The organism is Pseudooceanicola nanhaiensis, assembly GCF_020171315.1.
GTDB lineage: Bacteria > Pseudomonadota > Alphaproteobacteria > Rhodobacterales > Rhodobacteraceae > Pseudooceanicola > Pseudooceanicola nanhaiensis_A.
Map to the genome: position 1 here is coordinate 167,591 of NZ_JAIUZP010000008.1, position 57,671 is coordinate 225,261.

Annotated in this window: 28 protein-coding genes (2 of these 28 running past the window's edge); 12 read left to right on the top strand and 16 right to left on the bottom strand. The window is 68.4% G+C overall.

All coding sequences use genetic code 11. From position 1 onward, the window contains the following. The 5 genes in view from LCM32_RS14960 to LCM32_RS14980 are tightly spaced (at most 12 nt apart) and all read left to right on the top strand, a layout consistent with a single transcriptional unit that may run on beyond the window. Nucleotides 1-609, top strand: partial view of a chemotaxis protein CheA gene (locus LCM32_RS14960; RefSeq protein ID WP_224821883.1) — the final stretch only. Its footprint begins 1,584 nt before the window's first position; only the last 609 of its 2,193 coding nucleotides appear in the window; its start codon lies beyond the left edge, outside the window; it ends in the stop codon at nucleotides 607-609. Between the two features lie 3 nt (nucleotides 610-612). After that, entirely contained in the window at nucleotides 613-1,068 is a 456-nt protein-coding gene (locus LCM32_RS14965; RefSeq protein WP_224821884.1) for a chemotaxis protein CheW, read from the top strand. After that, nucleotides 1,065-1,940, top strand: a complete 876-nt coding sequence (locus tag LCM32_RS14970) for a CheR family methyltransferase (RefSeq protein WP_224821885.1) — start codon at nucleotides 1,065-1,067, stop codon at nucleotides 1,938-1,940. The genes LCM32_RS14965 and LCM32_RS14970 overlap by 4 nt, the downstream gene beginning before the upstream one ends. A gap of 12 nt (nucleotides 1,941-1,952) precedes the next feature. After that, the gene (locus LCM32_RS14975) at nucleotides 1,953-2,339 is read left to right on the top strand and encodes a response regulator (RefSeq protein ID WP_224821886.1); all 387 of its coding nucleotides are present in this window, start codon (nucleotides 1,953-1,955) and stop codon (nucleotides 2,337-2,339) included. Beyond that, entirely contained in the window at nucleotides 2,339-2,746 is a 408-nt protein-coding gene (locus tag LCM32_RS14980; RefSeq protein WP_224821887.1) for a hypothetical protein, read from the top strand. Before LCM32_RS14975 ends, LCM32_RS14980 begins: the two co-directional genes overlap by 1 nt. A 188-nt stretch (nucleotides 2,747-2,934) precedes the next feature. Here the strand turns inward: LCM32_RS14980 and LCM32_RS14985 are convergent, their stop codons facing one another. The 4 genes from LCM32_RS14985 to LCM32_RS15000 all read right to left on the bottom strand — a co-directional run bounded on the left by LCM32_RS14985 (nucleotide 2,935) and on the right by LCM32_RS15000 (nucleotide 8,189). Then, complete coding sequence (locus tag LCM32_RS14985; protein WP_224821888.1) at nucleotides 2,935-3,465, bottom strand: chemotaxis protein CheD; 531 nt, start codon at nucleotides 3,463-3,465, stop codon at nucleotides 2,935-2,937. Next, entirely contained in the window at nucleotides 3,462-4,490 is a 1,029-nt protein-coding gene (locus tag LCM32_RS14990) for a chemotaxis response regulator protein-glutamate methylesterase (RefSeq protein ID WP_318246198.1), read from the bottom strand. Before LCM32_RS14990 ends, LCM32_RS14985 begins: the two co-directional genes overlap by 4 nt. Nucleotides 4,491-4,529: 39 nt before the next feature. After that, nucleotides 4,530-7,349: a methyl-accepting chemotaxis protein gene (locus LCM32_RS14995; protein WP_224821890.1), complete on the bottom strand. Its 2,820-nt coding sequence runs from the start codon at nucleotides 7,347-7,349 to the stop codon at nucleotides 4,530-4,532. Nucleotides 7,350-7,604: 255 nt separating this feature from the next. Then, nucleotides 7,605-8,189 (bottom strand): response regulator transcription factor, encoded by a 585-nt coding sequence (locus LCM32_RS15000; protein ID WP_224821891.1) that lies wholly within the window; start codon nucleotides 8,187-8,189, stop codon nucleotides 7,605-7,607. A gap of 194 nt (nucleotides 8,190-8,383) precedes the next feature. Here LCM32_RS15000 and LCM32_RS15005 point away from each other — a divergent pair, with 194 nt between their 5' ends. Both LCM32_RS15005 and LCM32_RS15010 read left to right on the top strand, forming a co-directional pair. Beyond that, complete coding sequence (locus LCM32_RS15005; protein WP_224821892.1) at nucleotides 8,384-8,953, top strand: oxidoreductase; 570 nt, start codon at nucleotides 8,384-8,386, stop codon at nucleotides 8,951-8,953. 777 nt (nucleotides 8,954-9,730) lie between these two features. Next, nucleotides 9,731-12,154: an ATP-binding protein gene (locus tag LCM32_RS15010; RefSeq protein ID WP_224821893.1), complete on the top strand. Its 2,424-nt coding sequence runs from the start codon at nucleotides 9,731-9,733 to the stop codon at nucleotides 12,152-12,154. A 90-nt stretch (nucleotides 12,155-12,244) separates the two neighbouring features. On the opposite strand, the gene choV is transcribed toward LCM32_RS15010, so the two are convergent. The 3 genes from choV to choX all read right to left on the bottom strand — a co-directional run bounded on the left by choV (nucleotide 12,245) and on the right by choX (nucleotide 15,140). Then, complete coding sequence (gene choV / locus LCM32_RS15015) at nucleotides 12,245-13,279, bottom strand: choline ABC transporter ATP-binding protein (RefSeq protein ID WP_224821894.1); 1,035 nt, start codon at nucleotides 13,277-13,279, stop codon at nucleotides 12,245-12,247. Next, the gene (choW, locus tag LCM32_RS15020) at nucleotides 13,276-14,115 is read right to left on the bottom strand and encodes a choline ABC transporter permease subunit (protein WP_224821895.1); all 840 of its coding nucleotides are present in this window, start codon (nucleotides 14,113-14,115) and stop codon (nucleotides 13,276-13,278) included. The genes choV and choW overlap by 4 nt, the downstream gene beginning before the upstream one ends. A gap of 101 nt (nucleotides 14,116-14,216) precedes the next feature. Beyond that, complete coding sequence (gene choX, locus LCM32_RS15025; protein WP_224821896.1) at nucleotides 14,217-15,140, bottom strand: choline ABC transporter substrate-binding protein; 924 nt, start codon at nucleotides 15,138-15,140, stop codon at nucleotides 14,217-14,219. Between the two features lie 157 nt (nucleotides 15,141-15,297). Between choX and betI the strand changes: the two genes are divergently transcribed. From betI to betA, 4 genes are read left to right on the top strand one after another with little or no spacing between them, the layout of a single operon-like run. Further along, on the top strand, nucleotides 15,298-15,888 hold the full coding sequence (gene betI, locus LCM32_RS15030; protein WP_224821897.1) for a transcriptional regulator BetI: 591 nt from the start codon (nucleotides 15,298-15,300) through the stop codon (nucleotides 15,886-15,888). Next, nucleotides 15,881-17,398, top strand: a complete 1,518-nt coding sequence (gene betC / locus LCM32_RS15035; RefSeq protein WP_224821898.1) for a choline-sulfatase — start codon at nucleotides 15,881-15,883, stop codon at nucleotides 17,396-17,398. The genes betI and betC overlap by 8 nt, the downstream gene beginning before the upstream one ends. Before the next feature lies 1 nt (nucleotide 17,399). Then, the gene (betB, locus tag LCM32_RS15040) at nucleotides 17,400-18,854 is read left to right on the top strand and encodes a betaine-aldehyde dehydrogenase (protein ID WP_224821899.1); all 1,455 of its coding nucleotides are present in this window, start codon (nucleotides 17,400-17,402) and stop codon (nucleotides 18,852-18,854) included. 11 nt (nucleotides 18,855-18,865) lie between these two features. Beyond that, entirely contained in the window at nucleotides 18,866-20,524 is a 1,659-nt protein-coding gene (betA, locus tag LCM32_RS15045; protein WP_224821998.1) for a choline dehydrogenase, read from the top strand. Between the two features lie 114 nt (nucleotides 20,525-20,638). Here betA and LCM32_RS15050 read toward each other — a convergent pair whose 3' ends face one another. The 5 genes from LCM32_RS15050 to LCM32_RS15070 all read right to left on the bottom strand — a co-directional run bounded on the left by LCM32_RS15050 (nucleotide 20,639) and on the right by LCM32_RS15070 (nucleotide 28,431). Beyond that, nucleotides 20,639-21,397, bottom strand: coding sequence for a SapC family protein (locus LCM32_RS15050; protein WP_224821900.1), 759 nt, complete (start codon nucleotides 21,395-21,397; stop codon nucleotides 20,639-20,641). Between the two features lie 149 nt (nucleotides 21,398-21,546). Further along, nucleotides 21,547-22,410, bottom strand: a complete 864-nt coding sequence (locus tag LCM32_RS15055) for an efflux RND transporter periplasmic adaptor subunit (protein ID WP_224821901.1) — start codon at nucleotides 22,408-22,410, stop codon at nucleotides 21,547-21,549. Continuing rightward, nucleotides 22,397-24,412, bottom strand: a complete 2,016-nt coding sequence (locus LCM32_RS15060) for a translocase (protein WP_224821902.1) — start codon at nucleotides 24,410-24,412, stop codon at nucleotides 22,397-22,399. Before LCM32_RS15060 ends, LCM32_RS15055 begins: the two co-directional genes overlap by 14 nt. After that, nucleotides 24,405-26,552 (bottom strand): peptidase M50, encoded by a 2,148-nt coding sequence (locus LCM32_RS15065; RefSeq protein ID WP_224821903.1) that lies wholly within the window; start codon nucleotides 26,550-26,552, stop codon nucleotides 24,405-24,407. Before LCM32_RS15065 ends, LCM32_RS15060 begins: the two co-directional genes overlap by 8 nt. Before the next feature lies 1 nt (nucleotide 26,553). Further along, the gene (locus tag LCM32_RS15070) at nucleotides 26,554-28,431 is read right to left on the bottom strand and encodes an HlyD family efflux transporter periplasmic adaptor subunit (protein ID WP_224821904.1); all 1,878 of its coding nucleotides are present in this window, start codon (nucleotides 28,429-28,431) and stop codon (nucleotides 26,554-26,556) included. A gap of 127 nt (nucleotides 28,432-28,558) precedes the next feature. On the opposite strand from LCM32_RS15070, the gene LCM32_RS15075 reads away from it, so the two are divergent. After that, a complete protein-coding gene (locus LCM32_RS15075; protein WP_224821905.1) occupies nucleotides 28,559-29,233 on the top strand; it encodes a TIGR02466 family protein in 675 nt (224 codons plus the stop codon). Nucleotides 29,234-29,375: 142 nt separating this feature from the next. Here LCM32_RS15075 and LCM32_RS15080 read toward each other — a convergent pair whose 3' ends face one another. The 4 genes from LCM32_RS15080 to LCM32_RS15095 all read right to left on the bottom strand — a co-directional run. Further along, complete coding sequence (locus tag LCM32_RS15080) at nucleotides 29,376-54,512, bottom strand: LamG-like jellyroll fold domain-containing protein (protein ID WP_224822001.1); 25,137 nt, start codon at nucleotides 54,510-54,512, stop codon at nucleotides 29,376-29,378. Nucleotides 54,513-54,933: 421 nt separating this feature from the next. Then, nucleotides 54,934-56,433, bottom strand: coding sequence for a sulfatase-like hydrolase/transferase (locus tag LCM32_RS15085; RefSeq protein WP_224821906.1), 1,500 nt, complete (start codon nucleotides 56,431-56,433; stop codon nucleotides 54,934-54,936). A 48-nt stretch (nucleotides 56,434-56,481) separates the two neighbouring features. Continuing rightward, nucleotides 56,482-57,504, bottom strand: coding sequence for an ABC transporter ATP-binding protein (locus LCM32_RS15090; protein ID WP_224821907.1), 1,023 nt, complete (start codon nucleotides 57,502-57,504; stop codon nucleotides 56,482-56,484). Beyond that, on the bottom strand, nucleotides 57,501-57,671 hold the 3' portion of the coding sequence (locus tag LCM32_RS15095) for an ABC transporter ATP-binding protein (protein ID WP_224821908.1). 840 nt of this gene lie beyond the right edge of the window; only the last 171 of its 1,011 coding nucleotides appear in the window; its start codon lies off the right edge, out of view — the gene reads right to left on this strand; the stop codon is at nucleotides 57,501-57,503. The genes LCM32_RS15090 and LCM32_RS15095 overlap by 4 nt, the downstream gene beginning before the upstream one ends.

Here is a 57,671-nt window from a genome sequence, read left to right on the forward strand (position 1 = left end):
GGCTTCTCCACTGCCAGCCAGGTGTCGAGCCTGTCCGGACGGGGCGTGGGCATGGACGTGGTGAAAACCTCGATCCAGTCCCTCGGCGGGCGCATCTCGATCCATTCCGAACGGGGCCGCGGCACGACCTTTTCCATCAGCCTGCCCCTGACCCTCGCCGTCCTCGACGGCATGGTGGTGAACGTGGCGGGCGAAACGCTTGTCCTTCCGCTCAATGTCGTGGTGGAAACCCTCTCTCTCGGCCCCGAGGATGTGCAGATGCTGCGCCCCGGCGCCTTCGTGGTGCGCGTCCGCGGCGGCTTCGTCCCGCTCTATGACCTGGGCGTCATGCTGGGCTACCGGCCCGCGAGGGACCGCCATGAAGGGGCCATCGTCCTGCTTATCTCTCTCGACGATGGCAGCCGCGCGGCCCTCGTGATCGACGCGATCCACGACCAGCGGCAGGTGGTCATCAAGGGGCTGGACGATTCCTTCTACCGCGCCCCGGGCATCGCCGCCGCAACCATTCTCGGGGATGGCCAGATCGCCCTGATCCTCGACCCAGCCGACATCATCGCCGCCGAAGGCCCGCTCCGCGGTGCCGAACTGGCCCTGACCCAAGGAGTTTGACCCATGAGCGATGCCTCCCCCCGCGGGCTCGAACTGCTCACCTTCCGCGTCGCGGAACAGGAATATTCACTCGACATCATGTCTGTCCGTGAAATCCGCGGCTGGACCCGCACAACACCCATGCCCCACGCGCCGGATTACATGCGCGGGGTGATCAACCTGCGCGGCACCGTCCTGCCGGTGATGGATCTCGCGCGGCGCCTCAACCTTCCCTCTCAGGAAACCAATGACCGCAACGTCATCATCGTGGTCAAGATGAACGGAACGCTCACCGGGCTGCTGGTGGATGCCGTGTCCGACATCGTCGCCATGTCCGAAGAGGATCTGCAGCCGCCCCCGGACATTGCCTCCGATCCGCAAATGTCGGTGGTCCGCGCCTTGACCGTGATCGACGATCGCATGATCCGGGTGCTCGATCTCGGCTCCGTCGTCCCCCGCACCTCCGACGAGATGGCATGACGACCGCATCCTCCAACGCACACGTGGGCGCCACGATGAGCGACAGGGCCTTCTCGGCCATCGCGGCGATCGCCAAGGCAGAGGCCGGTCTGGTTCTGCCCGCTGGCAAGATGACGATGGTCCAGTCGCGCCTGCGCAAGCGCCTGATCGCCATCGGGTTTACCAATTTCGATGACTACGTAGAGCTCGTCTCCTCGCGCGATGGCGACGGCGAGCGCAAGAGCATGATCTCGGCGCTCACCACGAATGTCTCCCACTTCTTCCGGGAAGGACATCATTTCACCATCCTGCGCGAGCAGGTCCTTCCGCCGCTTCTTCTCCGCGCCCGGCGCGGGGAACGGATCCGGATCTGGTCTGCGGGTTGTTCCAGCGGTCAGGAGCCCTATTCCATCGCGATGTGCCTGCTGACCGCGGCGCCCGACATCGCCCGCTATGATCTGAGAATCCTCGCGACCGATATCGATGAAGCGATACTCGCCAAGGCGCAGGAAGCGATCTACAGCCGTCAGCAAAGCACCGGGATACCCGAGGACTTGCAACGGGCCTACCTCCAGCCCGGCCCATCCTCTGACACAGTGCGGATCGCGAAACCAGTTCGCGACCTTGTCACACTGCGCCAGCTCAACCTGCTCGGACCATGGCCGATGCGCCACCCCTTTGATGCGATCTTCTGTCGGAATGTCGTCATATACTTCGACGCCCAGACCCAGGCCGCCCTATGGCCGCGCTTCCACGCCGCACTCAGCCCGCAAGGCTGGCTCTTCCTCGGACATTCCGAACGGGTCTCCGAAACCGCCCACGGATTGTTCTCGTCCATGGGGATGACCGCCTATCGGTCCGGTCCCTCCATCGCCACGACCGCCACAGGATAAAGGACCCAGCACATGGCACTGCGTGACCAATTGAGGATCATGGTCGTGGACGACATGTCGACCAGCCGCGGCGTGATCACACAGGCACTGGACGGCTTCGGGATCCGCAACGTCGCGAGCACGAGCGATGGGCCCTCTGCGCTCAAGGCCCTGGCATCCGCCCCCGTCCACCTTGTGATTTCCGACTTCAATATGCCGGCCATGGATGGGCTGCAACTGCTCCAACACCTGCGCGCAGGGCCGAAAACCAAAGGCGTTGGATTCATCCTGATCACCGGCAAGGCCGACAAGGAAAGCATCGAACAGGGGCGCAAGCTCGGGATGAACAACTTCCTCAAAAAGCCATTTGATCCCAACGACCTGCGCAACTGTATCGAGGCGGTGGTTGGCAGATTGTAATGCTGAATCCGACCAGACACGGAAAGGACGAGCAGGCCGCGACCGAAGAGAGCGCGGGCCTCTCGGCCCAAGCCTTCGCTGCTGTACTCTGCGAACAGATCTCGGTCCTGCATGATGTCTCCATCATGCTGGAAGCGACCTTGGCCGCCGAAGTTCTGGAAGCCGAGCCGTTGCCCCCTGAAAGCCTGCGCAGCCTGCAGAGGTTGGACTTCCTCCGGCAATCCCTGAAGGACCTTGAGGTGATCCTGAAGACCGTCTCTCCCGGTCTCGATTGGAAAACGGATTATGCTCCGGATGAAGGGGAGCTTCGCCACGCCGTCAGCATGCACGCCAGCGTGGATCAGATCTTCCCGCAACAGCCCAGTCGATCCGCAGACAAACAGGACGATCCAGAAGTTTGGCTCTGATAAGAGCTGGCACCACCGTGTGAGTTGCACTTCATGCGCGCTTCGTCCCCGCAAAGGCTTTCAACGCTCACCGCTGGTTTACCCAATTTCATCGCACTGAAATTGAAAAGGCGGCCCCGGTCGCCAACTGCTGACTATTGAAACGCGGGGATTTTAGAGGTGGAGAACCGCGCCATGCCACGCCGTGGTCAGAAGAGCTCCACATCGTTGCCGGCGGGCTTGCTCTGGCGCGTCGCGACCATCGGTTCCGGCGCGCTCGAGACGATCTTCAACAAGACCCGACCTTCCGCCGGGTAGAACCGAACCTGGCGGGCCGAGGTTCCGCCCAGGCTTTGCCCAAGGCAGGGGATCCGTTCCCGCTCAAGGTAGTCGAGGGCGAAACGCCCGTTTCCCTGCCCGATATCGGAAAGGCCCGAGATCATCTTGGCCCCACCAAAGACCTTGGCCCGCAGGTTCTGGCGTTCTGCGCCCAACCGGATCAGCCCATTGATCACCAACTCCATCGCGTTGATGCCGGCGAGATCGCTCCGATTGGCACCGCTGCCGACATGGGCGACGAGGATGTGGTTCATCCCCCCGACGCCCTTCACAGGATCCCAGAGACAGGTCGCAACGCAGGAGCCGAGGATCGTGGAAATCGTCACGCCAGCCCGGTCGGATACGGCGTATTCATCCTGCGTGATCGTGATGGCGGAGCCGGTATCGGGGGAGCGTCTCATGGCTGGCGCCCCTGTCGTGGCGAACGGCGGCGGCAGATTGCGACTGCGATGTCCGACAGCGGCAACTGGACCGATAGTGCCCCAACCTCCGCCGCGGCCCGCGGCATTCCATAGACGACCGAGCTCGCCTCGTCCTGGCCGATGCAATAGGCCCCCCGCTCGTAAAGACGCTTCATCGCCCCGGCCCCATCCTGTCCAAGCCCGGTCAACAGCACGGCCGTGATCCGGTCCGCCATATCTATCGCTGTCTCGAAAAGGACATCCACGGATGGGCAATGCCCGTTTCGTGGCGGTGCGCTGACCTCCGTGCATACCATCGTCCCGCCGACCTCGCCGATGCCCGTATGACGTGCGCCGCCCGGTGCGAGGAAGACATGCCCGGGACGGAGTTCAGCGCCGTCACTCGCGAGGGCAACCACCTGCGGAAAGCGGTCATCCAGACGCTTCGCAAAGCTGATCAGAAAGCCTTGCGGCATATGCTGCGCCAGAATGATCGGCGGGCAATCGGGGGGCATCCCGCTCAAAACGGTTTCGATAGCAGCGACACCGCCCGTCGAGGCTCCGATCAGCACAGCGCGCGCGGTCCGTTGGCCATGGGGGATCGCGGCCCAGGGGGATATCGACAGGTCACGGGCCCGCGGCCGTCCTCGTGCGGCAACCGCGATGCGATCCGCAATCTCGGCAACGTCGGCCTCGGTCAGCCCCGCGGACGGTTTCGGGATGCAGTCGATGGCACCGAGGGACAGCGCCTGGATCGCGGCGTCGCTGCCGCGCTGCGTGGCGCTCGAGACCATGACAACGGGCATCGGCCGCAACCGCATCAGGCGCTCCAGGAACTCCAGCCCGTTCATGCCGGGCATTTCGACGTCGAGTGTCAGCACGTCGGGGTCATGCCTCTTGATCAACTCGCGGGCCTCGTAGGCGTCGCGCGCGGTGGCGACCACCTCGAGGCGCGGATCGCGCGAGAGGACGTGGCGCATCAAGGATTGGATCGAGACGGAATCATCCACGACCAGCACCCGCACGGGAGCCCCTTGCGTCGGTAAGCGGGTTGGCGAGCGCACTCAGGAGGCCTCCCGCCGATCCGGAACCAGTGCAGGGCCGCCCTCCACGGGCAGATCGAGGCGGAAGTGCCCCGCCGTCCGCGCGAGGCCACCCGCGCGATCAGCAAGGGCATGGGCGGCGGAATTTGTCTCCTCGAACATGGCCGCAGTCTCCTGCGTTACCTGATCGATCTGGTTGACCGAGCCATTCACCTCCGCCAGCCCGCGGGACTGCTCTTCGCCCGCGCGGGCCACCGCCCCGATGTAATCGGCGATCTCGGAGATTGAGCCCACGATCGTCTTCAGTGCATCGCCTGTCTGGCCGACCAGTTCGACCCCACGCTCGACATGACGACCGGAGGAGGAGATCAGCGTCCCGATCTCGCCTGCTGCATTGGAACAGCGCTGCGCGAGGGCACGGACCTCGGTTGCGACGACGGCGAACCCGCGGCCGGCCTCCCCGGCGCGGGCCGCCTCGACGCCGGCATTGAGTGCGAGAAGACTGGTCTGGAAGGCAATATCGTCAATGACTTCCACCACCTTCACCACTTCTCGGGAGGAGGAGGCGATGGCCGCCATGGCGCCCTCGGCCTCATCCACGACCGAGCCGCTACGCTCTGCGCTGTTGCGGGCCTCGGCCACGATGCGATCTGCCCGGCTTGCGCCCTCTGCCGCAGAGGCGACGTGCTTCGTTACCTCGTCGAGACGCGCTGCGGTGGACTGGAGCGTCAGAGCCTGTTTCTCGGTCCGGCGGGACATCTCGTCGGCCGCGCGGGAAATCTCGCCCGTTTCCTGCTGCATCGACACCGTCTCTATCGCGATATCGCGCATGGCATCGCCGAGCCGCTGCAACGCTTCGTTGAAATCCCGGCGCAGCCCCTCGTATTCGCTCGAGAAGCTCTCGTTCAATCGGATGCTGAGGTCACCGTCGGACATGTTGCGCAGGCCGATGCGCAGGGCTTCGACCACCGCGTGCTGGTCTGCCTCCATACGCTGCCGTGCCTCTTCACCGGCAACCATCCGTCGCTGCGCCTCCGTCACGTCGCTGCCGATGAGGACGTAGCCAGCCGGCGCCCCTGCACGGTTGCGGATCGGAGAGAACCCGCCCTCCACGATCCGCTCGCCGCTCCCGGGCGTCGGGCGGAGGGAGAAGCGGCCATGCACGGGTGCCCCCGTTGCCAGACGTTGCTGGAGGTCCCGGCCCGCCTCGCTTCCCAGCAGCGCGATCCAGTCATCCAGTTTCTGCTGGCGCAGTAGGCTCTCTTCCACCCCGCAGCACTCCAGGAAATTCCCATTGCTGCCCGTCAACCGCCCCGAGAGGTCGAATTCCGCTTTCAGCTGGCTGCTTTCGATGGCGGCGAGCACGGCCTGGTCGCGCCGGTCTGCGGTCACATCGACCCATTCGATCACCATGCCGACAAGCGTGCCGTCATCGGACCGCACCGGGCTGACGTCGATCTGGAGCCGCGCATTGCCGATGGGAATGTCCGTGCGGAACGGCAGCTTGGAGGGATCGTCGAGCAGGCCGCGAATGCGCGCCGGGTCGCCATGGAAGCGATCCATGTTCTGCCCGATCAGGGCGTCGGGGCTGAAGTCCTTGACCACGCGCGAGAAATCACCGCTCAGCCGCTCCATCATCTCGCGGATGGCATGGTTCAGATAGGTGACGTGGAAATCGGAGTCCGTCATCATGAGCGCCGCGGTGGTGGTTTCGAGCGCCGCCCCCTTGAAGCGGTTCTCCGCCGCTATGCCGGAGGCCGTCTCTAGGGCTTCGCGTACTTCTTCGAGGCCCCGGGCGATCTCCCCGATCTCGTCCCCTCGGGCCCGATCCGGCACCTCGGTCGCGTCGTCTCCGGCGGCAATCGCGCGGAGCGCCGCCCTCTGCCGCTGCAGTGGCCGCAGCAGGTAGCGCGAGAGGCCAAAACCGAAGAGCGCGAAGAGCACGACAGCCCCCGCCGCATAGGCCAGCATCAACTGGCCGACCCCCGTCACAGTCGCCAGTACCGCCTCGACCGGGCGCTGCGTGACGACCGTCCAGGCCGGCAAGGCGGCAACCGGGGCCCAACCGTAGGCCGCCCCGGCCTCTCCCAAACGGCTCCCCTGCGGCTGGTCGGGCACAGGCAGAGCGTCACCGCCCCCCGCCAGCACCCGGCCTGCAGGACCGATCACCTGAGCCGTGCCCGCGCGGCCCTGGGGAACCTGTGCGGCCACTGTATCGGCGGAGATGCGGAAAACCAGACTGCCCAGAGGCGGACCGTAGGGGTTTGGGATCTCAGCGAGAAGCACAAGGTCCCGTGACCCCTTCGCGCCCTCCAGAACGGCGGTGTGCGGCGCGCGCCCCTGCCCGGCCGAAGGTCCTTTGGCGGCGCCCTTCATGTCAGAGAGCGCACGTATCTCCGGGCCACCAACCTTGGGACGGCCGGGCGCAGAAGTGGAATAGATCGCCTGCCCGGTCTCGTTCAGGAGCAGGATCTCCTCGATCCGATGTGCCTTGCGAAGGGTCTGGAAGTAGGGATCATGCGCCCGGTGGACCCTGTCGTACCCGGCCCCCGCGCTTGCCGTACCCTGCACCTGAAGCGCCCCCAGCAGCGCCCGCGTCGCATCGAAGACGACCGGCCCTGCGGCGAAGAAGGCGATTTCCTCCACGATGCCCTCCAGCCAGAGGGACAGCCGCGCCGCCCGTGCTTCGGCGTCATGTTCGAGATCGGCCAGTTCCTTCTCGATCAGCGCGTCCCGCGCCGCGTGGAAGCCAAGCACGCCCATGGTTCCGAGGAGACCCAGGCTGACCGCAACCAGCGCGGTGGGCAACAGGAGCGCGAGGCGCCAATGGTGGAGTCGCATGCAAAGCCCTCTTGCAGCGGGTGCCCCAAGCACCCCGTCCGTCGAGAGGGATAAAACCCCGCAGGAATGAAGATTGATTTAAGCCCGGCGAGGATGTTTTCCGCCCTTCAGGCGCGCGGTCGGCACGCACCGGACCGGGCGTGCGGTCGCCGGACGCAGACACCGGAATGCACATCTTTCCGCCTCAAAAACAATATCTTGAAGGCAGAAAGCGATGCAAAGAGCAAAGGCCGACAGACGGCTATGGGGACGCTGTCAGATTAGCCGAAGGTCCCGCGCCAACATGGCCGCATGGGTGCGGTTCCGGGCGTTGAGCTTGCGGCTCAGCGTCTTCACGTGGAGTTTCACGGTCACTTCCTGAACCCCCAGATTGCGGGCGATCTCCTTGTTGGAATCACCGGCGGCGATGCCCCGGACGACCTCAAGCTCGCGCGGCGTGAGGGGCCCGGTCTCCGCCTCCTCCCGCTCGAGATAGGGGACGCCCGTCAGCATCTGGCGCACCGCCGAAATCGTCTGGTCCGGCGAGAGCGTCTTGGGCAGGAAGCCGATCGCACCCATCTCCAGCGCCTCGGTCGAAACCCCGCGGGGCGCGGACCCGGAGATCAGCGCGACCGGCCCGGCACCGGTCGAAATCGTCTGGCGTAGCCCTTCGAGCCCGTCCATCCCCGGCATCCGGAAATCCAGCAGGATCAGGTCGAACGGGCCGCTCGCGGTGATCCGGCTGCAGACTTCCTCCAGCGTCGCCACATCCTGCACCTCGTAGCCGCCCGCCTGGCGCAGATAGGCCGCGAGCGTCTGGCGCACGAGGGTATGGTCATCTGCCAGAAGGATCTTCTGCATGCGTCTGTCCCGTTGTCTCCGTCCCCCGGGGACCACTATAGAGAGAGTGATCCGTGCTGTCCGCACCCAATTCACATCTCGTCACGTCGACTTTTTACCTTATGGCAAGGTTTGGGGGGGTATCCCTTGAGCGGACGCTTGTCGCGTGGTCGGGCACGGGTTAGGCGTGAAGACAAGTTCGGCAGGAGGCAGAGATGCGAAACCGGTGTGCAGCCAACACCTTGCGGGGATGGTCCTCGGCGCTGTGCCGATGGCGGGCGGTGCTCTCAGCCTGTGGGCTGGCGGTGATCTGCGCCCTGCCGGCGGGGGCCAGCCCGGTCGAGACGGCACCGGCCGCGGGCGCCGCCCCGCTCTCCGGTCCCGGCGTTCTGACGGTGACCTTCGCGGACGGACAGGTCGTCGTGCTGGATCGCGCCGGGCTGGAGGCGATGCCCCAGCAAGAGGTGCAGACCACGACGATCTGGACCGAAGGCGTGCAGGACTTCTCGGGCGTGCCGATGACGGAGCTGATCCGCGCCTACGGGGCAGATGGCACCACGGCGATCCTCACGGCGGTCAATGGCTACGAGATCCGCATTCCCCTCGACCAGGAGACGCTGAAAGGCGCGGTGCTGGCGCTCATGCGGAACGGGCGCCCCATGAGCCTGCGGGACAAGGGGCCGCTCTGGCTGGTCTACCCCTACGATTCCGACCCCGCCTACCGGACAGAAGTCGTCTACGCCAACTCGATCTGGCAACTGGACCATATCAGCTTCACCCGCTAGCGTCTGACGGCAACGCAGCAGCGGCAAGTCGGCGCCGGAGGTCTGTTCATGGGGACGGAGACCACCGATCTGGCGCGCATCCGGCGCCAGATCAACTGGAGGATCGTACGTGCGGTCGGCCTTGCCGGCGTGTCCGCGCTGTGCCTCGTCGTGATCTTCTACCTTCTGACCGAAGTGCGCAGCAAACTGTCCGAGCTCTCGTCCTCTCCCTCCGACAACGTCCAGTGGACGTTGAGCCAGTTGGAGGTGGAATACCTCGAATTTTCCGGCGCGCTGGAACGGGTTACGACCAAGTTGGAGATCCAGCGGGCGGGGTGGGCCGCCACGGGCCAGCCGCACCCGCCTCCGCCGCCTGAGCTCGGCCTCCCGGGCGCCTTTCCCGGGCCGCCGGGATACAGGCCGCCAGACGGGGCAGATGCGCCGGGGCTGCCCCCGCAAGGGACGTCCCCCGGACCGATCCCGCCCGGCGGCGCCCCCGACACCGCAGGACTCGTGCCTCCATCATCCGACGCGGCCCCCGGCCCTGCGCCGGCGCCGCAGGATGGGCCACCTGCCGCCGCGGATCGCCCGGCGATGCCAGCGGCTCCGACGGATGAGGCCGTTCCGGCTGACGACGCCGCCCCGGAAACGGCCGGCACCACCACGGACACCGTACCGGCCAGCCCCCCTGACGCGACACAGGATGGCGCGGGCGGCCGCCCGCCTGCCCCCTTGTCCGACTCCGACGCCCCGAGCACTGACGCACCGGACGACCCGTCGCGCCCTGTCGTCCCGCCCGTGGCGACGCCACGGGTGCAATACCCCGAGCCGCCCAGCTTCCCCGCTGCAATCCCCGCCGATTTCGCCCTTGCCTCGGCGCTGAAGGACCTGCGGCGGCGCTATGACATCCTCTACAGCCGCGTCGACACGCTGATGCGCAGCCCGCTCTATATCTCGGCCCTGAACGCGCCGCGGATGGAGGGCACGTTCGTCGCAGCGGCGCAGGAGATCTTCGACTGGGCGCATATCATCGACCTGCCCGACCCGGCCCTGATCGCCTCGGCTGAGGCGCTCCAGCCGCGGGTGGCGGAGACCCGTCCGCAGGTGCGCCGGATCATGACCGTGGGCAACCAGGCGCTCGTCACCCAGTCCGACCTCGCCCGGCGCGAGGTGGCCGATGTGCTCTATCGGCTCGCGCTCGTCAGCCTTGTCCTGCTGATCGCGCTCAGCTCGCTGGTGGCGATCTCGCTCCGGCTGGCGGTGCTCAGCGGGCGGCGCGCCTCGCAGGTCTCGGCCACCACCGCGCGGCTCGCCACCATCGTCGATACCTCGCAGGATGCGATCGTCGTGCTGACGCCCCGCGGCGTGCTGGAAACCCTGAACGAGGCCGGTCAGGAAATGTTCGGCCTGAACGAAGAGGAGGCCACCGGCGCGCGCATCGGCACGCTGCTGCGGCGCGAGACCGCGGAGGGCACGCGCGCCGTGTCGGGCCGCGAGCTGACCGAGGCCTGCGCCGAGGGGCGCAAGCGCGGCTACCGCCTGATCGGGCGCAATGCCGACGGCCGGACCTTCCCGGTGGAGCTGTCCATGGACACGGCGCAGCGTGACGACCGCGCGGTGCTGGTCTGCATGATCCGCGACATCTCGCACCAGGCCGAGACCGAGGCCGAACTGGTCGAAAGCCGGGATCGCGCCCTCGCAGGCGAGCGGGCCAAGGCGCGGTTCCTCGGGGTGATCAGCCACGAGATGCGGACGCCTCTAAACGGGATTCTCGGGACGATCGAGCTGATGGACGACAGCGACGAGGCCAGCCGCAGCGCCCTCGTCCCGGTGCTGCGCAATTCGGCACAGGTGCTGCTGGGGCTGGTGAACGACGTTCTCGACCTGACCCAGATCGAGGGTGCGGGCGCCCGGCTGACGAGCGCGCCCTTCGACCTCGACACGCTGCTGGAGGAGCTGATCGACAGCGAGGTGCCGCGCGCGCAGGCCCGGGGCAACCAGCTGATGCGGACCCCCGGTGCGCCGCCGCTTGGCTGGGTGTCCGGGGATCGCGGCCGGCTGCGCCAGATCCTGCTGAACCTCGTGTCCAACGCGGTGAAATTCACGCGGGGCGGCCAGATCACCCTCGATGCCGCGCGGGTCGGCGAACGGCAGGTGGAGTTTCAGGTCTGCGACACGGGGATCGGCATGTCCGCCGAGGACGCCGAGAAGATCTTCGAGGATTTCGTCCGTCTCGACAGTGCGCTGCGCGAACAGGTGCAGGGCACCGGGCTCGGCCTCGGGATCGCGCGGCAGCTGGCCCGCGCCATGGGGGGCGAGATCGGGGTCGAGAGCGAGGAAGGACAGGGCAGCCTGTTCTGGGTCCGCCTGCCCCTGCCCGCCGCCGAGCCGCAGGTTCAGCCCGACACCGGGCAGGACGACGGCCCGCAGGCCGGTCCGCCGCTGGAGGTGCTGCTGGTGGAGGACAACGCCACCAACCGCCTCGTGGCGCGCAAGATGCTGGAGCGCGACGGCCACAGCGTGACCGAGGCCCACGACGGTGCCGAGGGGCTACAGGCCGCGCGCAGCCGCGCCTTCGACCTGATCCTGATGGATGTCTCGATGCCGGTGATGGACGGGGCCACGGCCACGCGCCACATCCGCGCCGGGAACGGACCCTGCCGGGATGCGAGGATCGTCGCCCTGACCGCCCACATCGGCGAGGACGTGGCGCAGGACCTGCGCAATCAGGGCGTGGACGAGGTGGTGGCCAAGCCGCTTCGTTGGCGCGACCTGCGCCGCGTGCTGCGCGGCGGCGGGACCAGCGGCATGATCCACCCCCGGGTTCTGGAAGAGCTCTGGGAGGCCACCGGGCCGGCGCAGGCGCAGGTTCTGATCCGCTGCTACATCACCGAGGGAGGCCGCCTGCAGGAGGATTGGCACGCGCTTGCCGCGAGGATCGATGCCCCCGGCGAGGCCCCCGCGCCCGCGGATGCCGACAGGCTCGCCGAGGTGCTGCACCGCTTCGCGGGCAGCTCGGCCACCTTCGGGGCGGTCCAGCTCACCGCCGCGCTGCGCGATGCGGAACTTGCCGCGCGCAGCGGCGACCGTCCGGCCTGTATCGCGGCCCTCGCCCATGTGGACAGGCTCTGGCCCCGCACGCACGAGGCGCTCGACCGCTGGCTGGCGGAGCGCGGCGAGGAACCCACGCGGCCGGGGCCCCTGCGCCGCGCGCTGCCCTGAGCAGGGCCAGAGCGGCCCGCCCGCGGGCTGGCACCAAAAAGGGCGCGGCCCCACCCGGCGCCGCGCCCCTGTCCCTCGCTCCCAGATGCCTCAGCCGGTCAGGCCGCGGATCAGGTCCGATTGCGTGATCCGGCCGATGGGCGCGCCCTGCGCATCCACCACCTGAACCTCGGACGCGCCCGCCTTGAGCGCCTCCATGACCTCGGTCACCAGCTGCTCGCCCTCGATCGCGGGCGCGCCTGCGGGGGCGGCGCCCTCGCTCATGATGTCCATGGCGCGCAGCACGCCGAGCGGGTTCATATGGGCCACGAAATCCGCCACGTAGTCGTTCACCGGGTTGGCGATGATCTGCTGCGGCGTACCGCATTGGACAATCCGCCCGCCTTCCATGATGGCGATCCGGTTGCCCAGCTTGAACGCCTCGTCGAGGTCGTGGCTGACGAAGATGATCGTGCGCTGCAGCTTGGACTGAAGCTCCAGCAGTTCATCTTGCAGACGGGCCCGGATCAGCGGATCGAGCGCCGAGAAGGGCTCGTCCATCAGCAGGATCGGCGCGTCAGTGGCAAAGGCGCGGGCAAGCCCCACGCGCTGCTGCATCCCGCCCGAGAGTTCGCTGACCTTCCGGTCGGCCCAGTCGGTCAGGCCCACCATCTCCAGCTTCTCGTCGGCCAGCTTGTCACGCTCGGCCCGGCTCATCCCGGCAAGCTCGAGGCCAAGGGCCACGTTGTCGCGCACGTCGCGCCAGGGCAGCAGGCCGAACTGCTGGAAGACCATGGCGATCCGGTTCAGCCGCATCTTGCGCAGCGTGGCCTTGTCGCAATGGGTGATGTCGGTCATGCCGCTGCCGTCGTGGACCTCGACCTTGCCGCGCACCACGGGGTTGAGCCCGTTCACCGCCCGCAGCAGCGTCGACTTGCCCGAGCCGGAGAGCCCCATGAGCACGAGGATCTCGCCCTCCTGAACGCTGAGGTCGCAGTCATGCACCCCCAGCACCTGCCCGGTCTTGTGCTGGATCTCGGGGCGGCTGAGCCCCTTGTCCATCAGGGGCAGCGCCTCGTCCGGGTGATCCCCGAACACGATCGAGACCTTGTCGAAATTGACCGCGATTTTCTTGTCCTGGGTCATTTCCGGCCTCCGATCCGCAGGATACGGTCCAGCATGATCGCCACGACCACGATGATGAACCCGCTCTCGAAGCCGAGCGCCGTGTTCACCTGGTTCAGCGCGCGCACGACCGGCACGCCAAGCCCGTCAGCCCCCACGAGCGCCGCGACGACGACCATGGAGAGCGAGAGCATGATGGTCTGGTTCAGACCGGCCATGATCTGCGGCGTGGCATAGGGCAGTTCCACCTTCCACAGTTTCTGGCTGCCGGTGGCGCCGAAGGCCTCGGCCGCTTCCAGCAGCGCGGTCGGCGTGGAGGACACGCCAAGATAGGTCAGCCGGATCGGTGCGGGCACCACGAAGATCACTGTGGCGATCAGGCCCGGCACCATACCGATGCCGAAAAACACAATCGCCGGAATAAGATAGACGAAGGTGGGAAGGGTCTGCATGAGGTCCAGAACCGGCTGCACCCAGGCGTAGAGCTTGAGCCGGTGGGCGCAGAGAATGCCGATCGGCACCCCGATCGCCATGCAGACCATGCAGGAGGAGACCACCAGCGTCAGGCTTTCGGTCATCTCTTCCCAGTAATCCTGGTTGAGGATGAAGAGGAAGCCGAGCGCCACGAAGAGGCAGGTCTTCCAGTTGCGCTGCATCCACCAGGTGAAGGCCACGAAGATGGCAATGATGATCAGCGGGTGCGGGGTCTGCAGCAGCCACAGAAGCCCGTCGATAAGGTGTTCTCCGCCCTCCGCGAGCGCGTCGAAGAAGCCCGAAAAGTTGTCTCTCAGCCAGTCGAAGAAGGCCTTCGCGACCTTGCCTACCGGGATCTTGTGATCCGTCAGCCAGTCAAGCATCCGTTTCGTCCCTGTTCTTGCGGCAGGCGCGGCCATCCTGCCGCGTCCCGCCGAGGTTCATGTATAAAAAAGGCCCGGCTGGGGGGCCGGGCCTTTCAAGATCAGTCCAGCAGCTCGGACTTGACCGCAGCGGTGGCGTCGCCGCCGTCCTTCGTGGTCACGCCGTCCAGCCAGGACAGGACGAGATCGGGGTTCGCCTTCATCCACTCCTCGGTGGCGTCGTCGGCGTCTTCACCGTCGTTCAGGATCATGCCCATGATCTCGTTTTCCATCGGCAGGGTGAACTTGATGTTCTCCAGCAGCTTGCCGACGTTCGGGCATTCCGCTGCATAGCCCTTGCGGGTCACGGTGTTCACCACGCCTTCGCCGCCGAAGAAGTCTTCGCCGCCGGGCAGGTATTTCAGCGGGAAGGCCGCGTTCATGGGATGGGGTTCCCAGCCGAGGAAGACCACGTCCTTGTCAGCTTTCACGGCGCGTTCCACCTGTGCCAGCATGCCCTGCTCCGAGCTTTCGACCACGTCGAAGCCTTCGAGGCCGAACTTGTTCTCTTCGGTCAGCGAGACGAGGTAGGCGTTGCCTTCGTTGCCGGGCTCGATGCCGTAGATCTTGCCGTCCAGCTCTTCGCGGAACTTGGCGATGTCGGCATAGGACTGGAGACCCTTCTCGTAGGTATAGGCGGGCACGGCCAGCGTGTACTTGGTGCCTTCGAGGTTCACCGCGATGCTCTCGATCTCGCCGCTGTCGAGGTAGGGTTTGATCGCGCCGTTCTGGGCCGGCATCCAGTTGCCGAGGAAGACATCCACGTCATCGCTTTCCAGCGAGGCGAAGGTCACGGGCACGGACAGAACCTTGACGTCCACATCGTAGCCGAGCGCTTCCAGCACATGCTTGGTGGCCGAGGTCGTGGTGGTGATGTCGGTCCAACCCACGTCCGAGAAGATGACCTCGTCACACTCCGCAAGGGCGGCACCGGTCATCGCCATCAGGGCCAGGGCACTGGTCAGGCTGCGTTTGGTGAAAGTCATATCGTTCCTCCTTGTAGCTTTCTTTGTCTGGAGCCCCCTTCGTGGGAGACCCTCAGGGTTGCATTTTTGTTGATTGATGAGTTAATCAAAAACCAACAGAAGTCAAAAGTAAACCGGAATCACAGGTTTTCCGGGTGAGTGACCGGGAGTTGAGCACATGCCCAAAGTCGGGATGCAGACTGTAAGGCGAGAGGCGATGATCCGTGCGACCATCGCAGAGATCGGTGCGGCCGGGTCGCTTGACGTGACCGTCAGCCAGATCGCGAAACGCGCAGGCATGTCCTCCGCACTCGCGCATCACTACTTCGGCTCCAAGGACCAGATCTTCCTGGCGGCCATGCGGCATATCCTCAAGAATTTCGGGGCCTCCGTCTCCGAGCGGCTTGCCAAGGCCGAAGGGCCGGAAGCAAGGCTGCGGGCCATTATCGCAGCCAGCTTCGCAGAAAACCAGTTCGATCACGAGATTGTCGCGGCATGGCTGACGTTTTACGTGCAGGCCATGCATTCCGAGGACGTGGCCCGGCTTCTGCGGGTCTACTCGAAACGCCTGCAATCCAACCTGATGCACGATCTCAAGGCGCTGCTCGATCCGGCGCAGGCCCGTGCCGCGGCACAGGGCCTCGCGGCCATGATCGACGGCTTCTACATCCGCCACGCCCTGCAGGACTGCGCCCCCGAGCGGGACGAGACCGAAGCGCTGGTGGAAGACTACCTCACCCTCTGGCTCGAAAGGACATCCCGTGGCTGACCGTCCCAACATCCTGATCCTCATGGTGGATCAGCTGAACGGCACCCTCTTCCCCGACGGCCCTGCCCCCTGGCTGCATGCGCCGAACCTCAAGAAGCTGGCCGCCCGCTCCACCCGGTTCAAGAACGCCTACACCGGCTCGCCGCTCTGCGCGCCGGCGCGGGCCTCCTACATGGCGGGCCAGCTGCCGCGCCGCACCCGGGTCTATGACAACGCGGCCGAGTTCTCCTCGGACATTCCGACCTACGCGCACCACCTGCGCCGCGCCGGGTACCATACGATCCTGTCCGGCAAGATGCATTTCGTGGGCCCCGACCAGCTGCACGGCTTCGAACAGCGCCTGACGACCGATATCTATCCCGCCGATTTCGGCTGGACCCCGGATTACCGCAAGCCCGGCGAACGGATCGACTGGTGGTATCACAACATGGGCTCCGTCACCGGGGCCGGTGTGGCCGAGATCTCCAACCAGATGGAATACGACGACGAGGTCGCCTACAACGCCCGCGCCAAGGTCTATGCCCTCGGCCGTCGCCTTGACGACCGCCCGTGGATGATGACCGTCTCCTTCACCCACCCGCACGACCCCTACGTCGCGCGCAAGAAGTACTGGGACCTCTACGAAAACTGCGAGCATCTGGAGCCCACGGTGCCCGCGATCCCCTACGAGGAGCAGGACAACCACTCCAAGCGGATCTTCGACGCCAACGACTGGCGCAACTTCGACATCACGGACGAGGACATCCGCCGCTCGCGTCGCGCTTACTTCGCGAACATCTCCTACCTCGACGACAAGATCGGCGAGATCTTCGAGGCGCTGGAAGGCACGCGGCAGGTGGAGAATACCATCGTGCTGCTGGTATCCGACCATGGCGACATGCTGGGCGAGCGCGGCCTCTGGTTCAAGATGAACTTCTTCGAAGGCTCCGCCCGCGTGCCGCTGATGGTGGCCGCACCGGGGATGCCCGCAGGGCTGATCGAAACGCCGGTCTCCACAATGGATGTCTCGCCCACGATCGCCGATCTGGTGGGCATCGACCTGACGGAAGTGCTGCCCTGGACCGATGGCGAAAGCCTCGTTCCGCTGGCCAACGGCACCGCGCGCACCACGCCGGTGCGGATGGAATATGCCGCCGAGGCCTCCTATGCGCCGCTCGTGGGGCTGCGTCAGGACCAGTGGAAATACATCCACTGCGAATTGGACCCGCCGCAGCTTTTCGACCTTGAGAACGATCCCCACGAGCTGACCAACCTCGCCGCCGATCCGGCCCATGGAGAGGTTGTGGCAAAGTTCGAAGAACAGCTCGCAACCTATTGGAACATGGGCGATTTCGACGCCGAGGTGCGCCAGTCGCAGGCCCGTCGCCACGTGGTCTACGAGGCGCTGCGCAACGGGTCGTACTTCCCGTGGGATTTCCAGCCGCTGCAACAGGCCTCGGAGCGCTACATGCGCAACCACATGGACCTGAACGTGCTGGAAGAAAACAAACGCTATCCGCGAGGCGAATGAGATGCGCGACGTACAGCCCAAGGCCAGCCACTTCATCGGCGGCCAGTATACCCATGACACCTCCGCCCCCGAGATGGTCACCCTCTATCCCTTCACGGGCGAGGTGACCGCGCGCCTGCACGAGGCCACCGAGGCCGAGATCGACGCCGCCTTCACCACCGCCGCTGCCGCGCAGAAGACATGGGCCGCCCTGCCGCCCGTGGAGCGCGGCCGCGTGCTGCGCCGCGCGGCGGACATCCTGCGCGAACGCAATCAGGAGCTGTCGGAGATCGAGACCATCGACACCGGCAAGCCGATCCAAGAAACGCTGGTGGCCGACGCGGAATCCGGCGCGCAGGCGCTGGAATACTTCGGCGGCCTGATCGCCGCCGTAACCGGCGAGACGGTGCCGCTGGGGGAGGATTTCGTCTACACGATCCGCGAGCCGCTCGGCACCTGCGTCGGCATCGGCGCGTGGAACTACCCGATCCAGATCGCCTGCTGGAAGGCCGCACCCGCGCTTGCCGCCGGCAATGCGATGATCTTCAAACCCTCCGAGGTGACGCCGCTCTCCGCCCTGAAACTGGCCGAGATCCTCGTCGAGGCCGGCGCGCCCGAGGGGCTCTTCAACGTGGTGCAGGGTGCGGGCCGCGTGGGTGCCGCGCTGATAAGCGATCCGCGCTGTGCCAAGGTCTCGCTTACCGGCTCGGTGCCGACGGGGCGCAAGGTCTATGCCGCGGCCGCCGATGGCATCCGCCATGTGACCATGGAACTTGGCGGCAAGTCGCCCCTGATCCTCTTCGAGGACGCGGAGATCGAGAATGCTGTCTCGGCCGCGATCAACGCCAACTTCTATTCCACCGGCCAGATCTGCTCCAACGGGACGCGCGTCTTCGTGCATGAGGACATCCACGACGCCTTCGTGGCGCGCCTTGCCGAGCGGACCGCCAATGCCCGCCTCGGTGATCCGCTGGACCCTGAGGTCACCGTCGGCCCCATGGTCTCGGACACGCAGCGCCAGAAGGTGCTGGCCTGCATCGAGGCCGGCAAGGCCGCGGGCGCCAAGCTGCTCTTCGGCGGCGATGTCCCCGAGGGCCCGGGCTACTTCCTGACACCCGCCGCCTTCGACGGCGTGACCGATGACATGGCCCTTGCCACGGACGAGATCTTTGGCCCCGTCATGTCGATCCTCACCTTCCGGGACGAGGACGAGGTGATCGCGCGCGCCAATGCCACCGATTTCGGACTGGCCGCGGGCCTCTTCACCCGCGACATCAAGCGGGCGCACCGCGTCGTGGCACAGCTGGAGGCCGGTACCTGCTGGATCAATACCTACAATCTGACCCCCGTGGAAAGCCCCTTCGGCGGCAACAAGATGTCCGGTGTTGGCCGTGAAAACGCCCGCGCCGCCCTCGACCACTACTCTCAGGTGAAATCCGTCTATGTCTGCATGGGCGACGTCGAGGCCGCGTTCTGATGGCACCACAGATGGAAGCGGATTTCGTCATCGTCGGCTCCGGCTCTGCCGGGTCGGCTTTGGCGGCGCGGCTCTCGGAAAGCGGGCAGCATTCGGTGATCGTGCTGGAATACGGCGGCACCGATGCGGGGCCGTTCATCCAGATGCCCGGCGCGCTCTCCTACCCGATGAACATGTCGCGCTACGACTGGGGCTTCATGACGGAGCCCGAGCCGCATCTGAACAACCGCACCCTCGTGACGCCGCGCGGCAAGGTCGTGGGCGGATCCTCCTCCATCAACGGGATGGTCTATGTGCGTGGCCATGCCATGGACTTCGAGCAATGGTCCCAGATGGGCGCCAAGGGCTGGTCCTATGCGGACGTGCTGCCCTACTTCAAGCGGATGGAGCACTGGCACGACGGCGGCCACGGCGGCGATGACGACTGGCGCGGCACGGAGGGCCCGCTGCATGTCACCCGCGGCCCGCGGCGCAATCCGCTCTATCAGGCCTTCGTGGACGCGGGCAAACAGGCGGGCTTCGAAACGACGGACGATTACAACGGCGAGAAGCAGGAAGGCTTCGGCCCGATGGAGCAGACCGTCTGGGGCGGGCGCCGCTGGTCCGCGGCCAATGCCTATCTGAAACCGGCGCTGAAACGGCCCAACCTGACCCTGCACCGCTGCCTTGCCCGCAAGGTCGTGATCGAGAACGGCCGCGCCACGGGCGTCGAGGTCCGGCGCGGCAGCGCGATCGAGGTGGTGAAGGCCCGGCGCGAGGTGATCATCGCCGCCTCCTCCATCAACTCGCCCAAGCTGCTGATGCATTCGGGCATCGGCCCCGCCGCGCAGCTGGCGGAACATGGCATCGAGGTGATCGCGGACCGGCCCGGCGTGGGCGCGAACCTGCAGGACCATCTGGAGCTGTACATCCAGCAGGCCTGCACCCAGCCGATCACGCTCTACAAGCACTGGAACCTCTTCGGCAAGGCGCTCGCCGGGGCGCAGTGGATGGTCTTCAAGTCGGGTCTCGGTGCCTCGAACCAGTTCGAAAGCGCGGCCTTCATCCGCTCGCGGCCCGGGGTCGAGTACCCCGACATCCAGTTCCACTTCCTGCCCTTCGCCGTGCGCTACGACGGCAAGGCGGCGGCAGAGGGCCACGGCTTCCAGGCCCATGTCGGGCCCATGCGCTCGCCCTCGCGGGGCGAGATCACGCTGAAGTCGCCCGACCCGGAGGCCGCCCCGCGGATCTTCTTCAACTACATGTCCGAGGAACAGGACTGGATCGACTTCCGCCACTGCATCCGCGTCACGCGCGAGATCTTTGGCCAGAAGGCCTTCGATCCGTTCCGGGGCGACGAGATCCAGCCCGGCAGCCACCTGCAGAGCGACGATGAGCTCGACGGGTTCATCCGGGAGCACGCGGAGAGCGCCTATCACCCCTGTGGCACCTGCCGCATGGGTGCTACCACCGACAGCCACGCCGTAGTGGACGAGGAATGCCGCGTGATCGGCGTCAGCGGCCTGCGGGTCGCGGACAGTTCGATCTTCCCCTCGATCCCGAACGGCAACCTGAATGCGCCCTCGATCATGGTGGGGGAAAAGGCGGCGGATCACATCCTCTGCCGCAAGCTGCCGCGCGACGACAGCCAGCCGTGGATCAATCCCCGCTGGCAGGAGAGCGACCGCTGAGGGCTCAGGCCCGCCAGTGACAGGCAACCGGTGTCAGGCAACCGGTGATAGGCAACCAGTGACAGACAAATGGAAGCGGCCCCCGGGCCGCTTCCTGTCGTTTGGGGCCGTGCCTCAGGCGACGGGCTCTGCCTCCGGCTGCTCTTCCGCGGGCACCTCGACGATCCGGTTCAGCAGCGTCTGGAGGTTCTGCAGCGATTGCAGGTGGACATAGAGCAGCTCCAACTCATCTGACCGCGCCATCTGGCCCAGCGTCTCGTCCGGCAGCGCCTTCAGCTTGTCCCGGTTCACGGCGAGGAAGCCGTTCAGCCGCCCGGTCTTGCCGCCACTGGTGCGGAACTCGGCGTGCATCGGCTCCAGCAGGTCCAGCTCCATCAGCCGCTTGCAGAAGGCCTGTGTGCGCACGAACTGTGCCTGATAGTCACGCGCGAAAGTCAGGACACCCTCAAGGTAGCTGGTCCGCTCGCCCCGGCTGTCAAAGAGATGCTCCCCCTCGCCGTTCTGGTTCAGCCCCTCGTAGGCCTCGTCGATGCAGAGCGTCAGGTTCTTGCCGTCGGCACTGGCGGCAAAGACGAAGGGATAGCGCCGGATGAAGGCGGGGATATAGCGCCCCGTCCACTGGCCGTCCTCGTCGATGAAGAGGTTCTCCGACTGGGTCAGACCGAGGATCACCACGGGCACCACGGCCTCGCCGCTGCCCGCAAAGACGATGGTGCCATCACCCGCCATGGGCCGGAACTCCGCCGCCACCAGCGGGACCGAGTTCACCTCGCGCGCGAAGCCATAGGACCCGTCGCTGCGGATCGCGGTCTTGCGGTGTGCCTCGTTCGAAATCGGCACGGCTTTCTTGTAGAAGAGCAATTGGTTGGTCATGGGTCCTCCTGTCAAAATGTCTTTTGCCCCACCGGTCTGCGCCGGGGCACCTGTCGCGGGATCGAGGCTAGGCTGCGCCCTTGGCCCCGTCCATCCTTGCATGGCGAACGACCTGTTTCCGGATCGCCCGCCGGTTGTGCGGCCCCGCCTCAGCGCAGGCCGTAGTTCTCTGCCACCCCCTTCACCGGTTCGATCTCGAAGCTGACCGAGCAGCGCTGCCCGGCCGGAAAGGCCCCCTCGGGATTGGGCAGGTCGAGCCGCAGCCCGAAGGTGCCCGAGGTGGCATCGAACACGCGGTCAATCACGCCGACCTGCGCCACGATCTCCTGCCCCTCCGGCTGGCGCAGCGCGACCCGCGCGGCCATCCCGACGGAAAGCTGCGGGTAGTAGGCGGCGGGCAGGAAGGTCTCGACATGCAGCGGGTCGAGGGCGGCAATCTCGGCCACCGCGGCCTCCTGCGTGACGAACTCCCCGGGCTGGAGCAGCCGCCGGGTGACGACGCCGTCCATCGGGCTGCGGATGGTGCGCCGGTCCAGCGTGGCCTGCGCGCGGTCCAGCTCCTGCCCGGCAAGATGCAGTTCGACGCCCAGCCGGTCGATCTCGGCCCGCGCCACCATCAGCTCCGCCTCGGCCTCGTCAAAGGCTTCCTGCGTGGCGGCGCCCCGGTCCAGCAGCTGCCGGACCCGTTCCATCCGCGCCGTGGCAAGCGCCAGCCGCGCCTCCTGCGCGCGCAGCGAGGAGCGGTCCTCCGCCTGTGTCCGTTGCAGCGCAAGGGCGGCGCGCTCCACGCTGTCCTCCAGCCGCGCCACCACGTCGCCCGCCTGCACCACCTGCCCGCGGGTCACCAGCACCTCGGCCAGAACGCCCGTCACCGGGCTGCCAAGGGCAACGATCCGCGCCGGCTGCACAACGCAGTCGAAGGTCTCCTCCGCCCACGCAACGCCGGTCGCGACGGCGCAAAGCCCGGCGAGCAGGACACGGGCCCCGGCCCGCCGCCATTCAATCCGGGACACCGGCATAGGACATCGCATCGTTCAGAACCTCGTCTTGTCGCAACAGATCGGCCCGCATCCGGCGGTGCATCCGCCCGGCGCGGGCCTGCGCCCGGGCAAAGCCGCGGGCCGCAAGGCGCGGGCCGAGGCCCGGCAGGGCCAGCAGGCGCGGATGGGCCCAAAGGGTGGGAAACTGCGCCAGCAACGCATCGTCGAGCGACAGCAGCGGCCGGAACCGCCCCGGATCGCCCTGCCGCCCGGCGCGGCCCGCCAGCTGGCGGTCGATGCGGGCGCTCTCATGCGCCTCGCTCATCAGCACCTGAAGCCCGCCGCGCGCCCGGGCCGCGCCCTGCAGCGCGATATCCGCGCCGCGCCCGGCCATGTTGGTGGCCACCGTGATGCGCCCGGGCTGTCCGGCCTCGGCAATGGTGCGGGCCTCCTCGGCATCCTGATCGGCGGAGAGGACGACATGCGCCACCCCGCGCCGCGTCAGCACCTGCGAGAGCGCGCGGCTGGCCGCGACGGTCCGGGTGCCGATCAGCACCGGCAGCCCCTGCCCCTGCAAGGCCTCCGCCTCCTCGGCCACGCGCAGCCACCTGCGCGTGCTGTCGCGAAGGATCACCGGGCGCTCCATCCGACGTTGCACCGGCCGGTGGGTGGGAATGCGCGCCACCGCCACGCCATAGACGCGCCAGAGCTCCCCCGCGACCTCGTCCAGCGTGCCGGACATGCCCGAGATCCTGTCGTAGCGGCGGAAGAACCGCTGATAGGTCGTCCGCGCCAGCGTCACCCGGCCGCGCGAGGGATCCAGCCCCTCCTTCAGCTCGATGAGCTGGTGCAGCCCTTCCTCCCAGAACCGGTCCGGCATGGTGCGGCCGGTGTTCTCGTCGATGATCTCGATCGCGCCCTCGCGGACGAGGTAATGTTCGTCGCGGCGGAAGAGATGCCGCGCCGTCAGGGCCTTGGTCACCAGTTCCTCGCGCAGCCGCCGGTTGGAGAGCAGCCCCTCCTGCCGCAATGGCCCGTCGAGCCGCGCTAGGCCCCGGTCCGTCAGCTCGATCCGGCGCTCGGCCAGGTCGATGGTGTAATCGCGAGGCTCCAGCCGCTGCATCAGCGCCTCCGCCGTGCGCAACAAGCTCACGTCATGGAGGGCCGGCCCCTCGCCCGACAGGATCAGCGGCGTCCGGGCCTCGTCAATCAGCACGCTGTCGGCCTCGTCGATGATGCAGAAGGCCAGCCCGCGTTGAAGCCCGCCGCCGGGCCCGGCCAGCCAGCTGCGCACCCGGCGCTGAAGCCGCCCGCTGCCGACCGCCGGGTCGATCCGGTCCTTGAGGAAATCGAAGGCCAGCTCCTTGTTCGTGCAATAGGTCACGTCGGCGCCATAGGCGGCGCGGCGGGCCTCGGGGCTCATCCCCGCGGTCACGAGGCCGACGGAGAGGCCCAGCAGGTCATAGACCGGGCGCATCTCCTCTGCATCGCGGGTTGCGAGGTAGTCGTTCACCGTCACCACGTGGACCGGCCGCCCGGTCAGCGCCATGGCAGCGGCGGTCAGCGTGCCGGTGAGGGTCTTGCCCTCGCCTGTCTGCATCTCGGCCAGCTGGCCGCGCATCATGGCCCAGGCACCGCGCATCTGCGCCGGGTAATGCCGCTTGCCAAGCGCCCGCCCCGCGGCTTCGCGAACACAGGCAAAGAGCGGCCCGGCATGGCGCAGCGCCGCCGGATCGCCCCGGGCCGCCGCCTGCCCAAGCTGCCGCGCCCGGGCGGCAAGTGCCGCATCATCGAGCCTGTCGAGACCCGGCGTGGCAAGGGCGACCGCCTGCAGGATCCGCCGCGTGCCCTGCCCGCGCAGCCCCGTCCAGCGGGCCAGCAGCAGCGCCTGCGCGCGGGCCACGGCAAGGTCGGCCCGGCCCTGCCGCGCGGGCGGGGCCTCGAACCCGTACCAGGCGTCGGAGCGCAGGCTGCGCGCAGGCGGGGACAGCACAGGGGCCTTGAGCACAGGGGGAGAGAGCGCCGCGTCAGACATCGAACTGCCTCAGGAACAGCTGTCGCAGGGCGCGGCTCATGCGGTAGGCCAGCGGCTCGCGGCCATGGTCAAAGCGCACCTCGACCCGCTGCCCCAGCAGCAGCGCCTTGGGCGGCAGCGGGACGGCGAGGTCGAATTCGAGGTAGGCATCCAGCGCGGTGCTGGCATTGCCCGCCGTCGGATCCAGCACGATCTGCCCGCCGCCCTCGGTGCCAAGCGCGATGGACGGCAGATCGCGCCGCGCCTTCGGCACATGGCGGATCACCTGCGCGGGCAGGCTTTGCCCCGGGGCATTCACCAGCCGCACCTCGACCCCCTCCAGCCGCCGCCGCACCAGATCGGCGCGGGCCTCGGGCACCATGGTGCGGATCATCGCATCGCCCGGCCGCACGAGGTAACCCACCAGAGCCCCCCGCCCGAGGTAGCCCTGCGAGCGGTCACGCGCCCCGGGCAGCAACAGGTGCCCGGCGGCTGGCGTGACAAGGGTCAGCGCGGCAACCTCCTGTTCGATCCGCGTCAGGGCGGCATTGGCGTGGTCCAGCTGCTCGCGCAGGATCTGGCCCGCGGCCCGGTCGCGCAGGATCTCGCGCTCCAGCCGCAGGGCGATCTCGGCCCGCTGCGCCGCCAGCAGGTCGCGCCGCGCCAGCAGCGCCGCGTTCTCCAGCCGCAGGACCTGCGCGCCGGCGGGCACCTCTCCGGTCACCGCCAGCTCGGCGAGGTAGCCCTCGGTGCCGGTGCGGAGCGCGGCACCCTCCGGCAGGTCGATCACCCCCTCGACCCGCGTGGCATAGGGCAGCGGCAGCAGCAGCGCCCCGGCCACCAGCGCCGCCACGCCCATGCCGCTGACCGCAAGGGCCCGCGGACGCTGCCGGCGCAGCTCCGGCGCCTCGATCAGCCACCAGAGCCCCTTGAGCACCGGGAAGACGAGCGCATTGGCCACCGCCCAGAGGGCGAGCGCCACCCCGAGGAAGAAGAGCTTGGAGGCGATGAAGACGGCGATCCCCACCATGATCGACAGCCGGTAGAGGAAGGCTCCAACCGCGTAGAGCAGGAACCATGTCCGCTCTCCCCGCGCCGTGGCGGGTGAAAAGCTTGCCTTCATTCCGAAGGCGTAGCGCTTGATAACGTGGAAGAAATGCCGGTTCGCCCGCTGGCCGAGGTTGGGGATCTCCAGCAGGTCCGCCAGCACGTAATAGCCATCGAAGCGCAGCAGCGGGTTGCCGTTGAAGAGCAGCGTCGAGACCGATCCGATGAGCACCGCGTTGAAGGCCGCGGCCCGTGCCAGCCCCGGCTCTGCCGCAGCCCAGAAGATCATCGCGAGCCCGGCCACGAACAGCTCCACCAGGATGCCCGCACCGCCCACGACGGCCCGGTGCCACTTGCTGGGAAAACCCGCCGAGGCAGAGGCATCGACATAGGGCACCGGGATCAGGACGAGGAACATCAGCCCCATCTCGTGCACCTCGCCGCCCCAGTTCTTGACGGCATAGCCGTGGCCCAACTCGTGCAGCGCCTTGATCACCGGGTAGACGAGCGCGATCAGCAGCAGGTTCTGCGCCAGGAACACCCGGTCGGCCAGGTCGGCGGTCAGCGGGCCCCAGTTCAGCGCCGCAAGGACCACCCCGGTGAGCACCACCGCCAGCCAGATCACGGCGCCGAACCAGGTGAAGGCCGGGCGGACCAGCGGCATGGTGGCGCTCAGGAAGCGATCCGGGTCCAGCAGCGGCAGCCGCAGCGCCAGCGGGTTGCGCAGCCGCGAGACTAGGTTGCGCGCCTCCGATGTCTCGGCCCGGAAGGCGATCTCGTCGATGTCGGGCGGCAGGTCGCCCGCCAGCAGGTCGGCGTGGTGCAGCTGCGCGAGCAGGCGCAGCGCCTCGTCCTGCGTCGGCGGATCGCCCTCCTCGCCCGCCCAGGCGACGGCGCGTTCCCAGATGTCCTGCATCGTGCGGCGGCCGTCCATGAGGCTGACCATGTGGTTCGCCGCCGGAGCCAGCCGGTGATAGCGCCCGGTCTGGTCGTCCTGCACCACGTACCACGTGCCCCCGCGCAGCACCTGCCGGTAGATCCGCGCGTGGCTGCGCAGCCGGGGCCGCATCGGGGCGACCCGGAACCAGAGCGGGCTGAACACTGATTGTGCCATCTCAGCCCACCCAGCCCCACCATGTCAGCCGCGCCCAGTCGGCGAGGTCGCGGGTCCAGATGCGGATCATCAGCTGCTCGGCGGTGTCCACCTTGGCCACCCCCTGCATCCCCGGCCCGAGGTCCGCGCCGGGATCGTCCAGAACCGCCTCGACCCGGAAAGTGTTGCGGCCCTCGGCGGCTTCGGCCACGGGGGTCACGGCGGTCACCTCGAACGGATAGGCGGTGCCCGGCAGCGCAGTCACCACCAACTCGCCGCGCTGCCCAGGCGCGATCTCGGAGATCCGGCTTTCCGGCACCTTCATCACCACCCGGTAATCCCCCTCCGGCGCGATTTCGTAGAGGACGGTGCCCCGGGTGACGGAGCCGCCGATGTTCTGGCTCTGATCGCCGGCCACCACCACGCCGTCGAAGGGCGCAGTCAGCCGGGCACGTTCCAGCGAGGCGTCGATCATGCGCAGCTGCGCGTCGGCCTGCGCCACCTGCGCGCGGATGATCTCGGCCTCGGCGCGGTTCTGCTCGCCGATGGCGCGGTCGTATTCCAGCGCCTTCTGGCGCCGCTCGGCCATCCAGCGCAGCCGCTCCAGCGTCAGGTCGCGGTCATCCATCTCGGCCAGCAGTGCGCCCTCGGCCACCCGGTCGCCCGCGCGCACCGGGGCCGTGCGCAGGAAGCCGTCGAAGGGCGCCACCAGCACCCTTTGCACCGCGCCCTCGACTCGGGCGTCGGCGGCGACGCGGTAAGGCGCGGTCCATGTGGCAAAGAGCGCGGTCAGCCCTGCAAGCGCCAGAACCGCCAGCTTGCGCCCGGCATGGCCCGGCCCGAAAAGCCGGGTGAACTGGTGCCCGACACTGTCGAAGACCTTGAAGATCAGCCACTTGTCGTTCTGCCGCTTTTCCCAGAGCACCGGCCCCACAAGGGCGGCGGCCAGATCGAGGAAGGCGATCTCCTCCTCCGAGTAGGGCCGTTCCTCCGGCCGCTCCACGGTGATCGCGCCGTGGTAGAGATCGCCCACCATGACCGGCAGCGTCACCACCGCCGAGGGCCCGTGCTGCCGCGCCAGCACCGCCTGCGCACGGGTGGCGTTCAGTTCGGCCGCGGGGGCCGGATGGGTCAGCACCGCCCGCTGGTCCAGCGCCTCGTCCATGGCGGCGGCGACGTGCCGGGTGAGGCTCATGCGGCGGCCGAACTCGGCGGAATGGGATACGGCCACCACCTGCGTGCGCCCGCGCCTGCGAAAGCCGAGCGAGACCCGGTCCGCCCCCACCGCCTGCGCCAGACGGGTGACCGCGCCGATGGCGGCGCGGCGGGCCTCGTGATCCTGCATCGCGGCGGCAAAGATATCCTGTGCGGCCTGCACCCGGGCCTCGCGGCCCCGGGCCTGCCGGTGCTGCTCCAGCAGCAGGGCCTCGCGCAGCCACGGCGCACCCCAGGCAAGCGCGCGCCCGGCCCCGCGCAGCCGCTGCGGCGTGGCCTCGGCCAGACGCAGCAGCGCCACCGCGGCCACGGCGCCGCTCGGCAGGGCGACGGGATGCGCAAGGCAGGCCGCCCGCGGGGCCTCTGCCGGGCGGATCACCACGGGCGCCCCGCTTTCGGCGCAGCGCTTGAGCAGCTCCGCCTCCTCGCCCACAGGGTCCTGCCGGGCGAGGGCCTGCCACTCCGGCGTGCCCGAGGACCCGCGCCGCAGCCAGTAGACCGCGCCGCCTTCCGCCGCCGCCTGCCGCATCTGGACCTGAAGCCACGGCCCCGCCACGGCCTCCATTCCCTGCGCCTGCGCCAGCCTGTCCCAGGCGGCATCCTGCATCCGTGCCGCATCGCCCGCGGTGCGGGCCGGAGCGGCAACAGCCGCGCCCCGGCGATGGCCCTGATCCTGGATGGTCACGCGGTGTCCTCCCTGCCGCAGCCCCATACCGGGATACGGCTTTCAACCTGTCGTTGCATCTTGTCGGAGCTTTGCATGGCCGCTACGCTTCTCCCAAGAGGGAATTCAGCGCAGCGGAGGATCGCGCATGGCAGAGGACATCCCCGGGGAGGACCCGCAGGCCATCCCCCCCGACGCCCTCAAGCGGGAATTGTACTTTCCGACGTTCGTCTACTTCCGCGACTTGACCGGAGCGCCCGCGCTGAACGCGGCGCTCTTGGCGTCGATCCACGCCGAACGGCAGCGCGATCAGGAGGGGCTTGAACGGTCCAACGTGCGCCAGCTCGGCGGCTGGCACAGCCGGAACGACCTCAACGCCGATCCCGCCTTCGCGGGCCTCACCGCGCAGATCGAACGCACGGCCGCCGAGATCGGGGCCGATCAGCGCCTTGCCGAGGGTTGGCCGCTTGCGATCGACAACATGTGGGCGATCATCAATCCGCCCGGCAGCTACAACAAGACCCATATCCACCCCGGCTCGATCTGGAGCGGGGTCTATTACATCCAGGCCCCCACGGGCGCGGGCCGGATCAGCTTCACCGATCCCCGGACGGTGCAGCTGATGTCGAACACCCGCCACGCCCCCGGCCAGCTGCCGGTGGAGCAATGGACGGATGTCTACTACGACCCCCTGCCCGGCCGGCTGATCATCTTTCCCAGCTGGCTCTACCACGGGGTCGAGATCAACAGCGCCACCGAAACCGGCGACGCCGGGGAGCGCGTGATCATCAGCTTCAACCTGTTCCAGAAGAAAGTGGGCTGAGGCCAGCCCCGACGCTCCGGTCCCCGACCGCTGCTGTGCGCTCTGCTCTGTGGCCGCTCGGGTCATCGACAGCAGGGCGCGCGGTCCCCCGGGGAGGCCGCGCGCCCTGTCGTGTGTCGTGCCGGTCCGTGCCGTCAAGCCGTCACTCCGCTGCGATCAGGGGCAAGGTGACGGGGCCTTCTAGCATCAGGCGCTGCACCTCGGCGGCGCTGAGGCTGCGGTCGTACCAGGCGACCTCGTCCAGCAGACCGTCGAAGTGATCGCCGAGCGACGGGTCGCCGGAGCCGTGCCCATGCCCGGACCCACGACCATGCCCGCGCGACTGTTCCCAGGCGGCCCCGATGGCGATGGCACTGGTCATGCCGGTCAGCCCGCCGGTGTGGCCGTCGCTGGCAACAAGCGCCCCGTCGACATAGAGGTTGAGCCCGCCAGCCCCCCAGCTGAGCGCCACATGGGCCCAGCTGTCGCGGGTCAGTGCCGGGCCATCCAGCGTCACCTCGGCGGTGCCGTCGTCGAAGGCCAGCCGCAGCACGCCATCCTCGAGCGAGAGCGTCATGCCGGTGCCATCCGGGCCGAAGACCGAGACGAGGCCGCCATCGGCGCGCCGGTCCGCGGGATTGACCCAGAGCTGCAGCGTACCCTCGGCGGTCATGAAGGCCGCGTCCTGACCGACCAGCACAGCGGTGTCGTCGCGATCCTCGAACCGCAGCGAGGTGCCGCTGTCGGGCGTTGCGCCCGGGCCGCTCTCGACAGTCGCCGCACCGCAGCCGTCGTCGCTGACCCAGGTGCCGTCCTGCGGCACGCCCGCCACATCGTGCAGCACGCTGCCCGAGGTCTCGTCGAAGGTCAGCTGCAGCACGGGCTGGACCACCTCGGTCTCGATCGCGACCTGAAGCGGGCCCGCCACGGCGATCACCTCGCCGCCATGGGCATAGAGCCGCAGCCCGTCCTCGGGCATCAGCGCATCCCATTCGCCCAGCAGGGTCAGCGTCTCGGCGGCGCCGCCAACCAGCACGGCCGGGGCCCCGCCGGTAAGCAGCGCAAGATCGCCGGGCGCAAGGCTCGTGGGCAGCTCGGAGCCGGAGCCTACGACAAGGCCCACGGTGCCGTCGCCATAGTCGATCCGCTCGATGCCGCTCACGCTCTGCGCACTGCCGCCCGCCAGCGGGGTCAGGATCAGGGCGTCGCCCGCCGTGTCATAGGCATAGTCGACCGGCGCGCCCGCGACACCTGCCGCCGGCAGGATGCGACCGCAGACCTCGAAGAAGCGGGCCATCGGGCTGTCCTCGATGAAGAGAGACAGCGCCTCGGCCCCGAACTGGGTGCCGTGGATCGCCAGTTCGTCCATCTTTCCGTCAAAGCCGTCGCGCACCTGCGTCGTGCCATGATGACCGGTCTCGCTGACAACGCCGCCCAGCATCAGCGCGCCGGTGTTCTCCGCCAGACCGGCGGTGTAGCCGGCGTCGGAGGCCACCAGAACGCCATCGACGTAGAGCTGCAGGCCCTCCGCGCCCCAGCTCACCGCCACATGGGCCCAGGCCTTGCTGGCCAGCACATCGCAGGCCTCAAGCGTCACCTCGCCCGCGGCGGTCACCATGGTGAGGGTCAGATCGCCCTTGTCATGGACCAGCGAGAAGAGGTTGCTGCCGTCGGATTTCATCAGCAGTGTCTCGTCCCGGGCGCTGGTTTCCGGGCGCACCCAGACCTGCAGCGTGCCCTCGTCCAGCGCCATCGCCGCGGTGTGGTCGAAGACGAGCGCCTCGTTGCGGTGGAAGTCGATGCCGGTCTGCGGATCGAAGCCCGCCTCCGCCACCGGCCCCGTATCGTCGAGATCCGCGTGATGCGTGCCCGTGACCTGACCCGTCAGGCCGCCGATCCGGTCGGTGACGATGTCGCCCGAGGTTTCGTTGAAGTCCCAGTAGGCCGTGGGCGCGACCGTGGGCAGGCCCAGACGGTCCTCGCCGCTGCCCCCCTCGATCACATTGGCCCCGCCGAGGCCGGACAGCCAGTCGTCGCCGTCATCGCCCGACAGCACGTCGTCCTGCGGCGAGCCGATGATCGTATCGTCACCCGCACCGCCGGTGATCGTGGCCAGACCGCTGCCCGCGACAAGCAGGTCGTTGCCGTCGTTGCCTTCCAGCTCGGTCGGCAGGGTGATCGTGCCGTCGACGACGATCCGGTCGTCACCGCCAACGCCCATCATCCAGACGCGGGTGATGTCGGAGGCGAGGAAGTAATCGAGGCTGTCGGTCCCGCCCGGCAGTTTCAGCGCGCTGAAACTGGGGGACTCGGGCAGCGCCGGATCGGTGGTCAGGGCCCAGACCGTCTGGGCCTGCTGACCGCTCACGCCGACCGCGTCCAGACCGATCACCGCATCGCGGCCGCCGATCTCTGCCTCCAGCCGCAGGCTGGCGGTACTTGCCCCCACCGGCAGGGCATAGTCGAAGCTGGCTCCCGTGGCATCGAAGCTCTGACCGCTCATCTCGCTGACGAAGGCATCCAGCCCGTCGTCGTAAAGGAAACTGTCGAGCAGAACCTCGGCCCCGCCATTGACGGTGAGGTAGAGCATGAGGCTGTCCGGGTGGCGCCCGCCGTCGAAGCCATGGCGGCTGCCGCCGTCGTCGGCAAAGAGGCTGAGCGACAGGACCGCGTTCTGCAGCCCGGCAAAATCCAGCACCACGGGACCGGCGTCCTCGGCCCGGCTGGTCAGTTCCAACGCGCCGCCGAGGTCGTCGAAGCCCTCCTGCGGGCCGGTGACGATGGCGGGATCGAGCGGTGCCTCGACAAGGGCCGGACGCAGGCCGCTGACGGTCGCGCCCGTGACCTCGACCCGTTCGGCACCCGAGGTGAAATCGCTCACGATGCGCAGCTCGAAGGGCCCCGTCAGGCCGAGCGCGTCGAGATCGTAGCCGAGCGTTGCGCCCTCCGCGCCGAAGCTCTGCCCGCTGGTGCCGACAAAGAGCTGATCGGCCGCGTTCACCTCGAAGGTGTCGAGGGTGATCACGCTGCCATCGGCCATGACGAGTTCCACCGTGAGGCTGTCCGCCCCGCGTTCGCCCGGACCCTCGAAAGTTTCGCGCCCTTGTGCGGCGGTCCGGATGTCGAAGCTGAAGGTCAGCGCCTCCAGCCCGGTCGGATCGCCTGCCGTAAAGCTCAGGCTGTCGCTGTGCGGGCCCTTCAGATCGCCCTCGTCCTCGCGGCCCGGGCTGTGCGACCCGCCACCCGACGACCGGCCACAGCCACAGACCTCGCCCTCTGCCTGTTGCAGCAGGTAGACCAGTTCCGGCGCCAGTTCTGAGGGGTCGAGTTCGCGCAGCTTGAAGACCTCGTCCTCGTTGGTGCCGATAACGCCCAGGGTGCCATCGTCATCGACGAAGATCCCCGACAGGAAGACCTGCGTCACCGCCGTGGCCACGCCGCCGTCGTCATCCTCGAGCGTGAGGATCACGTCATAGATGTTCGGATCGGCATAATCGTGGTCGAAGCTGAAGCTGCGCAGGCCGGCAACCCCGATGGAGAGCGTCTCGACCGTGCCATCGCCCCAGTCGATCGTGACCCGGTGCGCGTCGAGCGTGCCCGCGTCGCTGAAATCGGCCAGCACGGTCACGGTTTCGCCCGGCAGCACGTTGCCCGGCACCTCTGCGTTGTTGGAGACCGCGGTAAAGACCGGCGCGGCATTGGTCACCGTCACCTCGACCTCCGCGCTCGCGGTGCCGAGGTCGTCATCCTCCAGCGCCAGCGAGATGGTGAAGACGCCCACCGGCCCGTCCACGCTTGTGGTGTCGGAGAGGTGGTCATCGTCGAGATAGCGGTGCACGGCCGAAAACTCACGCTGCCCCGGCAGGATCGCCAGCGTCGTGGTGCCCGAGCCATCGCCCCAGTCGATATGCAGCAGGTGAGTGTCGCCGAGGCTGGCATCCGTCACCGTGCCGGTGATCTCGACGGTGCCGTCCTCCGTGATCTCGGTCGCGCTCAGCAACACGGGCACGTAGTCGTAGATCGGCGCGCCGCCGCTGTCGGTGCCGGTCTGCACGCGGATCGGCAGGAAGCCCGGCGCCACGTTCTCGACCTCGACACTTGTCGTCACCATGGCAGAGCTGTCGCCCTCGTCATCGGTCGCCACCGCGCTGATCGTGTAGCGGCCAAGGCTGTCGCTCAGGGCGACGGAGCCCGGCCCGTCGTTGTCGTCGTAGACATGGGTCGCCACGAAGGTGCGGCTGGCGGCATCGACGGTGACCACCTCTGGGGTGGAGCCATCGCCCCAGTCGATCAGCACCTCGTGGGTGTCCGTGACGCCCGGATCGGTCAGGATGCCGGTCAGGGTGACGGCCTCGCCCTCGTCGATGCGCGCCTGATCGGTGGCCAGCACGGTGATCGTGGGCGCGACGTTGGTGATCAGGGCCTCGATCGTGGCCTCCGCCCCGGTGCCGCCGTCGTCATCCGTCGGGGTCACCCGCACGGTATAGCTGCCATCCTCGTCATAGACGTGTTCGAAGGTCAGCAGGCTTTCGCCCGCCGCCAGCAGCAGGCTGTCCGAGGTGCCATCGCCCCAGTCAACCAGCACGGTGACGCTGTCCTCGACCCCGGGATCGGTGATGGCGACACTCAGCGTCGCGGCGGCCCCTTCCGCAGCCGTCGGCAGCGAGAGGCTGGTGACCTCGGGGGCCACGTTCTGCACCGTGATCTCCACCGGCGCGGCGATCCATGCGCCGTCCTCGTCGACCGCGGTCGCCGTGACGTCGAAGGTGCCATTGTCGGCAAAGGCCCGGCTGACGGTCGGGGCGGCCCCGTCCACGCGTTCGGGCGCGGTGCCATCGCCCCAGTCGACCAGCCAGTAGTCCACCACGTCGTCCCCGGCGTCGCTGGCCGAGAGCGAGAGCGTCGCGGCACTGCCTTCGTCGACGGTCTGGACCGCGGGCGTCACGCTGAGGACCGGCGGGGCGTTCAGCACCTCGTAGCTGGTCACCACCTCGGTGGTGTCCTCGCCATCGGAGACGAGCACCCGCAGGCTCAGCACGCCATCGTCGGTGTGATAGGACGCCGGGATGACGATCGAGGTCGCGGTGGTGTTCTCCACCTCGCCCGCATCGAGGAAGTCGCCGTCGTCGTTCAGGTCGTAGGAGAAGAGCAGCCCCTCCAGCGTCGAGGGGTTGAGGTCCGACCACGCGGGATCGAAGACCGAAAGCACGTCGACGCGGGCGGTCTCGCCCTCCTCGATGGTGGCCCCGGTGACGGCGCTGACTCCGATGGTGGCCTCGGGCGCGGTGTTCGTCACCGTCAGCTGGGCCGTGGCCGTGATCGTCGCGCCGTTCAGCACAGGCCCGACCGCCAGCACGCCGTAGGAACCGTCGTCGGTGATGCCGAGGGCCTGAAGCGCGCTCCAGCTGATCGGCGCGGCGATCCCGATCTGGGTGTCGTATGTCCCGTCGTCGTTGGTGTCGAGGTAGACTGCCACGCTCGACAGGTCGATCGCCACGTCGGAGGTCAGCGCCAGTTCGAGGTCATCGCCCTCCGCGATGACCGGCGCCGCATCGTCAAAGGCCAGCGTGGCCGCGGTTGCCTGAAGCGATACGCTCGCCGTGTCGATGCCGACGGCGGAATCCTCGTCCACGCCAGTGACGGTGATCGTTCTGGAGGAGACCACGTTGACATAGGTGTGGCTTGCCGTTTCGGTGCCCGCCCCGAAGGTTTCGAGCGTGCCATCGCCCCAGTTCACCGTCCATTCCACGATCCGGTCGTCACCGGGATCGTAGGCGTCGAAGGTGATCGTGTAGGGTTGCCCCAGATCGGCCACGCCGGACCCCGGGGAGACGGTCACGACAGGTGCCGTGTTCTGCACCGTCAGTTCCATGGAGGCGATGCTCTCGCCCTCGTCATTCTCGGCCCGCACCGCGATCGGGTAGAGCCCGTCATCGGTGATCCCGAGGCTCTGCAACGCCGCCCAGTCGGACAGCACCAGCTGCCAGGTTTCCACGGCGCCGCTGGTCGAGACATAGCTCGCCACCGCATCCTCGAAGAGCCCGTCGCCGTCGATGTCGAAGACCGGCGCGCCGATGAGGCCGCTGCCGTTGGGGGTGATCTCGAGCGTCAGCGTCACGCCCTGCCCTTCGCGGGTCGTCGTGGCGCCGACAAAGGCGATCTCTGGCGGGGCGAAGGTCAGCCGCTCCTCGAAGGTGCCATAGGTGAAGCGCCCGGCCCCGTCGGACTGGAAGCTGCCCGAGGCGGCCGTGCCCTGCTGGTCAAAGACCGTCGTTCCCGGCGCAATGCGGATCACGTCGCCCGGCAGCGTCGTGGGCGCGTCGCCTTGAAGGTCTAGCGCCTCGATCAGCGGATCGACGGCACTGGCCTGAACCTCGGCCACGTCGCGGCCCGCGCCGCCGTCCAGCTGCAGCCGCTGGCCGCTGCCGGTCTGGGTCACGATGATCCGGTCGGCATTGCCGCCCGTGTCCACGGTCAACTCGCCATCGCTGCGCGTCGCGCGCAGTTCCACCGTATCCTCGCCCGCGCCGGTCCGCACCTTGGTGCCCCCGGTGGTGAAGCTGCCCGCCGTCGTGTCCGTCGTATCCTTCGCCACGAGGTCCAACAGCGTGACCACATCCGCCCCCGCGCCGGTGTCGATGGAGACCTGCGCCACCTCGTCCCCGGGCCGGTTCACCAGCGTGATCAGGTCATCGCCCGAGGCGGTTTCCAGCCCGAGCGCCACCATGCTCTCGAATTCGGTCACCTGCACCAGCGGCTCGACATAGGTGTCCTCGATCACGTAGCGCGCGATGCCGCCCGCCTCCGTCCCGTCGCCGAGGCTGCCGAGATAGGCCACCGGGGTCACCCCGTCCGGCAGGGTGGTGATGATCAGCTCGCTCGGGGCGTCCAGCCCCTCGTTGCCGCCGGTCAGGTTGCGCAGCACCTGCACGAAGAGCAGCTCGCCGGTCCGTTCGCCGTTCTCCTGCAGGGCCTGGAAGACCGCGATGGCATCGCTGTCGGCCCCGGTGACGAAGACGAAATCCCCGCTCGGAGAGGTCTTCACATCGCTCGGGGCGGTCATGCCCTTCACCCCGTCCGCGCCGCTCTCCAGCACGTCCACAAGGGTTAGCCCCGTGGCGGCGTCATAGGTCAGCGACAACAGGCGGTTCTGCGTCGAGGAGGTGACATAGAGCGCCCCGACCCCGTCGGTGGCGATGTCCGTGGCACCGGACAGCTCCGGCAGGGCAAGGCTGTGGAGCAGCGCGAGGCTGGCCGTATCGAAGACCGACACCGCACCGTCATCGGCCACGAAGAGCAGGCTGCCATCCGCGCTGAAGGCCACATCGCTGGCGCCGGAGGTCGTGGAGGCCAGTTCCATCCCGACCGCCCCGGTGCCGCTGAGGTTCAGCACGGCCATGCCGCCGCTGCCGTAGACCAGCACGCCATTGCCATCCGGCATCACCACGAGGCCCTCGGCATCGAAGGAGATCGCGTTGAGCGCGCTCTTCGCAGCGACTTCGACCAGATCTCCCCCGTCCTGCGTGCGGAAGGTCACCACGTCCAGGGCACCGCCGCTGCCCTCTGCGAGCGCATAGAGGTAATCGTTGCCATTGATGCGCGCCGTGGCGATGTCCTTCAGACCGCCGAGCGAGCTGGTGTCGAACCCGTCCTTCAGAATCTGCCGCTGCGAGCCATCGGCGTTCATGACAACGATCGCGTCCTGCACGAGGTCCGCGCCGTAAAGCACTGTCGCATCGGTATTTGCCGCCAGTTCCGCAATCCCCGGCACCTGCACCGGCGTCACGGTCTGCCCCGGCAGCCGCACGCCCAGTTCCAGCACGTCGTTGTCCGCCGCAAGGATCGCATTGTGCAGCACTTCGCCGGTGCGCGCCTCGATGTCCGCCTCATCCGCATCGCCGAAGAAGGCGAGGTTCACCGCGAGGGTCGACACCGATTCCGAGACCAGCGTCGCCCAGACCTGCCCGGCCCCCAGCGTCGCGATGGCCGCGTCGCCCGTCCCGGTGGACAGCGCGTCGTAGTTGTTGCCCGCCGTCCCGGTGACCGAGAGGCTGAGCGCCGGCATCGCCAGCGAGACGGAGCTGAGGTTGACCAGCAGCACCGCATCGTAGCCGTCGTAATCGTCCTCGCCATCGGCGCCGCCGTCGCTGTTGGGCATCCGGTCAAGCCGGATCATCGCCGCCAGCGTGTTGTTGGCAAGCGTGAAGGTCGTGCCGCTCTGATCGGCAAGCGCCTGCATCACGTCCGCCGCGGTCAGCCCCTCCATGATGCCATAGACATCCGCGCCGCCGTCGATGCCCGCGATCAGCGGGGTCGAGACGGTGGTGGTGTAGACGTCGTTCGTGGCCACGGCCCCGGCGTAGGTCTCGACGCTGGCCGTCACGTCGTCGATCGCGCCGCTGTCGCCCGCGTCGGGCGCCGTGCCGTTGAAGGCGATGTCATGACTGGAGAGGACGAAGCGCCCGGTGCCACCCGCCGTGCCGCCGGTGCCGCCCGCGGCATTCACCACCGCGTTGTTGCTCTCGCCCACGATCACCGTGGCCGCAAGGCGGACCGTACCGCCCGCGCCGCCGCCGCCGATGCCGCCGGCCCCGCCGTCACCCCCGGTGCCGCCGTCGCCCCCGGTGCCGCCGTCGCCGCCTTCACCGCCATTGCCGCCGCCGCCGCTCGTGGTCGGATCGTTGGCTTCCTCGCCGTCGGGGTTGAAGCCTTCGCCCCCGGTGGCGCCCTCGGCGCCCGCGTTGCCCGTGGTGACCGCGTTGCCCCCGGCCGCGCTGAAGGCCCCGCCGTAAAGCGTCAGGCGCCCGGCCGCGACCACCTGGAAGGCCCCGCCCCCGGCGCCGCCTGCGGTCCCGGTGCCGCCAGTCCCCCCGTTGCCGCCTTCACCGCCGCTGCCGCCGCCTTCGCCACCGCCGCCACTGCCGCCGCTGTCGAACCAACCGGCCCCGCCGCCGCCGCCGCCGCCACCGCCGCCGCCACCGCCGCCGCCACCGCCGCCACCGCCGCGCTGACCGCCGCCGCCGCCGCCGCCCGCGCCGCCACCGGACAGGCCGTTGCCCGTCACCGTGTTGCTGCCGCCGGTGCCGCTGTCGCCGAAATCACCATTGGTCCCGTTATCGCCGCGCTCGCCGGCCTCCCCGGCCCCACCGGCCTCGGCATTGGAGGCATCGAAGGTCTTGCCGTCCGAGCCCTCGCCACTGCTGCCACCGCCGCCGCGGGTGCCGCCAGACCCGGCCGTACTGGCCGTGTAGCCGCGCGTGCCGCCGGTGCCGCCTTCGCCGCCGTTGATCCCGTCGCCGCCTGCGGTGCCGCTGGTCCCGACGCCGCCGCTCGTGCCCGAGGTCCCGCTGGAGCCACTGCTGCCGCTTTCGCCATTCTCCCCGCCGTGGTTGGTGGTGAACGTGGACGCGCCGCCGGCACCGCCATCCCCGCCGCCACCGCCGGAGCCCTCGCTGCCGCCAGAGCCGCCGCTCGTGCCGCCCGTGCCGCCGGCCCCGTAGGTGCCACCGCCCGCACCGGCCGTCTGGCCATCGGCCGAGGCCGTCATGACGACATTGGCGCCGATGCTCACGTCGTTGGAGACGTTGAGGGAGACGCCGTAGGTGCCCACGAACTTCAGCGTCACCTGCCCGGTGATCGAGAGATCGCCGTTGATCGAGATTTGGCGCACGTTGTTCGTCACGGCGCCGAAGGTCAGCAGGTTGTTCGTCACCGTGACGCCGCCCCAGCTGACGGTCCCATTGGTGCTGTTGATGGTCACCGTGCGCGCCGTGTCGCTGTGGATCGACATGGTGGTCACGCTGCCGCCATCGGCCAGCCCGGTACCGCTCAGCCCCTCGATCTGCTCGACCTCGATATTGTCGATGCTGCCGCCGCCGGTGTCGATCACCAGCGTCTGGAGCCCGGTCAGACCGGCGCCGATCTGCGACAGGCTGGTATAGGTCTCCTCGGTCCCGTTGACGAAGAGCGCCGTCAGGGTGACGCCCGTCCCGCCCGTCACGTCGAGATCGTAGAGCGCGAAGGCATCGCCGATATCCGTCGCGGAGGCGCCAGCGCTGCGCAGCACCAGTTTCTGCCCGTCGGCGGTGGTGACCGCGCGGCTGCCGGTTGTGGTCGCGGTCATCACTCCCGGCGTCGTCATCCGCGCCGCGGCCGCCGACACGCTGTCGAGGACCGAATAGACGTAGAACCCGTCCTCGCTGTAATAGCCGTTGGTCGAGGCCGGCAGTGCCGAGAAGTCGATCACCGTGTCATAGTTGTCGAACTGGCTGAACTGGTCGAAGGTCGCCACCCCGAGGCCCGAGCGCAGCTCGACCCGGTTGCCGTCGATCATGCCGGTGATCGGGGCTGCCCCCTCGGTCCGGATCAGCAGCGTATCCGCGCCGGTGCCGCCCAGAATGCGCACCAGATCCGCCCCGCCGGAGGCGATGATATCCACGTCCGCGCTTGCCGGGAGGGTCACGTCGCGGACCGAGATCATCTCGCCGTCGGTCTGGGTCCAGGCCACGCCGCCCGCCGTATAGGCGGAATTGTCCACCAGCAGCGTCTCCACATCCAGCGCCAGCTGGGTGAAATCCGTATCGCCCGGGAAGCCGGTGATCTCGATCAGGGCGGTGTCTTCCTCGTCCCCGCCGATGATCTGGGTGCTTTCCACCGCCGAGATCGCGCGCAGCACGAAGCTGTCGTCGCCCGCGCCGCCGTCCAGCGTGACCCGCGTCGCATCGAAGGCCTGCACGAGGCTGCCGCCCACGTCCGCGCGGCTGTCCACGGTGAAGCTGTCGTTGTGGCTGCCCAGCAGGACCTCGGCCGCCTCGATCCCGGCAAAGAAGATATCGCCCTGGGTCAGGAAGGCCGTGTCGGTGACCGAGATCGTCCCGGTGCCCGCGCCCTGCGCCCCCGCCGCGGTATCGGCCGGGTCGATCCCGCCGCCGGTCAGGCTGCCGGTGATCTGGGCGGTCTGCGCCGACAGGTCGAGGATGAGGCTGTCCGTCGCCCCGTCGGTCTGGGTGCCGCGGACAGAAACCGCAGCGGCGCTGCCGGTGACCGTCATCGTGTCGATCCCGGTGCCGAGGTCGACCGAGACCGGCGCATCGGCGCCCATCAGCAGGACACGGTCGTTGCCGCCGTTCATCTGCATGGTCACCGCCGTCGGCGTGCCGAGGATCGTCACGCTGTCGTCGGAATTCGACAGGTCGATCTCGATCGCCTCGAAGGCCTCGAAGCGGGTTTCGGCCGGATCGCCGAAGAGCACGCCGACGCCGTCATCCTCGGCCATGGTGAGCGAGGTCGCGCTGTCGGGCGCGATCACGATGGAATCCTCGCCCGCACCGCCGATCAGCTCCAGCGGGGCGGTGATGTCGGTCATGCTGCCCCCGAAGGTCAGCAGGTCCGCCCCGGCGCCGAGGTCGATGGTCGTCGTCCCGTCGAGGCCGGCAACGGTGAAGCGGTCGTCGCCCCCGCCTGTGCGGATCTCGATCTCCTCGATCGCGTTGTAGCGCAGCCCGACGGTGGCATCGGGCGTCTCGCCGTCGGCGGCGCCCATGCCGAGGCCGGACAGCCCTACAACCCCGCCGAAGAGGTCCAGCGCGGCCTCGGTCGCGCCATCGGCGCTGTCGTCCACCAGCAGGCTGTCGGTGCCCGCGTCGCCATAGAGCCGCAGCCGGCCCGAGAGCGCATCGACCGATCCGCCGGAGCCGACGGTCACGCTATTGTCGCCCGCACCAAGGTCGAAGCGGGTCTCGGTGCCTGCGGGCGTGCCGGTCACGGTGACCGAGTCATTGCCGCTGCCAAGCGCCGTTTCGATGCTGCCGATGCCCTCGTGGGTCACCTGTCCGGCCATGCGGAAGCCGCTGATCACGCCGGTGGTCGCCCCCGAGAGCCCGGCGCTGCCGGCAAGTGCGCCGGTCTCGCCCGTGGCGTCGAGGAGAACGCTGTCATCCCCGTCCTCGTCCCGGATGGCGATCGTGGCCAGCACCCCGCGCAGGGTGCCGCCCGTGGCGCCCGAGGGCGTGGCGAGGGAGCCGATGAAGACGCTGTCGGTGCCGCCGCCGGTCAGGATTTCCGTGGCCGAGGTCGCGCCGCGCAGGGCGATGGCCTCGCTGCCCGTGCCGCCCCGGATCTGGACCAGCGTCCCGGTAAGCGTGCCATAGAAGGCGCCCTCGTAGGACAGGCCGGAATCCGCGATGGCGAGGCCGAAGCTCAGCGTGACGGTATCCCCCTGCACAAGCGCGGTTGGGTCCATGTGGAAATCATCGCCTGCCGTCAGGCTCACATCCCCCACAAGGGCGCGGACAGAGGCCCCGGCCCCCAGCACCAGATCGTCGAGCTGATCGGCGCCCGAAGTGTTATCGGCGGCGATGATGACGATATCGCCTTCGTAGGAGAGGATCGTTCCCAGCCCCAGACCATCGTCGAGGTCGGTGATCACGATATCGCCCTGCGCCTCGGCGTCGAGGGTGGCGGTGCCGGTCTCGATCTCCAGCGGATCATCGGCGGCGCCAATGCTGCCGCCGGTCGAAGTCAGGTCCACATGCAGGCCCGCGATGTCGAGGCCCGCGCCGTCGCCGTCGCTGATCGTGCCGCCCGCGCGCAGCAGCACATCGCCGGAGCGCGCCTCCAGCAGGCCGATCTCGATCCCGTCCAGTTCGGAGAGATACATGTTGGTGCCGGCGCTTGCGGAGAGGCGCTCTGCCGCGAGCGACAGCGGCAGCGTCGGGCTGCCGATGGCGGTGCCGGCGGTGAGGGTCACATCCGGCGCGGTGAGCGTAGCGCCCGCCGTTTCCTGAACGATCGCTCCGGCCGTGGCCGTGATCGTGGCGCTGCCGAGCGGGGTGAAGATATCGTCGGAGATCCGCACGTCGCCGAGCGTCGAGGTGATGACGATATCGGTCGCGCCCTGTTCGGCCGCGGTGGAATAGCTGAAGCCCGACCGGTCGCCCGCGGTGATCGAGATATTGGCGTTGAAGTTGCTCAGCTCGTTCCAGGTGTCGATCTCGGACAGCCGCAGGTCATGGGCCGTCTCGTTCACAACCGTGACCCGGTCGAAGGTGGTCTGGAAGATGAACTCGGGCGTGCCCTTGAGTACGGCGCTGCCGTTGCTGCCGCTGTCATGGCTGCTGGCCACGATGTCGAAGGTGATCGACCCGGCCAGCGTGCCGTCGTTGATCACGTCGTCCACGGTCCAGACCCCGCCCGACAGCGTCGCGTCGATGTCGCCGAAGATGGTCTTGGTGCCATCGGCGGCGATGAACAGCTCGGGGCTGATCGGGCCCAGCATGGTCACGGTGGAATTGAAGTCGATCTGGCGGTCGTAGCCGATGGTCTTCGACTCGGACTCGTTGGCGAAGTCGAGCAGGACGTCCCCGCTGGTGTGCGCCCGGGTCGTCAGGCTGTCGCTGGTATCGGCATAGCTCTGCACCAGCAGGTCGCGGGTGCGGATCTCACCCCCCGAGGCGGTGGTCACATCGGTGGTGCCGGTGAAGGTCGTGGTGCTGATGGCGTCGGTGGCCACCTGCAGGAAGCCGTCGGTGTTCACCTCGGCTTTGGAACCGACGTCCACGTCCTCCTGCCGGGCCTGCAGGTTCACCGCGCTTTCGCCCATCAGGAGGGTGCCGGCGGCGACGGTGACATCCACGTTCAGCGTGGCGTTCACCTTGGCATCCGACAGCGTGCCCGAGATCACCGCATCGGTGTCGCCATAGGTCTCGGCGTCGGCCTCCAGCTCAAGGCTGCGCGCCTTGATCGACACGGTGTCGCCGCTGATCTCGACGCCCTGTTCCAGCGCGGTCAGGGCGGTGTCGGTCACCGTCAAATCCGCGGTGGCCTGCGCGGCGGCGCCCACGGCGGTGCCCTTGGTCTCGGTGTCGACAATGGTATCGGAGGTCACCTGCGCATCGGCCAGCACGTCGCCCGCCGCGGTCACGGCGCTGTTGCGCCCGAAGAGAATGCGCGCCGTATCCGTCGCCGTCCCGCCGGAATAGCCCAGCGAGATATCGACCACGCCCGCGCCCTGCCCCTCGGAACTCGACTCCGCCGTGGTATCGGCCTTGGCGAGGATATCGACACTGCCGCTCGCGGCGTTCAGCTCCGCGCCGAGGGCCGAGGCATCGCCCTCTTCCTCGCCGAGGATCACCTCGGCGGTATTCTCGATCTCGAAGGTCGGGCTGTTCACCCCGATGGCGATGATGCCCACGGTGATGTTGGTATCGCCCGCGTCCACGGTGGTGTCGACGGTGCTCACGGCCTGCAGCAGCAGCGCCGCCTGCGTGCCGTCAGTGCCGGTGGCGGTCAGGATGGCGCCGTCCTCCACCAGAACCTCGGCCCCGGTCTCCACGAAGCCCAGGATGCTGACCCCCGTGCCCGCGATCACGCCGCCCGCCGAGGGCGAGGCGCTGATCTCGGTCGTGACGTCGTTGGAGGCGAGGACAGCGATGCCGTTGCCGGTGACCTGGGCGCCCTGCCCGATGCGGGTCCGCGCCTTGCCGGTCAGGTCGGTCTTGCCGAACATCAGGCCCACCGCCGCCAGCCCGAAGGCCGCGCCGTCGAGGTTGACCACCACGTCGGCGATGCTCTCGGCCTCGACGGTGACATCGCCGCCCGCCGTGACCACGGCATCTTCGCCCACGATCGCCTCGGCATCGCCCGAGATCGTGACGAAGCCGAAGCCCGCCGCGCCGCCGAAGGCACCGATCCCGAGGGAGAAGGCCATCGCCGCATCGCGGTTGCCGCGCGGCTCGACCGTCACGTCGCGCAGCGAGGTCAGCGTGACATCGCCCGAGGCGCCGACGCCGGCATTGTCCCCGATGGCCGCGATGGTGCCCACGTCCAGATCGGCCACCGCCACCGCGCCCGGCACGGCCGCGAGGCCCGACACCGCGACCGAGACCAGCAGCAGGCCATAATCCACATCCGCATCCGCGGTGACGCTGATCGTGGCAAAGCCCGAGGCCACGTCCCCGGACCCGCCGCCGGAGCTGTCGATGCCGGTGCCCGCGCTGTCCGGGCTGGCCCCCAGAAGCGCCATCACCCGCGTGTCGTCGTTCACCACGGCCACGCCGCCCGCCACCGAGACGAAGCCCGAAAGGGCCCCCGCCGCCGCGGTCACCTTGACCGATCCGCCATAGGCGGCGTCGAGGCTGAGCGTGCCGTTGCCGGTGCCCACCAGTTGCACGGCCGGCGCCGCATAGGCCGCCACATCCGCATCCACGTTGAGAATGCCAAGCCCCACGCCGAAGCCCGCGGCCCCCACGCCTGCACCGCCGGCGTTGGCCTCCTGCGTCAGCCCCTGCCGCGCGTCGAGGTCGACGTTGCGGGCGGTGACGATGGCGCTGTCCTTGATCGTGGCCTTGGTGCCCGCGGTGATCGCCGCCGGATCGCTGTCCGTCATGGCCGCAGAGCCGAGGCCCGTCGCCCCGTCGGCAGCGGCGCGCGTGCGGGCCGAATTGCCGATGTCCGCGCTGCCGGTCAGCAGCCGGTGCTCCGTGCCCGTGGCCCCGGCAAGGCCGAAGTCGATGGCAATCCCCGCCATGGCATCGGCATGGGTTTGCGCCAGCTGCACCCTGTCGGGATCGCTGTCGTCCACGATCACGAAGTAGCTCTGCCCGCTGACCAGCCCGTCCATCGCGGTGCCGCTGCCCGCGTCATAGACTACCACGTCGCCGGTGGAGAGGTCGAGATCGCCGGACAGCGTCAGCGTATCCGCCGCAGCATCCACCGCCGCCACATCTGCCGGATCGAAGGGATCGGAGCCCGCCTCGGCCTCCACTGCCTCGCCCACGAGGCCCGAAAGCGCCTCCTCGAAGTAATCGGACATGCTCTGGTCGCCGGTGTCGAGGGCCGAGCCCTCGGTGCCCTCGTCGTTCTCGTACTCCGGGGCGAAATTGCCGCCGATGGAATAGACGATCACGCCGCCGCCGATGCCCACGTTGCCCGCGCCGAAGCCGATGGTGACGCTGTTCACTTCCCAGTCCGCAAGGGCGTTCACGTCCACCGTGGTGCCCGCGCGCACCTTGGAGGTGCCGCCGATGGAGGCGTTCACGTCGTTGCGGATGATCCCCACATCGACCGAGGCCCCGATGCCCGCCGCCGTGATCCCCACGCCGAGGGAGCCCGCGACCGAGAGCATTTCCAGCACGTTGATCGCCGAGACGTTCACGTCGCCCTGCGGCGCGGCGAGGATCTGGTTGATCTCGGCATCCTCGACCTTGGCCGTGGTGTCGCTGTCGATGACGCTGACGTTGACCGCACCGGCCACGCCGACCGCCTGCCCGCCTGCCGCACTGGCGGCGATGTTCAGAACCGTCTCGGCGCTGTCGGCCAGCACCGCGACACCGCGGATCGACCCGCGGGCATACCCGTCGCTGCCCTCTTCGCCGGTGGGAATGTCCTCCAGCGCGGCCGGGCTGCTGCCCTGCGCCTCGATGGCCGCCCCGCCCGAGATCTCGGCGTTGGTGGTCTTGGTGATGAAGGTCATCCCGAAGGCCCCCGCACCGCCGCCGCTGCCAAGGCCGATGCCCACGGCCCCGCCCACGGAATAGGTCTCGGTCAGGTCACGCGCCAGCACGAGGACGCTGCCCTCGGCGGCGACGGCCACGTTGCCGGTGATCAGCGCCTCCGTCGTGGTGTCGATGACGAGCGCCGAGGCCGACCCCGCGATGGCAAAGCCGCCGCTGCCCGCGATCCCTGCGCCCACGCCGATCATCCGGCCCTCGGCCAGGGCCTGCACCAGCACGTCGCCCCGCGCCCCGATGGCCGTCAGCTCCGATCCGCCGCTGATCTTTGCCGTGGTGGTGCCCATGAGGACGGGCACCGCAACCGCCGGCGTGACCGAACCGCCGCCGGAGCCCGCAAGCCCCGCGCTGACGCCGACCATCGAGTAATCCCGCCCGGCGGTGACGATCACGTCCTGCTGGCCCGAGCCGGTGGTTTCGGTGTTGATCTGCGCCCCGGCCTCGATCTCGGCCCTTGTATCGACGTCATGTACGCCAAGCGCCGCCGCCACGGCCACGCCTGCCCCCGAGGAGAAGGCCGCCCCGGCCCCCACGAGCACCATGTCGGTGTCGGAGACGGCGGTGACGATCACGCCCTTTTCCACCGCGGTTTCGGGCTGACGCCCTTCGCCCGCGAAAAGCCCGGTGCCATCCAGATCGTCGTTGTCGATCAGGGGCATCCCGCCGCTGGAGAGCGCCTGAACGCTGTGGCTGTCATCCGCCGCGCCGCCAAGGTCGCTCAGGTCAAGGATGCCGGTTCCGTCGAGCGCGTCCTGCCGGGTTTCGGCCAGCTGGAACTCGGTCGCGCTGACGCGGATCGCATAATAGCGCGCGCCGTTCTCCAGCCCGCCGATGCGGGTGGGTTCCGCGAGGTAGACCACCTCCTGCCCGGTTTCGAAGCCATGGGCCGCCTCGGCGGTGATCACGTCGCTGGCCATGTCCACGGCGCTGGTGGCGAACTCGGCCGAGGACCCTTCGGCCTGACCGTCGATCTTGCGCAGCGTGTGGCTGGACGAGCCGGTGTTCACCACCGGGGAGAGCAGCGCGCCGGTTTCGGCATCAGCCAGACGCAGCGTGTCCGCGTCGACGCGGACAACCGCGTAGACGGTGCCGCTTTCGAGGCCGGTCATGGCACTATCAGCCTCGTAAAGCACGAGGTCGCCGGTGATCAGATCGTGATCCGACCCGGTGGTGATCTGCCCGCCCGAAACGGCGGATGCGGCGAAGGTGATCGGCGACGGCTCCCCGAAGGTGCCGGTCAGCGCCTCGATGCCTGCGCCCGCGGCCTCGGCATTCACCTTGGCACCGGCAGAGATCACCGCCTCGGTGGTCTTGTTCAGCACGCCGAAGCCCGCCGCGACGCCCACGCCTGCGGTGCTGAGCCCGATCCCGACAGAGCCGGAGACCTGATCGCCGTCGGTGATGTCATCGGCCGAGACCAGCACGTTGTTGCCCGCCGTCACCTCGGCCCCCTCGCCGATCACGGCGGTGGTGGTCAGGTTCATGACGCCCACGCCCGCGGTGCCCGCGACGCCGGTGGTGGCCCCGCCGCCCACGGCCAGCGACAGCGCCAGCACGTTCTCGGAGCCGCGGGCCACGACAGAAGTGTTGCCGGTGGTGGAGGTTGCCGCGTTGGCCCCGATCCACGCCTTGGTCCGCCGGGTGACGGAGCCGACGTCGACGCCAAGCCCCACGCCCACCTTGCCCGCCCCAAGCGCCCCGGCCACGCCGGTCAGGACAAGCGCGCTGCGCGTCAGGATGGAGAGGTCCGCGCCGCTTTCGATCAGGCCCGCGGCGCCCTCTGCGACGCCCTCGACATAGGCCTCGGCAGTGTCATCGACCACGGTCACCGTGGCCGAGCCCGACCCGGAGCTACCGGTGCTGATCGAGCCGCCGACCGCGATGTTCATCAACTGCTGGTCGGATTCCGCCTGGATCACCACGCCGCGGCGGGTGTCGCCGAAGACATCCTCGCCGCCCGCGAGGGAGACATCGCCCTCGCCTGCGGAGAGCGTGGCCGCGCCATCCACGAAGGCGCGGGTGCGGTTCACCACGGTCAGCGAGGAGATCGAGCCGCCGAAGGCCGCCTTGCCCGAGACCGAGATATTGCCCGCAATGATGGTGACATCGGTCTCGTTCTCGGCCGAGACCCAGATATCGCCCGTGGCAGAGACATCCGCCGCGCCGTCGATCTTGGCCGTGACCGTGTTGTTCACCACGCCGACCGAGAGCGAGCCCGCGACCGAGAGGTCCTTGGAGCCCGCAAGACCGATGGTCAGCGCCTCGATCCGGGCCGCCTCGACCGCGCGCACGGTCACCGATTGCGCATCCGCCCCGCCCGCGCCCGCCGCGACGGTGGCGCTGTCGATCTGGGCCGTCAGGTCGTTGGCGATGAAGTTGGCAGAGATGCCCGCCCCGACGCCCGTGGCGCCCTTGGCGATGCCCGCCCCGCCGGACAGGGCCCGGATGGTGGAGCTGTCCGTGGCGGTGACCGCCACGCTGCCGTCCGCGGTGACGGTGGTGGTGTCGCCCTCGATGCTGGCCTCGGCATCCACGAGGACGCCGTTGATCGCCAGCGACGCCCCCACGGCGAGGTCCCCGCCGATGGCACCGCCCACGGCGGCAGAGGAGATCTTGCCGTCGAGGAGAGCATCCTCCTCGCTCGACACGGCGGCGACGGTCAGGTCGCTGTCCGCGCCGGTCAGCGTCAGGGTGGAGCCGCCATCGACCCGCGCCCGGATCGTCTGGTTCACCTGGTTCCAGCCGAGCGCCGCCCCGAAGGCCTGCGACCCGGTGCCGATGCCGAAGGCCCCGGCGACGGACTGGATGACGGAATCGTCCTGCGCCTGCACCGTCACGGCGCCGCCGCTGGTGACATCCGCATTGCTGATGATGGCCGAAACCGCGTGGGCCTCGGGATCGTCGGCATCGGGGAAGATCGCCGGATCGGTGGAGAGAATGTTGACCGCGATGGTCACCGCGCCCGCCGTCCCCTGCCCGGTGGAGACCCCGGCAGAGACCGCGACAGACCGGATCGCGTTGTCGTTCAGCGCCAGCACGTCGAGCGTGCCGTCGGAGGTGACGGAGGCGCGGCTGTCGGTGCCGTAAACGCCTGCCTCGGTCGTGCCCGAGATCTGGTTGAAGGCCACGGCCCCGCCAAAGCCCGTCTGGCCGGAGAAGCTGGCCCCGCCGCCGATGACCAGCATTTCCGAGCCATTCTCGGCCCGGATCAGGATGTCGCCGTCCTTGTCGGTGCCACCTTCAAGCGCGCTCAGCGTGGCGTTGCGGGCGTAGGCGCGGGTTTCGTCCACGATCCGGTTCACGGCGATGGAGCCCGCGAAGGCCCGCCCGTTGGAGGAGGTGTTGACCGACAGCGCGATGGAGAAGGCATAGAGCCGCCCGTCCCGCAGGGCGAAAATCTCGATATCCGGGCTGCCCGCGATGCCCGTGCCCGTGTCGGTGGACAGCAGCGTGGCCTCCTCGACATAGGCCAGCGTGGTGGCGGCGCTCTGGTTCAGGGAGAAGGTGCCGCCGACGGCGGTGGAACTGCCGCCGGTCTTGTTCAGGTTCAGAGAGGCGCCGCCCGTGGCGCTGATCAGGGCGGTGTCGTCCTCGGCCTTGATCCGCGCGGTGCCGGTGGTGACCGTGCCCGCGTCGTGGATATAGGCCAGCGTCTCGTCGGTGATGAAGCTGAAGCCGAAGGCGCCGGAGATGCCGAAGCCGCCCTTGGCATCGGTGGATTTCACGCTGTCGGCCGAGTCATCGGGCAGCGAGGCGCCGCCGGTGGCATCCTGTTCCGTGCCCGCCGCGTCGGGTTTGGGCGCGGTGGTGACCCCGCCCGCGATGGCGAAGGACCAGACAGAGCCGGTGTTCTCTGCGTCGATCTCCAGCGTGTCCACCGTGATGGTGGAGCTGGCAGCCACCGCATCCTCTGCCGCGTCGGGGGCGAGGCCGATGAAGGCCGCGGTGCTGCGTTCGATGACGTTCAGCGCCGCCGAGATGCCGATCGAGGTGCCGCCCTCGCCCTGCGTGACGGAGCCCGCGATGCCGATGTGCAGGATGTCGGAGGTCGCATCCACATCCAGCTCATCCGCGGTGATGGTGACCGCCTTGCCCTCGCTGGTGGCAAAGCCTGCCCAGACCTCGGAGAGATGCACGTTGCCATAGCCGGAGCCGGCGAAGTTCAGCGTCGCCTCCTTGCCGGTCTCGCCGCCCGAATTGGCCAGCCCCAGCACGAAGACATCCTCGCGCGCCTTCAGCACGAGAACGCCCGCCGCCACCGCGGCCCCGCCCTCGACGATGGCCTTGGTCTTGTTGTCCATGTAGTTGACGAGGATGCCCCCGCCGAGCGCCTTGCCCGAGCTCTTGCCGAAAGAGGCAAAGAGGCTGCGGTTGAACGTGTCCGCCGCGCTCTTCTTCTGGAAGGCCAGCTTGCGGATCATCACTTCGGGCGAGAAGAAGGTCGTGTTGCCGGTCTGGTGCAGCATCTCGACCGTGGTGCTGGCCGTGATCTCCACGTCACCCGGATCGGAGGCCGCGCCGTCCTGGTTGATCCGGGCGCCGTCCTTCACGGTGGTCAGCGCCTGATTGAGGTAGACATTGACCGAGACCGAGCCGTTGACGGAGGTGGCATCGCTGCCGCCCTTGCTGTCGCCCGCCACGGCCTTGGACCATGAGTTGAAGAGCGTGGTCAGCCCGAAGGCCTCGTTGAAGAAGCCCGACAGCCCCGCCAGACCGCCGCCGAAGAGCTGCTCCGGGTCGATCAGGTCAGTCAGTTCCTTGATGAAGGGATAGCTGAGGTCGCTGCTGATGGTGATCTGGCCCGCCGCATCCAGCGCGGCCCCGCCGCCGATCACCGTCTCCACGTCGTTGTCCATGATCAGGACCGCGATGCCGAGCGCGGTGGAATTCCCGCCGCCGTCCTCGCTCTTCTGCGAGGTCAGGCTGGCGGTGGCGCCGATGGTGTGGCTCTGCGTGATGGCCGAGGCCACCGTCAGGTCGGTGTCGCTGTCGAGGTTGGCGCTGTCCAGCCCGACAAGGGTGCTGACCTTGTGTTCGGCGTAGTTCACCGCCACGGCCCCGGCGACCGAGACATCGTTGACCGTGGACTTGTCCTTGCCCATGCTCTCCAGCTTCTTGTCCACCTCCTGCGCCTTCGTGGGAGAGAAGGCGTTGAACCCGCCAAGCAGAAGCGTCAGCTGCGCGTCGCTGGAGGTGCCCACATCGGTGGCGCTGAAGGGGTTGAAGGGCGAGCCCACGGAGGGCGCCGAGGTGACCTTGTTGGTGGCGTCGAGGCTGGCGGAGATGTTGATGCCGGTGTCGAGGGCCTTGTCGCTCAGCGTATGTCCGAAGCCCGCACCGGCGCTGTCGATCGTGATCGCCGTCGCATCCTCGGCCAGTTCCGGCTCTGCCACGAGGCGGAAGGTATTCGCATCCTCCACCACGATGCCGTAGGTGCCGCCGTCCACGAGGCCCGAAACCGCCTTGTCCGGCGTCTCGATCAGCACCTCGGTCGGATTTCCGGCGGCGTCATAGCGGGTGAGCGGTTCGAAGGTGGTGACGCTGTGATCGGTCGAATAGACCACCACGTCGCCGGTGACATAGCCATGGCCCGCCACGGTGAACGTGTCGTGATCCCCGTCCACGGCGGTTTCCGCGTCAAAGACCACCCGATCGGCCTCGTAGACGAAGCCATGCAGGTTCGCGCCCGGTGCCGCGTCGAAATCGGCCAGCTCGCCGGTTGGCGCGCCCAACACGTCAAGCTTGAGCAGCTGGAAGTGATCGGCGTCGATCAGCTGCACCTCGTAGCCGATGCTCTCATCCAGCCCGACGAGGGCATTCTCGCTCAGCCCGCCGGTGGTGTAATAGACCGTCTCGCCATCGGCAAAGCCGTGATCCTTGACCGCGAAGGTGTCGGTATCCGCATTGATCGCCCCCAGCACAAGGTCGAAGCTGGCCCCGTTGGATCCGATGAAGCTGTGGCTGCCGAGGGCAGCACCCTGTGCGATCTCCACCACGGTGTCGCCGCTGTCGCCCAGTGCCTGCAGCTGGAAGCTCACGTCATCGGCGTTCAACACCCGGTAGGTCGCGCCGTCGGTCAGGCCGGTGATCGCCGTATTGCCGTTGGCCTCGTAGACCACGGTCACCTCGACCTCCTCCTCGGCGAGGCCATGGTCGACGTAGCGGATCGTATCCGCGTCGCTGTCGATGGCATCCAGCGCGAAATAGAGGCTGTCGGCGGTGATGAAACTGTGCTGCGACCCGGCATTCACACTCGCGTTGTCCACGTCGAGCGCCGGGGCAAGCGTCAGCTGGATCGTGTCCTCGTCCACCACGCGGACGTAATAATCGGCCCCGTCTTCCAGCCCGCCGGGCGCGGCGGCGAAATCGGTGAGCGGCGTCCAGCCAAGGCTGTAGGTGACGCGCTGCCCCTCGTGGAACCCATGCCCCGGCATGGAAATGGTCGAATCCGCCGTGTTCACGGAGAGGCTGTCGAACGAGCTGGAGCCGCTGCCGCCGCCCGCGCCCTCGGCGCTGCCTGCCGCGTAGACGGTGCCGTCCACGATGTTTTCCACGGTCGAGAAGTCGAAGCCCATGCCGAGCGTCACACCCGCCACGCCCTGCACGGCCAGCGTCACGCTGGCGGCGGCGGTGGTGTTGTTCACCCCGTCGGCGAGGATGTTCACGTTGCCCGCGGTCGAGGCGATGGAGGCGTCGGAACCGAGGCGCGTGCGCGCCGTCAGGTCGGTATTGGCAATGGCCACGGCGATGGAGGTGCCATCCCCGCTGAAATTCGAGGTGTCCAGCAGCACGTCCAGCACGTTGGACGCGGTGGAGGTCATGTTCGCCGTCGTGGTCGCCAGCGAGGTCACCTGGACCGAACCCACGGCGTCGATGTCGGTGGCGCCCATCAGCAGGGTCTGGGCATTGCCCTCGGCCCTTGCATAGCCGAGCGCGGCCTGGAAGCTGCCGCCGATGGCGCCGCGCAGCGAGGACAGCGCCTTGGCCGTCGCGTCGCTGGTGGCCGAACTGTCGAGCGAGACCGTGCCGGTGGCATCGATGTCCGCGTCGTTGAGCGTCAGGAAGGCCTCGCCTGCGTGGATCGCAACAGAGGCGTTGATGCCCGCGAAGGCCGAGATCAGCGTGTCGGAGAGGCTGCCCAGCAGGGTGCCGATATTGCCGACGAAACCCTCGATGTAGTTCGGCAGGCCCTCCAGCAGGTCGAAATCCTTGGCGGTGGCGGTGACGGTCACATCCGCACCGCTGATGCTGGCGCCGCTCAGGTCCACCTCGGCCCGCGCAAAGGCGTAATCCAGCGGCAGGTCGAAGGTGATCAGCAGCTCGTCGAGGCTCTGAAGCACGCCTTCCGCCGCGATGGTGACATTGCCCGCCTCCGATCCGGCCCCGGTGCCGCGCGCCGCATCCAGCGTGCTGCCCGGCCCGGCCTTCACGGTCAGGCCCTTGAGCGTGATCTCTCCCGAGGCCGCCCCGTCGCGCCGCGTCGAAAGCGTCACGTCCGCGCCCACCGAGGCCACGGTCGCCGTCACCGCGTCGCCCTGCCCGGCCACGGCAAAGCTGACGCTGTCGCCCACCGCATAGCCCGTTCCGCCATCGGTCAGCGAGACATGAACCACGCCCTCCGCATCGACGTAGAGATCCGCCGTCATGCCGCTGCCGGTGCCGCCGCTGGCGGCCACGTCGGCAAAGCTGCTGTCCGCCGTCCAGCCGGAGGGGCGCGCGATCTCGCCCAATGTCGTGCCGATCAGCACGCCTTCCGCGTCAAGCGAAATGCCGCCCGGCGCGGTCAGGTCCCCTTCGACGCGGATGATGTCGGTGCCGCTGCCCCCAATGACTTCAAGCGCCCCGTCAAAGGCGCTGTCCAGACCCTCGATGGTCAGCTCGTCATCACCGTCGCCCAGGTCGATGATCAGCGTCTCGGTGGGGTTGATGAAGGTGGGGCTCTCGAAGCTGGCGTTCAGCGCCTCCAGCACGGAATAGCCCGAGGCCGTCGCATCGCGCAGCACCGCGATATTGTCGGCCGAGGTCACGTTCAGCCCCGCCGGATCGAAGCCGATGAGAGACAGGTCGAGCCGCAGTTCCGCGGTCATCGTGTCGATGGTCACCGGTTCCAGCCCGGCATAGTCGAGCCGTACGCCGCCCGCCATGACATAGCCCGACTGCGGACCCGTGGCACCGAAGGTCAGCTGATCCACCACGTTGCCGGTCACGATCAGGCTGTCATAGCCATCGTCGCCGCCATCTACGAGCGAGACACCGCTTTCCAGATCGACGGTGAACGTGTCCTCCGTCCCCGCCGAGCCGACGAGTTCCTCCACCTCGCCGAAGGAGAGCGTGACATTGCCCGCGATGACGCTGCCCGCGCCGCTGGCGTCCGCGTCCCAATCCGCATCCTCGCCGGTGTCCAGCACGAGGCGGTCGGTCCCGGCGCCGCCGATGAAGCTGATCCGGGGCACCGAATAGCCCGCGAAGCTGCCCGTGTTCAGGGTCAGGGTCTCGTCCCCGTCCCCGCCGGTGATCTCCAGCGCGCCGAGATCGGTCAGGTCGGCCTCTGCGAGGATGGTCTCGCCATCAGGCGCGGTCTCGACGATCTGGACAAGGCGCAGCGCCTCCGTCTGGGCGGCGATCCTGTCGCTCTGGTCCAGCATCCGGATCAGGACCTGCTGGCTCGCGCCCGCGAGGTCTGTCGACCCGAGGTCGAAGGTCAGCACATCTGCAGACAGCAGGTGGCGGGGTTCCAGCGTATCGAAAAGCAATGCCGGGAACAGGCTGTCCCGGCTCGGTTGGATGCCCATGCGACTCTCCCCCGTCAAGAATATGGCAGCGGGCCAAGGCCCTCGAAAATCAAGCACACCCTTCCTGATGCCCCCAAAAGGAGAGCGGTGCGCCTGTATACCGTAACAACTTATTGGTGTCCGGATACTGCAAACATGGCCGACTTCCGTCGAAAAGTGACGCAAGGGAATTTTCGGTCTGGAAATCAGGAATTTGCATCGACAGATTTCTGAGTTTGAAATCGCGAAACCGTGCCAAGCGCGTCTTCAACGACGCGTGTCAGGCGAATCATTGAGAGAATCGCCATAGATAGCGCCCTCTCGTTGCAGGCGTATAATTGGTCATGGCCCCGGAGCCGCAAATGCAAAGGACCCCGCCAAAAATGACGGGGTCCCATTAAAGGGCGGAGAAGCGCCCCGGGAAACACACCCTAGGGGCGAGTCAGCTGTGAGGAGAGAGGGTCCAGCCCGTCAGGCGGCGGTCGCGGCGCTCGCTCATCCGGTCGAGCAGCTTGCGCGCCAGACGCGAAACCTCGGACGCATGGGCCGGATCGGCGGCAAGATCGCGGGTCTCGTTCGGATCGGCCTTGAGGTCGAAGAGCATCGGCGGGACCCCGCCCCCGAAATGGACGTATTTCCACGCCGCCTCGCGCAGGATGGAGACGCCGCAGCGGTTCAGCGGCAGGTCCCAGGCGGCCTGGAAGCGGGTGGGCCTGCGCGGATCGCCGAAATCCGCCTCCAGCAGGGCTGCATCGCGCCAGCCGGTCGGGGTCTCGCCGGTGCAGAAAGGCAGCAGCGAGGCACCGTCCATCGCCTCGGGCGCGGCGCGGCCGATCCAGTCGAGCACGGTGGGCGCCAGATCGACACTTTCGGTGATCGCCTCCACGCGGGTGCCGCCGGGCTGGCCGGGCACGCGCAGGATCAGCGGCACGTGGTAGGCGGGTTCAAAGACGCTCTCCTTGCCCCACATCCGCTTGGCGCCCAGCATCTCGCCGTGATCGGCCGTCACGACGACCAGCGTGTTATCGGCCTGCCCGGTGACATCGAGCCAGTCGAGCACCCGGCCAAGGTGGTGATCTACCTCTGCCACGAGGCCGAGGTAGACCGCACGCAGTTCCGCCATCCGCGCCGCGCTCATCCCGGCGCAATCGCCATCGAAGCCGTGGTAGAGCCCCCCGAAGACCGGCCGGGAGAACCATGCGCTGACGAATGGATGATCCGGCGCAGCCAGTTCGGGCAGCGGCAGGCTGGCGGGATCGACCAGCCGATTGTAGGGCGCGGGCGCCAAAAGCGGTGGATGCGGGCGGATATAGGTCAGATGGGCAAACCACGCCTCACCCAGCCGGTGCCGTATGTCGAGCGCCGTCAGGGTGCGATCCGTGAGGTAGCAGGTGTCGGAATGCTCCGCCGCATAGGGCGCGGGATCGGAGGGGCGCCCCTCCCCCTGTGGCACGAAGAAGGAGGGCCAGTTGTCCGGCCCCATATGCACGTCGTAGCCCTTCTCGGCGAGGTAGCCGGGCCATTCCCGGCCATGTTCCAGCCGCATCTCCACCAGCTCCCGGAACCCCGGCGCGACCCCTTCGTAGACCGAGAGGTCCGGGTCCTCGGGATCGACGCCGGTCGGATCGGGCATCACGTCGGAATAGCCGAAGAGCAGCGGCTCGTAGCCGGACTTGCGGGCCTCGGTCGCGACGGTGGCGTGGTGCCGGGCCAGCGGCGCGCCGTTGCGCACCGCGCGGTGGTTCATCGCGTAAAGCCCGGTCAGCAGGCTGGCGCGCGCCGGGCCGCAGGGCACCGTCACCGTGAAGTGATTGGCGAAATAGGTCCCCTGCCCGCGCAGCCGGTCAAGGTTGGGCGTGGGCACATGGGCCGCGAGGTCGCCGTCCAGCACCGATGCCGCCAGCTGGTCCAGCGTGACCAGCAGCACGTTTCCCTTGGTCATCGTACCCCCGTGTCGTCCGCCATCTCTGCCGGCCACCCAAGCTGGCCCTCAGGCCGATTGCAGCGCCCCGTTCTCGGAGAAATCGAACTCCTCCGCGAAGTGGCAGGCCACCATATGTCCGGGGGCCATTTCGCGCAACTGGGGCCGCTCGGCCTTGCAGGCGTCGCGGGCAAAGCGGCAGCGGGTGTGGAACTTGCACCCCTTGGGCGGGTTTGCGGGCGACGGGATCTCGCCGGTCAGCTTCTCGGCCTCGCGGGTGTCGTCCGGGTCCAGCGAGGGGATCGCCGAGAGCAGCGCCGAGGTATAGGGATGCCGCGGCCGGGTGAAGAGCGACCGCGTCGGCGCCGTCTCCACGAGGTTGCCGAGGTACATCACCGCGACGTGGTCACAGGTATGGGCCACCACCGAGAGGTCGTGGCTGATGAAGAGGAAGGAGATCCCCATGTCGCGCTGGATCGTCTTGAGCAGGTTCAGCACGTCGGCCTGAATGGAGACGTCGAGCGCCGCGACGCTTTCATCCGCCACGATGAACTTCGGCCCCGAGACGAGCGCGCGGGCGATGGAGATCCGCTGCCGCTGACCGCCCGAGAAGGCGTGCGGAAAGCGGCGCAGGTGTTCGAGGTTGAGCCGGCATTTCGCGGCGATCTCGCGCACGCGGGCGTCGGTCTCGGCCCGGGTCTTGGTCAGGCCCATGACCTCCAGCGGCTCGGCGATGATGTCGCGCACGGTCATGCGCGGCGAGAGCGCGGCGTAAGGATCCTGGAAGATCAGCTGCGCGCGCTTGCGGTAGTCCTTCAGCTCCAGCCCCTTGATGGTGCGCAGGTCGTGGCTGACGTCCTCGTCGCGATAGAAGACCTCCCCCTCCGAGATCGGGGCCGCCTTCAGCAGCGCCCGCCCCAGCGTCGTCTTGCCAGAGCCGCTTTCGCCCACGAGGCCGAAGAAGCTGCCCTTCTCGATGTTGAGCGAGATGTTATCGACCGCCGACAGATAGGCGCGCGGGCCGAAGAGCCCCTTGCCGAGCGGATAATTGACCGAGAGGCTCTTGGCCTCGATGACCGGGTCTTTGCTCATGCGGCGCCCTCCTTGCTGTAGATGTCCTGCGCGAAGAGACAGGCCACGGACTGACCGTCGGGCAGCGTTTCGGCCTGCGGGACGACAGCGTCGCAGAGCCCCGGCTTGGCCAGCGGACAGCGGGTGTGGAAGACGCAACCCGCGGGCCGGTTCAGCGGCGACGGGAT

Bases quoted from the DNA above. Each gene is read 5' to 3' on its own strand.
- LCM32_RS14965 (WP_224821884.1), top strand. From the start codon at position 613: ATGAGCGATGCCTCCCCCCGCGGGCTCGAACTGCTCACCTTCCGCGTC.
- LCM32_RS15005 (WP_224821892.1), top strand. From the start codon at position 8,384: ATGCGAAACCGGTGTGCAGCCAACACCTTGCGGGGATGGTCCTCGGCG.
- betA (WP_224821998.1), top strand. From the start codon at position 18,866: ATGGAAGCGGATTTCGTCATCGTCGGCTCCGGCTCTGCCGGGTCGGCT.
- LCM32_RS15060 (WP_224821902.1), bottom strand. From the start codon at position 24,412: ATGTCTGACGCGGCGCTCTCTCCCCCTGTGCTCAAGGCCCCTGTGCTG.
- betB (WP_224821899.1), top strand. From the start codon at position 17,400: ATGCGCGACGTACAGCCCAAGGCCAGCCACTTCATCGGCGGCCAGTAT.
- LCM32_RS14975 (WP_224821886.1), top strand. From the start codon at position 1,953: ATGGCACTGCGTGACCAATTGAGGATCATGGTCGTGGACGACATGTCG.
- choV (WP_224821894.1), bottom strand. From the start codon at position 13,279: ATGACCCAGGACAAGAAAATCGCGGTCAATTTCGACAAGGTCTCGATC.
- LCM32_RS15080 (WP_224822001.1), bottom strand. From the start codon at position 54,512: ATGGGCATCCAACCGAGCCGGGACAGCCTGTTCCCGGCATTGCTTTTC.
- LCM32_RS15050 (WP_224821900.1), bottom strand. From the start codon at position 21,397: ATGACCAACCAATTGCTCTTCTACAAGAAAGCCGTGCCGATTTCGAAC.
- betI (WP_224821897.1), top strand. From the start codon at position 15,298: ATGCCCAAAGTCGGGATGCAGACTGTAAGGCGAGAGGCGATGATCCGT.
- choX (WP_224821896.1), bottom strand. From the start codon at position 15,140: ATGACTTTCACCAAACGCAGCCTGACCAGTGCCCTGGCCCTGATGGCG.
- LCM32_RS14970 (WP_224821885.1), top strand. From the start codon at position 1,065: ATGACGACCGCATCCTCCAACGCACACGTGGGCGCCACGATGAGCGAC.
- choW (WP_224821895.1), bottom strand. From the start codon at position 14,115: ATGCTTGACTGGCTGACGGATCACAAGATCCCGGTAGGCAAGGTCGCG.
- LCM32_RS14980 (WP_224821887.1), top strand. From the start codon at position 2,339: ATGCTGAATCCGACCAGACACGGAAAGGACGAGCAGGCCGCGACCGAA.
- LCM32_RS14995 (WP_224821890.1), bottom strand. From the start codon at position 7,349: ATGCGACTCCACCATTGGCGCCTCGCGCTCCTGTTGCCCACCGCGCTG.
- LCM32_RS15000 (WP_224821891.1), bottom strand. From the start codon at position 8,189: ATGCAGAAGATCCTTCTGGCAGATGACCATACCCTCGTGCGCCAGACG.
- LCM32_RS15075 (WP_224821905.1), top strand. From the start codon at position 28,559: ATGGCAGAGGACATCCCCGGGGAGGACCCGCAGGCCATCCCCCCCGAC.
- LCM32_RS15065 (WP_224821903.1), bottom strand. From the start codon at position 26,552: ATGGCACAATCAGTGTTCAGCCCGCTCTGGTTCCGGGTCGCCCCGATG.
- LCM32_RS14985 (WP_224821888.1), bottom strand. From the start codon at position 3,465: ATGAGACGCTCCCCCGATACCGGCTCCGCCATCACGATCACGCAGGAT.
- LCM32_RS15090 (WP_224821907.1), bottom strand. From the start codon at position 57,504: ATGAGCAAAGACCCGGTCATCGAGGCCAAGAGCCTCTCGGTCAATTAT.
- LCM32_RS15085 (WP_224821906.1), bottom strand. From the start codon at position 56,433: ATGACCAAGGGAAACGTGCTGCTGGTCACGCTGGACCAGCTGGCGGCA.